Source organism: Aeromonas sp. OTU364 (assembly GCF_038440395.1).
In the GTDB taxonomy this organism is placed as follows: domain Bacteria; phylum Pseudomonadota; class Gammaproteobacteria; order Enterobacterales; family Aeromonadaceae; genus Aeromonas.
On the sequence record NZ_JASATR010000003.1, the window covers coordinates 288,358 to 344,500 of the forward strand.

Below are 56,143 nucleotides of genomic sequence, written 5' to 3' on the forward strand. Positions count from 1 at the left end.
GGGGATCAAATGGGGAGTGTGCCGCGAGGGACGGCTTGTGCATTAAAATTGGCAGAGGAAAGCACTAAAGTGGATAACTTGCACCGAGATGGTGAGGAATTGGCTCCCCCGACTGGACTTGAACCAGTGACATACGGATTAACAGTCCGCCGTTCTACCGACTGAACTACGGGGGAACATCAGGCAAGGAGGAGCATCATACAGAGGTCGCATTTCGGGGTCAATAGCCGTCAGGGGGTGAGAGCGGATACCCAGGCCCGTCAACTCGGGGTACACTGCTCTCTTGCCGTTTTTTGTCGGGAGTCGTCATGAATAAGCCTTTCAAGCTGGCCAGCCAGTTTAAACCCGCGGGGGATCAGCCTGCGGCCATCGCCCGCCTGCTCGATGGCATCGAGTCCGGCCTCGCCCACCAGACCCTGCTCGGGGTGACCGGGTCGGGCAAGACCTTCACCATGGCCAACGTCATCGCCACCCTGAACCGCCCGACCATGATACTGGCTCCCAACAAGACCCTGGCCGCCCAGCTCTATGGGGAGATGAAGGAGTTCTTCCCCGAGAACTCGGTGGAGTACTTCGTCTCCTATTACGACTACTACCAGCCGGAAGCCTATGTGCCGACCACGGACACCTTTATAGAGAAGGATGCCTCCATCAACGATCACATCGAGCAGATGCGGCTGTCGGCCACCAAGGCGCTGCTGGAGCGGCGAGACGTGGTGATCGTCGCCTCGGTATCGGCCATCTATGGTCTGGGGGACCCCCAGGCCTACCTCAGCATGATGCTGCACCTGAAGGTGGGGGATGTGATCAACCAGCGGGACATACTGCGCCGCCTCGCCGAGCTGCAATACACCCGCAACGACATGGCCTTCCAGCGCGGCACCTTCCGGGTGCGGGGGGAGGTGATCGACATCTACCCTGCCGAATCGGACAAGCTGGCCTTGCGGGTGGAGCTGTTTGACGAGGAGGTGGAGCGCCTCTCCCAGTTCGATCCCCTGACCGGTGCCATCGAACAGACTGTGGTGCGCTACACCATCTACCCCAAGACCCACTATGCCACGCCGCGCGAGACCATCCTCGGGGCCATCGATCACATCAAGGAAGAGCTCAAGGGACGCCGCGAGCAGTTGCTCTCCCTCAACAAGCTGGTGGAGGAGCAGCGCATCAGCCAGCGCACCCAGTTCGACATCGAGATGATGCAGGAGCTGGGGTACTGCTCCGGTATCGAGAACTACAGCCGCTATCTGTCGGGGCGGGCCCCCGGCGAGCCGCCGCCCACCCTGTTTGACTACCTGCCGGGGGATGGCCTGCTCATCATCGACGAGTCCCACGTGACTGTGCCGCAGATAGGCGCCATGTTCAAAGGGGACAGATCCCGCAAGGAGACCCTGGTGGAGTACGGCTTCCGGCTCCCCTCGGCGCTCGACAACAGGCCGCTGAAGTTTGACGAGTTCGAGGCCCTGATGCCCCAGACGGTGTTCGTCTCGGCGACCCCCGGCCCCTACGAGCTGGAGAAGTCCGGCGGCGACGTGGTGCAGCAGGTGGTGCGTCCCACCGGCCTGCTCGATCCTGTCATCGAGGTGCGCCCCGTCACCACCCAGGTGGACGATCTGCTCTCCGAGATCCGGCTGCGGGTGGCGGTGGAGGAGCGGGTGCTGGTCACCACCCTCACCAAGCGGATGGCGGAAGACTTGACCGAATACCTGGCGGATCACGACGTGCGGGTGCGTTACCTGCATTCGGACATAGACACAGTGGAGCGGGTGGAGATCATCCGCGATCTGCGCCTGGGCAAATTCGACGTGCTGGTGGGCATCAACCTGCTGCGGGAAGGGCTCGACATGCCGGAGGTCTCCCTGGTGGCCATTCTGGATGCGGACAAGGAGGGCTTCCTGCGCTCCACCCGCTCCCTCATCCAGACCATTGGCCGCGCGGCGCGCAACCTCAACGGCAAGGTCATCCTCTACGGCGACACCATCACCAACTCCATGAAGGTGGCCATCGAGGAGACCGAGCGGCGCCGTGCCCTGCAGCACGCCCATAACCTGGAGCACGGCATCACGCCCAAGGGCCTCAACAAGTCGGTGGGGGACGTGATGGACATGGGGGGCAGCCGCACCGCCGGCAAACCCGGCAGAGGCAGTCGCAAGGCGGCCGAGCCGCAAGGGGAGTACCATGCCCGCTCCGCCAGCGAGATCGCCAAGGAGATCAAGCGGATGGAGGAGCAGATGTTCCAGCATGCCCGGGATCTGGAGTTCGAACAGGCCGCCGCCATGCGGGATCAGATCCAGCGGCTGCGCGGCGAGTTGATCGAATCATGAGCGGCAAGCGTTGGCTGATCTGGCGGCGCCTGCGTCGCCTCTACGCCGGTTTTCGCCACCCGGACACCCCCTGGTGGGCCAAGGGGCTGGTGATCCTCATCCTCGTCTATGGCATCAGTCCGGTGGATCTCATCCCGGATCTGGTGCCCTTCGTTGGCTGGCTCGACGACGTCAGCCTGCTGCTGTTGCTGCTCTGGGGGTGGGAGTCCTGCCTGCCCGCAACGGTCAGGAAGGGGCTGGATACCCTGGAATGAGGGGAGAGACGATGCCGCAGATTGTCGGGCGCAAGGCATTGGCGTAGACTCCACGCCGTTCACTTCATGGGTATGAGAAAATGGATCTGATCCTGTTTGCAATCGACTTTATTCTGCACGTTGACGTGCACCTGAAAGAGCTGTTCGAGCACTATGGCATCTGGGTTTACGCCATCCTGTTCCTCATCATCTTCTGTGAGACCGGCCTGGTGGTGACCCCCTTCCTGCCCGGCGACTCCCTGCTGTTTGCCGCAGGCGCCCTCACCGTGGGCAGCGTGCTGGACGTGCACACCCTGGCGGGGGTGCTGATCATCGCCGCCGTGCTCGGCAACGTGGTGAACTACACCATAGGCCACTTCTTCGGGGATCAGCTGTTTCGCAATCCCGATTCGAAGATCTTCCGGCGCGACTATCTGGTCAAGACCCACGCCTTCTATGCCAAGCATGGCGGCAAGACCATCATCATCACCCGCTTCCTGCCCATAGTGCGCACCTTTGCCCCCTTCGTGGCGGGCATGGGAGCCATGACCTACCCGCGCTTCCTGGCGTTCAACCTGATTGGCGGCTTGCTGTGGGTGTTGTCGTTCGTCTATGCGGGCCACTTCTTCGGCAACCTGCCGGTGGTGCGTCACAACTTCACCCTGCTCATCTTCGGCATCATCGGCATCTCGCTGCTGCCCATGGTCGTCGGCATGGTGAAGGCCAGGATGCACACCGCCAAGGCGAGTTGAGTGCGTGCCTGTGCAACCGTGCACAGAGACTGCGGAAAATGAAAAGGGAGCCGATGGCTCCCTTTTGTATGGGTTGTATATGGCGGCGTCAGCATCAGTTGCAGCAGCGGCCCTTGACCAGGTTGCCGACGGCGACCTCCACGAACACCAGCAGGTAGGCGGCGAAGCTGGCCATCAGCCAGATGACAGGGGCATGGAGAAACAGGAGCGGCTTGGGGGGCTGACACCGCTGATGGAAAAGGGAGCCGATGGCTCCCTTTTGTATGGGTTGTATATGGCGGCGTCAGCGTCAGTTGCAGCAGCGACCCTTGACCAGGTTGCCGATGGCGACCACCGCAAACACCAGCAGGTAGGCGGCGAAGATGGCCATCAGCCAGATGACAGGGGCATGGAGAAACGGGAGCGGCTTGGGTGACTGACACCGCTGATGGAAAAGGGAGCCGATGGCTCCCTTTTTGTATGCGTTGATGCGTTTTATATGGCCGCGTCAGCGTCAGTTGCAGCAGCGGCCCTTGACCAGGTTGCCGATGGCGACCACCGCAAACACCAGCAGGTAGGCGGCGAAGATGGCGATCAACCACTGCGGCATGGAGAAACTCAGGAACTGCCAGCTGATCTCGCTGCAATCGCCGTCCGGGAAGAAGAGCCAGGGCACCCACTGATCGAGGGGAGCCCAGCTTGGGAAGTCGACGAAGCCTTCGCACACATTGAAGGGGGAGGGGTTCACCTGGTAATCCACATGCTTGAGTGCCAGCTTCAGGCCCCAGAAGGCGCTGTAGCCCCACAGCAGCATGGCACTCCAGCGGAGATACCACTTCTCTGGCGCCACCATGCCGAGCAGGCCGGCAGCGAGCACCCCGAGGATGGCGATCCGCTCATAGATGCACATCACGCAAGGGTGCAGACCCAGCACATGCTGGAAGAAGAGGGCGCACAGCTCGAAGCAGAGAGCAGACGCAGCCAGCAGGCCCCAGGCCAGACGATGGCTGGCAATACGGCGAAGAAACTCGATCATCTGATTGATCTCACAGAGAAAAATAATGGCTGAATTAGAGCAGAGCCCCATTTAAAAAGAAAGGGGCCTCATGGCCCCTCGCGTCATCAGTGTGCCGCGGGTGCCAGGGTTGGCACGGCGCCCCCCTGCGTCAGCCAGCCGGCCTGGTAGAACCATTCGGTGGCAGGGGCGAGCAGTTGTTCCACCGCAAAGAACCCCACCAGCCCCAGCACCAGGGTGTAGGGCAGAGCCATCCACACCATGCGGCCATAGGAGAGGCGCAGCAGCGGCGCCAGCGCCGAGGTGAGCATGAACAGGAAGGCCGCCTGGCCATTGGGGGTGGCCACAGACGGCAGGTTGGTCCCCGTGTTGATGGCCACCGCCAGCAGATCGAAATGCTCGCGGCTGATGGCGCCATTGAGCAGGGCAGTCTTTACCTCGTTGATGTAGACGGTGCCGACGAAGACGTTGTCGCTCACCATGGAGAGCAAGCCGTTGGCCAGATAGAAGAGGGCGAGCTGATCCTCGGGTTTGGCAGCCAGTACCCACTGGATCACCGGTTTGAACAGCTGTTGATCGATGATCACCGCCACCACGCTGAAGAAGACGGTGAGCAGGGCGGTGAAGGGCAGCGCCTCATGGAAGGCCTTGCCGAGGGCATGTTCCTCGGTAACGCCGGTGAAGGACGTTGCGAGCACTATGACGGTCAGGCCGATCAGGCCCACCGCCGCCAGATGCAGGGCCAGACCTGTGATGAGCCAGAGGGCGATCGCCGCCTGGACCAGCAGCTTGGCCTTGTCTTGCGGGCTGCGCCCGGCATCTTCGTCGCGTTCATAGGCTTCCATGATATGGCGCACAGGCTCTGGCAACTTGGTGCCATAACCGAACCAGCGGAATTTCTCCACCAGGACGCAGGTGAGCAGACCGCAGAGGAAGACGGGGATGGTGACCGGGGCCATGCGAATGGCAAATTCACCGAAATGCCAGCCCGCCTGCTCACCAATGATGAGGTTCTGTGGCTCGCCGACCAGGGTGCACACGCCCCCCAGGGCAGTGCCGATGGCGGCATGCATCATCAGGCTGCGCAAAAAGGCGCGGAACTCGTTTAGGTGCTGGCGAGACAACTCGTCGATGTCCTCGTCATCCTGATGTTGACCCTCAAACTCGTCGCGGGAGGCCACCTTGTGATAGATGGCGTAGAAACCGGTGGCGACGCTGATGACCACGGCGATCACCGTCAGGGCGTCGAGGAAGGCGGACAAGAAGGCCGACACCAGGCAGAAGGCGAGGGAGAGCAGGGTCTTGGAATGGATGCGGACCAGCATCTTGGTGAAGACGTAGAGCAGCAACTGCTTCATGAAATAGATGCCGGCCACCATGAAGACCAGCAACAGCAGCACTTCGATGTTGGCCACCAGTTCATGCTTGATCTGGTTCGCCGAGGTCATGCCGATGAGCACGGCTTCGATGGCCAGCAGGCCGCCCGGTTGCAGCGGGTAGCACTTGAGCGCCATGGCCAGGGTGAAGATGAACTCGACAACCAGCAACCAGCCAGCCAGGAAGGGATCAATGTGGAAGACGATCGGATTGATCAGCAGGAATAGAACGATGGCAATTTTGTACCACCGAGGGGCATTACCCAAAAAATTCTTTGCAAAAGCGCGCCCTAGGCTGATTGGCATAATGATGGTTCTCTGTTCTGTTGTTGGTATCTGCGTCTATGCAGTCGAGCCCGACTCGACCCGAACATCCGGATATTCACCTTTATCAAATTGATTGCACATGATTTTAATCAAGGGAGCGCTAACTATAAATAACGCCGCCGTACTTGCCCAGCGGCGAGGCGTCGATATCACCATCATTTGGTGTTGCTTGGCTCCGGCCATATGGCTGTATACATATTTTTAACAAAAAGATCGGGTTAATGTGAGCAGAGGACTGACCTTCTGCTTGCCAGCATGACCGGCTTTGCTATTATTCGTGAGCCTTTTTACGCACTACAACAGAGTCACCACATGGTCATAAAAGCGCAAAGCCCTGCCGGGTTTGCCGAGGAATACATCATCGAGTCCATCTGGAACAATCGCTTTCCTCCAGGATCCATTCTGCCGGCGGAGCGCGAACTGTCCGAGCTGATTGGCGTGACTCGCACTACCTTGCGCGAAGTGCTGCAGCGCCTTGCCCGCGATGGCTGGCTCACCATCCAGCATGGCAAACCGACCAAGGTCAACAATTTCTGGGAAACCTCGGGTCTCAACATCCTGGAGACCCTGGCACGGCTCGATCAGGACAAGGTGCCGGATCTGGTGGCCCAACTGCTGTCGGCGCGCACCAACATCTGCACCATCTTCATCCGTGGCGCCATTCGCAACAACCCGGAGCAAGCCGCCGAGATCCTGCGCGGGGCCGATGAGGTCGAGAACACGGCTGAGGCCTATGCCGAGTTCGATTACCGCCTGCACCACCAGCTCTCCTTTGCTTCCGGCAATCCGATCTACGCCTTGATCCTCAATGGGTTCAAGGGGCTGTACAGCCGGGTCGGCCGCTATTACTTCTCCGACAAGCAGGCGCGTGAGACGGCGGATGCCTACTACAAGACGCTGCTGGGCTTGGCCGAGACCAAGAATCACGAGGCCGTGTTCATGACGGTGCGCCAGTACGGTATAGAGTCAGGCAAATTGTGGACCCGTCTGCGCCAGGACATGCCGAGCAACCTGTGCGATAACTGATGAAGGTCACCAGAAAAAACGCGCCTGATGGCGCGTTTTTTTATGCTCCTTGCCTGCCCATCAGGTCAGGCTCTTGCGATCCGGGCAGCGCCCTATGATGTCTGCGGTGAGCTCGCCGTTATCCTGCTCCAGCACCACATCGAATCCCCACAGCTGGTGCAGATGCTTGAGCACCTCGTGCCGCGACTCGCCGAGGGGGATCCTGTTGTGGGGGACATAACGCAGGGTGAGGGAGCGATCTCCCTTCACCGCCACGTTGTAGACCTGAATGTTGGGCTCCAGATTGCTCAGGTTGTATTGGGCTGACAGGGTGTTGCGCACCAGCCGGTAACCCTCCTCGTTGTGGATGGCGGAGACCTTGAGGTAGTTCTTCAGATCGTCGTCATCGATGGCAAACAGCTTCATGTCGCGCATCACCTTGGGGCTCAGGAACTGGCTGATAAAGCTCTCGTCCTTGAAGTTCTGCATGGCGAAGTGCAGGGTGTCGACCCAGTTGGTGCCGGCGTAATCGGGGAACCAGTATCTGTCCTCCTCTGTGGGGTGCTCGCAGATGCGGCGCAGGTCGGTGAACATGGCAAAACCGAGGGCATAGGGATTGATGCCCGAGTAGTAGCGGCTGTTATAGGGGGGCTGGTACACCACGTTGGTGTGGCTGTGCAGCACCTCTATCATGAAGCGATCGCTGATCTTCCCCTCGTCATACAGGTGATTGAGGATGGTGTAGTGCCAAAAGGTGGCCCAGCCCTCGTTCATCACCTGGGTCTGTTTCTGCGGGTAGAAGTACTGGCTGATCTTGCGCACTATGCGCACCACTTCCCGCTGCCAGGGTTCCAGCAGGGGGGCGTTCTTCTCGATGAAGTAGAGGATGTTCTCCTGAGGCTCGGGTGGATAACGCCTGTCCTCGATACCGGCGGCCTTGTGCTGCTTGGGCAGGGTGCGCCACAGCTCGTTGACCTGGGTTTGTAGGTAATCTTCCCGCGCCTTCTGGCGCCGTTTCTCCTCTGCCAGGGAGATCTTCTGGGGACGCTTGTAGCGATCCACCCCGAAGTTCATCAGGGCATGGCAGGAGTCGATCAGCCGCTCGACGGCATCTATACCGTGTTTTTCCTCGCATTCGGTGATGTAGTTCTTGGCAAACAGCAGGTAGTCGATGATGGAGGAGGCATCGGTCCAGGCCTTGAACAGGTAGTTGTTCTTGAAGAAGGAGTTGTGGCCATAACAGGCGTGCGCCATCACCAGGGCCTGCATCGGCATGGTGTTCTCTTCCATCAGGTAGGCGATGCAAGGGTCGGAGTTGATGACGATCTCATAGGCCAAGCCCATCTGGCCGCGCTTGTAGTTGCGCTCGGTATGGATGAAGCGCTTGCCGAAGGACCAGTGCTGGTAGCCGATGGGCATGCCGACGCTGGAGTAGGCATCCATCATCTGCTCGGCGGTGATCACCTCGATCTGGTTGGGATAGGTATCCAGCCGATAAAACTTGGCAACCCGGGCAATCTCCTGGTGATAGGTCTCCAGCAGATCGAAGTTCCAGTCAGGCCCATCGTCCAGCGGCGCTATTTTTCTCGCGGTTTCTACCATATGTGATCCCTCAAGCCGCTTGCTTCTTGAACAACTCCCGGAACACCGGATAGATGTCCTCTACCTTGCGAATGTGCTCCATCGCGAAGTGGGGGTACTGCTCGGCCACCGACTCGTACTCGTGCCACAGGGTCTGATGAGCGCGGGTGGTGATCTCGATGTAGGAGTAGTAGCGCACCCGCGGCATGATGTCGCGCATCAGTATCTCCCGGCACTGGGGCGAGTCATCCGCCCAGTTGTCGCCATCGGACGCCTGCGCCGCATAGATGTTCCACTGGTTGGCTGGGTAACGCTCGTTGATGATGTCGTTCATCATCTTGAGGGCGCTGGAGACTATGGTGCCGCCAGTCTCCTGAGAGTAGAAGAACTCGTGTTCGTCCACTTCCTTGGCCTGGGTGTGGTGGCGAATGTAGACCACCTCCACGTTCTTGTAGGTTCGGCTCAGGAACAGATAGAGCAGGATGTAGAAACGCTTGGCCATCTCCTTGGTGGCTTGATCCATGGAGCCGGAGACATCCATCAGGCAGAACATCACCGCCTGGCTGGAGGGCACGGGCCGTTTGACGAAGTTGTTGAACTTGAGATCGAAGGTGTCGATGAAGGGCACCGCCTCGATCCGCCGTTTCAGCTCCCTGATCTCCTTTTCGAGCTGTGCCATCTCGGCAAAATGTTCGTTGGGATCGACGGCCAGCAGGGCCAGCCGCTCCTCCAGTTCACGCAGCTGGCGCTTCTTGCCCGCCTGCAGCGCCATCCGACGCGCCAGCGAATTTTGCAGCGAGCGCACCACGTTGATGTTGGCGGGCACCCCGTTGGAGGTGTAGCCCGCGCGGTAGGTTTTCATCTCCATCAGCTGGTTGAGCTGGGTCTTCTGCAGCCGTGGCAGCTCCAGATCCTCAAACAGCAGGTCCAGGTACTCGTCTTTCGAGATCTGGAACACGAAGTCGTCAGCTCCCTCGCCCTGATCCGAGGCCTGGCCTTCGCCCCCGCCCTGACCGCTGCCCCCTCCCTTGGGGCGGTCAATCTTGTCACCGGAGACGAACTGATCGTTCCCCGGGTGCACCATCTCCCGTTTACCGCCTTGACCTTGATGGAAATGGGGCTCACCGATGTCCTTGGTCGGGATGCTGATGCTCTCGCCCTTGTCCACGTCCTGAATGCTGCGCTTGGAGACAGCATCCGAGACCGCTTGTTTGATCTGCTTCTTGTAGCGGCGGATGAAGCGCTGCCGATTGACAGCGCTTTTGTTTTTGCCGTTGAGTCTGCGGTCGATAAAATGCGCCATAACTCCCCCTTGAACACGGCAGGGTCAGGATGACTTGCGTACCCTGAGATACCATTCGGAGAGCAGGCGTACCTGTTTGCGGGTGTAGCCCTTCTCCATCATCCGTTCGACAAAGTTATCGTGCTTCTTCTGCTCCTCGGCCGAGGTTTTGCTGTTGAAGGAGATAACCGGCAGCAGCTCTTCCGTGTTGGAGAACATCTTCTTCTCGATCACGGTGCGCAGCTTCTCGTAACTGGTCCAGTTGGGGTTACGGCCTGCGTTGTTGGCCCGTGCACGCAGCACGAAGTTGACGATCTCGTTGCGAAAATCTTTCGGGTTGCTGATCCCGGCGGGTTTTTCGATCTTCTCCAGCTCGCTGTTGAGCGATGCCCGATCAAACAACTGGCCGGTCTCGGGGTCACGGTACTCCTGATCCTGGATCCAGAAGTCGGCGTAGGTGACATAGCGATCGAAGATGTTCTGCCCGTACTCTGAATACGACTCGAGGTAGGCGGTCTGGATCTCCTTGCCGATAAATTCCACGTAGCGCGGGGTCAGATAGCCCTTGATGAACTCGAGGTAGCGATCGTGCAGCTCCTGCGGGAACTGCTCGCGCTCTATCTGCTGCTCCAGCACATAGAAGAGGTGGACAGGGTTGGCCGCCACTTCCGCATGGTCGAAGTTGAAGACACGGGAGAGGATCTTGAATGCAAAGCGGGTGGAGAGGCCGTTCATGCCCTCGTCGACGCCGGCGTAGTCGCGATACTCCTGATAGCTCTTCGCCTTGGGATCCGTATCCTTGAGGCTCTCGCCGTCATAGACCCGCATCTTGGAGTAGAGGCTGGAGTTTTCCGGCTCCTTGAGCCGTGACAATACGGAGAACTGGCCCAGCAGCTCCAGGGTGCCCGGGGCGCATTTGGCCTCGGTCAGCTCGCTGTTGAACAGTAGTTTCTCGTAGATCTTCACCTCTTCCGAGACGCGCAGGCAGTAGGGCACCTTGACGATGTAGACCCGGTCGAGGAAGGCCTCGTTGTTCTTGTTGTTGCGGAACTGCTGCCATTCGGATTCGTTGGAGTGAGCCAGCAGGATGCCGTCGAAGGGAAGGGCGGAGAGCCCCTCGGTGCCGTTGTAGTTGCCTTCCTGGGTCGCGGTCAGCAAGGGGTGCAATACCTTGATGGGGGCTTTGAACATCTCCACGAATTCCATCATCCCCTGGTTCGCCTTGCACAGCGCCCCTGAGTAGGAGTAGGCATCGGCATCATCCTGGGCATAGTGCTCCAGCATGCGGATGTCGACCTTGCCCACCAGGGAGGAAATGTCCTGGTTGTTGTCATCGCCAGGCTCGGTTTTCGCGATGGCGATCTGATCCAGGATGGAGGGGTTGACCTTCTCCACCTTGAACTTGGTGATGTCGCCGCCAAACTCGTGCAGCCGCTTGGCGACCCAGGGGGACATGATGGGCCTCAGGTAGCGGCGCGGTATGCCGTACTCTTTTTCCAGGATCTCGCCGTCCTCTTCGATGTCGAACAGGCAGAAGGGGTGGTCATTGACCGGCGATCCCTTGATGCGATAGATGGGCACTTTTTGCATCAGGGACTTGAGTTTCTCGGCCAGCGAGGATTTGCCGCCGCCGACGGGGCCGAGCAGGTAGAGGATCTGCTTCTTCTCTTCCAGTCCCTGGGCGGAGTGCTTGAGGTAGGAGACGATCTGCTCGATGGCCTCTTCCATGCCATAGAAGTCTTTGAAAGCGGGATAGCGTGCGACGACGCGGTTGGAAAAGAGGCGGCTGAGGCGCGGATTGACGGAAGTGTCGATCATTTCCGGTTCGCCGATGGCAGCCAGCAGTCGTTCGGCGGCGGAGGCGTAGCAGGATTTGTCCTGTTTGCACATATCCAGAAACTCCTGGATGCTGTACTCCTCCTCTCTGGCCTTCTCATACCGCTGTTGATAGTGCTCGAAGATGCCCATAACTTAGCCCTCGTTATAGTCGCTTACCCTGAAAAAGAGTGGATCACTACTTTTGTTCTGTTTACCTCTTAAGCCTAGTCAACAGCCCCCAGTAATCCATCGCCATCATTGGTTTAAGTTTGTACGGGAGCTTCCCGATCCTCATGCGGGAAGAGGCAGCCAATGACATCTCTATGTTACTGACTGTTAAATTATTTTTGCCACGACAGTGATGCAAATGTCAAAGACATAAAAAATAAATGTTTGTGTGGCAGGCGCAGAAAATGATGGTCCCCGGGTTTGTCGAATCGAAGCGCAGGCGGGGCAAGGGTGGCAGGGGAGAAGGGATGAAACGCCATGACGCTTACGTTAACGTAATGTTTGTTGTTTGGTGTTTAAGCTCTAATTTTTACATTGACGCTACATTCCGGCTGCTCTAGATTGGCCCTGTGTCGAGCAGTCATCGCTTTAGCAAGAGAGTGGGTGATTGTGCAGATACTAAGCTCTGTTTAAGCACGTTTCCGTTGGCTTGACCCTCGCATCCGCGAGGGTCTTATTTTTTCAGCGTCCGGCAAGCGGGTGATCAAGCGTCGGCAGGATAGATCGCCGACACCGCCGCCAGCACCTCGGCGAAGGGATGGGCCGCCAGCTGGCCAAAACCGGCCAGGTTTCTCGCCTTGGTCCGGGTGGTCAATGGGGTGGCGATACCGCACAGGAAGCGGGTCAGGATCCTGGGATGGCGCTGGTGACACAGAGCAATAAGAGGATCGCACCAGGCGCGCAAGCCGTGCTCGTTGGGCAAGCCCGGAGATGGCAGCGGCGGCAGCACGGCTATCTCCCCCCGGCAGACGGAGCAGTGCCCGCACTGCTCGGGCGCCTCTTCATCGGCAAAATAGCGGGCCAGCTCATGGCTCAGGCAGTGAGTCGAGGTAAAGAACTCCAGCAGGGCCTGGAGGCGGGCCAGCTCACTCTGCTCTTTCTTTTCAAACAGTCCATGTAGCTCTTCGGTCAGTGCCGCCGGGTCGATATGCTGGCGCACGACTCTATACACCGCCGTCATCTGCTTGCTTTCCAGCTCGATCCAGCCCTGCTGCTGCAGATAATCCAGCGCCGCCGCGGCGCGCTGGCGTTCCCCCTGATAACCCTGCCACAGCGCATCGAAGTCCATGGTGCACCAGCTGCGCGCCTGGGGCGCACAGGCAAACAGCTGCTCCAGGAACTGGCGGCGATCGGGATTGAAGCGGGCCAGGATCTCCCGTTTTTCCAGCACGAACTTGAAACGGTACTCGGCAAAGTAGCTGTAGGCCGGGGCAATGATCCCCGCCATCTCCAGATAGACCAGCAGGGTCTTGAGGGGCAGTTGGCGAATGTTGGTCTCGTTGGAGAGGCGCAGCAGGCCAAATTCCCACTCGGCACCGCTCTGTTGCAGGATCTGGAGCAAGCTCAGGATGGCCTCCCTGTCCGGGGTGTCTCCATAGACGAAGTTTTCCAGCACAGGCAACTGGGCGCGGCTCGCCAGCACCATGCAGCGGGAGGGGAGCCCGTCACGTCCGGCGCGGCCTATCTCCTGGCTGTAGTTCTCGATGGATTTGGGCAGATCGTAGTGAATGACCCGGCGGATATCGGCCTTGTCGATGCCCATGCCAAAGGCGATGGTGGCGACGATGCAGTCGAGTCGGCCGGCCATGAAGTCGTGCTGGATCTGGCTGCGAAGGGCGGGATCCAGCCCCGCATGATAGGCACAGGCGCGAATGCCGATGGCCTGCAGCTGATCGGCGCACTGCTGCGCGCTCTGCTGCAGGGTGACGTAGACGATGGTGGGGGCCGCGGGATCGCGGCGCAACTCGTCACGCAGCCAGCCATCGCGGGCACTGCCGGCCAGCGGGATCACGGCGAGATCCAGATTAGGGCGATAGAAACCGGTCACCACCAGATCTTCGGCCTCGATGGCGAATTTGGCCTGCATGTCTGCCATGACCGCCGGGGTGGCGGTGGCGGTGAGCAGCAGTACCTGGGGAATGGCGAGATCGCGGCGATGGTCCGGCAGCTTCAGATAGTCTGGCCGAAAGTTGTGGCCCCATTCCGAGATGCAGTGCGCCTCGTCCACCACCAGCAGGGAGAGCGGCACCTGGGCGATGAAGCGGCGAAAGCGCTCGTTCTTGAGGCGCTCCACCGAGATCATCAGGATCTTGAGCTGGCCGTCGCTGGCCTGCTGCATCACCCGGCGGCTCTCCTCTGGGGTCTGGCTGGAGTCCAGGGTCGCGGCGGCAATCCCCTTGCTCTGCAAGAAGGCGAGCTGATCGTGCATCAGCGCCAGCAGGGGGGAGATGACCAGGGTCAGATGGGGCAGTGCCAGCGCGGGCAACTGGTAGCAGAGGGACTTGCCTGCGCCGGTCGGGAAGATGGCAGCCGCACTCTTGCCGGCCAGCAGGCGGCTGATCACCGCTTCCTGGCCGGGTCGTAGCCGGTCGAAGCCGAAGTGTCGGGTCAATAAAGAGGTGATCATGGCAACAGGCTCCAGTGCAAAGTGAGCGGCATGATACCACTCTCGCCTCCACATCGGCCGATGATAGGACTGGTTTGGTGACAATTTGACCGTAGTTGATATTGTGTTATCACATTGTTGTAGATTTTTTGTGAGGTAACCCTGATATTTTTCAGTGATTATGTGGAAAAAAACGATGGCAGATGGGATATTCCTTGTCCGCAACCCCACGCGTATGGACAGATCCAGAAGAAGGTTTGCCAACGGCACCACCGTCCACAGGCCGGTGTCAATGCGCGCGGCAGGTTGCCAACAGGACTAATGATTCACGCACCATGAGTGCACAGGGACTATTTGATGACACAACAACACCCCCTCATAAAACTGGTCAACAGCACCAGTCTGGTTAGCCAGATCCTGGTCGGTCTGGTATTCGGTATCCTCCTTGCCATGTTCATGCCCGAATGGGCCAAGGCGGCGGGTCTGCTTGGCAGCCTGTTCGTCGGTGCCCTGAAGGCGGTCGCTCCGCTGCTGGTCTTCGTGCTGGTGATGTCGGCGATCATCGGTCACAAGCAGGGTCAGAAGACCAACATGAAGCCGATCTTGCTGCTCTATGTGCTGGGGACCTTCCTGGCCGCCGTGGTGGCCGTGATGGCGAGCTTCCTGTTCCCCTCCAACCTGCACCTGGTGGCCAGCACTGCCGAGATCACCCCGCCGGGCGGCATCACCGAGGTACTGCAGACCCTGCTGTTCAACGTGGTGACCAACCCGGTGAAGGCGCTGCTGGATGCCAACTACATCGGTATCCTGGCCTGGGCCATCGGCCTTGGCATCGCCATGCGTCACGCGGGTGACAGCACCAAGGCGCTGATCAACGATCTGTCCCACGGGGTTTCCAGCATCGTCAGAGCGGTGATCCGCTGTGCCCCGCTCGGCATCCTGGGTCTGGTGGCATCCACCCTGGCCGAGACAGGTTTCGATGCCCTGTTTGGCTATGCCCAGCTGCTGGTGGTGCTGATCGGCTGCATGCTGTTCATCGCCTTCGTGGTCAACCCGCTCATCGTGTTCTGGAAGATCAAGCGTAACCCCTATCCGCTGGTGCTGACCTGCCTGAAAGAGAGTGGCGTGACCGCCTTCTTCACCCGCAGCTCCGCCGCCAACATCCCGGTCAACATGGCGCTGGCCGAGAAGCTGCGTCTGCCGGAAGACACCTACGCAGTCTCCATTCCGCTGGGTGCCACCATCAACATGGCCGGCGCCGCCATCACCATCACTGTGCTCTCCATGGCGGCGGTGCACACCCTGGGGATGGAAGTGGATCTGGCTACCGCCATTCTGCTCTCCGTGGTCGCCACCATCAGCGCCTGTGGCGCCTCCGGCGTGGCCGGTGGCTCCCTGCTGCTGATCCCGCTGGCGTGCAGCCTGTTTGGCATCAGCAACGACATCGCCATGCAGGTCGTCGCCGTGGGCTTCATCATTGGGGTGCTGCAGGACTCCGCCGAAACGGCCCTCAACAGCTCCACCGACGTGCTGTTCACCGCGGCCGCTTGCATGGCCGAGGATGAGAGCCTGCTGGAAGCGGCGCCGCTGCCCAGCCGCGAAGCCTGATCCCCTTAGCTTTTCCCTGAATGCTGGCGCCCTCTTCGGAGGGCGCTTTTTATTGCCTGCAATCTTGTGTCACCGACACTTGCGCCTTCCTTAATCCAATCTGCCGGTTGCCGCTGTGGACCTCTTGTCCATGGGTGGGCGCGCCTGCCTGCGAGGGCGGTCGTGGCTATCCCTCTGGAAAGGAAGGGCGGCAGGGGCTGCGGGGTCCATAGGCTCAGGCGCAGATGGGTAGTCAGCCGCCGCGTCGCCATCATGGCAAGGGCTCAAGGCACATCTGCGGGCAGAGGGGCGCAGGAGACGCAGGATTGGGGCATCAGGTCTTTCGTTCTGTGTCGCCGCCTTGGAGCCTTGGCGAGCGGCGGCATCCCGTCTCTCGGGGGCAAACCCAGACCCCTGCGGGGAGGCCCTAGGCGCCCGATGTAGGCGCGGTATAGCGCCCATCCTCCTGCACAGGCACAGGCACAGGCACTAGGCACTAGGCAAAGGGCAGAAGGGAACATGGGCGTGGGGGTCACTCGGCAGCATGGGGCTGCCATCCCTTTTGCCCAAGCGCGGGGCCTGAGGACAGGAGCAGATTGCACGGGCGGCCACGCAGCGGGTGGTCGGTCGGGAAAGGTGGCTGATAGGGAAGATGACCTTATCCAGGCCCTTGCCGAACCTCGGGGCACAGCAATGAAAACAGCCCGGCACGCTGAGCCTGCCGGGCTGTGGGTCTCTGGCAGGGTCAACCGGCGATCCGGTTGACCCTGGCTATCGGGGGCGGGGTTAGCCGACCAGCTGATAGAGGATAGCAGAGATGGCGATGAGGCCCATTGTTGCCACGAACAGGTTGCTGATCTGGCCCTGGTATTTCGCCATGGCCGGGACGCGCTTGATGGCGTACATCGGCATCAGGAACAGGATTGTGGCGATGATGGGGCCACCCAGGGATTCGATCATGCCGAGGATGGAGGGGTTGATCACGGCCACGGCCCACAGGGTCAGGATGAAGAAGGCGATGATGAACAGCTCGATCTTCTTGTGGTTCGGCTCCTTGCCGGAGGAACGCATCTGCTGCATCACCATGCCCTTCAGACCTTCACGGGCACCCAGGTAGTGGCCGAAGAAGGAGGAGACGATGGCGACGAAAGCAACCAGCGGACCGAAGTAGGAGATGATGGGGCTCGCATGCTGGTTGGCCAGGTAGGAGAGCACGGCAATGTTCTGGGACTTGGCTTCTGCCAGCTGGGCCGGAGTCAGGCTCATCACGCAGGAGAAGACGAAGAACATCACGAAGCCCAGCAGTATGATGGCGGTGCGCTTCAAGATGGCGTCGGACTTGGCGACGGCGTTGTCACCGTGATCACGGCGCTGGGCCAGGGCGAAGCTGGAGATGGCCGGGCTGTGGTTGAAGGAGAACACCAGCACCGGGATGGTCAGCCACAGGGTGGTGGCGAAATCCTTGGCGGAAGGCACCTGGGCCAGGGCGGCTCCGGTCCAGTCCGGGATCAGGTAGAGGGAGATGCCCGCCAGGATGGCGATGAGGGGGTACACCAGGAACTCGGTGACCTTCAGCATCAGCTTCTCACCGGCCAGCATGACCGACATCATGGCCATGATCAGCACGATGGAGAGGATCCAGCGCGGTGGCGCCGTCATCTGCAGCTGGTTGACCAGGAAGCTCTCGACGGTATTGGTGATGCCCACGCCGTAGATCAGCACTATGGGGTAGATGGCAAAGAAGTAGAGCAGGGTGATTAATTTGCCTGCGCCCACGCCGAAATGCTCTTCCACCACTTCGGTGATGTCCGCATTGGGCTTCTTGGAGGAGAGCACGAAGCGCGCCAGGCCGCGGTGGGCCAGATAGGTCATGGGGCCGACCAGCAGCGCCATCACCACCAGTGGCCAGAAGCCACCCATGCCGGCGTTGATGGGCAGGAACAGGATGCCGGCGCCGACGGCGGTGCCGAACAGGCTGATAACCCAGGTGGTGTCTTGTTTGCTCCAACCGCGTGATTGGACCGAGCGGATCCCTTGCTCCTGTGCGGCTGCAACGTCCTGTGCGCCAGTGACAGTATTGGACATGTGTCTCACCCCGAATGTGTGGTTTTAATTAGTCGGCGCAAGAATACTTTCTTTTTACCCAAAAATGTTGATCAGATTCACCTTTATGAGGCTGAAACCCGCACTTTCTTATGGAAATGTGATCAAAAGAATAAAAAATCAAAATTTATTTATCATATGCAGTGTTAGTTGAATGTTAACTGGATAATTTCTCACCTCTAAAGGTTATCAATATGTTGTTCTGACAGGTGCTGGGCCAGTTGGCGGATCATGCTGGCGGTGGCCCCCCAGATGAAGGAGTGCTGCCAAGGGATCCAGTAGATGGTGTGGCGCTTGCCCGCCCTTGGCAGGGTCAGGGCTATGTGGTGGGCCGGATCCAGCACATGGCTGAGGGGCACCTCGAAGGCCTGCTCCACTTCGTCGGGGCTGAGGGCAAGGCGGTAGTCGGGGTCTATCATGGCCAGCACAGGCAGGACGTCATACAGGGAGATGGTGTTGAGCGGGGTGAGGCTGCCGATGACCCGGATCTGGGAGGCGGGGATCCCGAGCTCTTCATGGGTCTCTCGCAGGGCCGTGTGGATCAGGCTCTCATCTTCCGGATCCTGGCGCCCGCCGGGGAAGCTTATCTGCCCCGGGTGGTGGCGCAGGGTGGTGCTGCGACGGGTCAGCAACAGGCGTAGCCCCTGGGGGCGCTCCACCAGGGGGATCAGCACAGCCGCCGGCTTGAGCCCTGCCAGCATCAAACGGTGGGCGGGGGCGGGGCGCTGCAACAGGAAGCGGGTCAGCAGCTCGGCGCGGTTCATCTCGATATCCATCTCGGTCCTGGTCTCCTTGGGGCGGGTGAGGGCAGTCACAGGCTCATTGGCGCAAGGCAGCCAGCAGCGGCAGGATGCGGGCCACCTTGTCGTAGGTCTCCTGATATTCGGCGTCCGGGTCTGAGTCGGCGATGATGCCGCCCCCCGCCCAGCAATGGAGCCGGCCGGCTTCGGCTATCAGGGTGCGGATGCAGATGCTGGTGTCCATCCGGCCGTGCTGGCTCAGATAGCCGATGCTGCCGCAATAGGCGTTTCGGCGCACCGGCTCCAGCTCCTCGATGATCTCCATCGCCCGGATCTTGGGGGCCCCCGTGATGGAGCCGCCAGGGAAACAGGCCCGCAGCAGATCCACCCCCTGCCAGCGCGCATCCAGCTCGCCGTGAATGGTGGAGACCAGGTGATGCACGGCGGGGAAGGACTCCACCGCAAACAGGCTCGGCACGCTGACGGAGCCTGGGCGACTGACCCGGCCTATGTCGTTGCGCAGCAGATCCACGATCATCAGGTTCTCCGATCTGTCCTTGTCGGCACTGGCGAGCGACTCGGCCACCTGTTTATCGATAGCGGGATCCGGATGACGGGGCCGGGTGCCCTTGATGGGCTTGGTCTCAATGTGGCGGCCATCGAGCAGCAGGAAGCGCTCGGGGGAGAGGCTCAACATGGCGCTACGGGGCAGCCGGACAAAGGCCGAGAAGGGGGCCTTGTTGGCGGCGCTGAGGGCGAGATAGGCGGACCACTCGTCCCCTCCATAGGGGGCGCTGAAGCGTTGGGTCAGGTTGATTTGATAGCAATCCCCTGCCGCCAGATAGGCCTGGATACGGGCGAACTTTTCGCCGTACTCGGCCCGGCTCATGTTGCTCTGCCACTCGCCCTCTAAGGCGAAGGGAGCGCAGGGCCGAGGGGCTTGCGCCGCCAGCCACTGCAATCGTCTGGCGAGCCCGGACTCCTCTCCCCAGTGCACCAGCTGCCAGCGACCGGTCGCAACTTCCCGCAGCAGTGCCCAATCGTAGATCCCCACCGCCATGTCGGGTACCTGGATGTCCGCGCTGGCCTGGACGGGCATACGTTCGAATCGCCGGCCCAGATCGTAGCCAAAGAGCCCCAGGGCGCCCCCGATGAAGGGCAGGTCATGCTCATCCTGCACCAGCTCCCCCAGCAGGGCTCGTTGGGTCTCGGCGAGCAGGGCGAGGGGATCGCCGTCATGATGGCTCTGGTGACCAGCCTGGGTGAGGCAGGTGCTGGCACCCCGGGTCTCCAGGGTGGCAAGCGGATCGGCACTGATGATGTCAAAGCGGTTGTCGGCGCCCGTTGGGCCTGCCGATTCCAGCAGGATGGCCCAGGCCTGGTGTTGCAAGCGGGCAAACAGGGCGTGAAGCGATGCTTGCGGGTCGAAATGGTGGATATGCAGTCTTGGTTTCATTTTTTGTTACACAGGCAACAGTTTGCACCCAGCTCCCTAGCCGGTTCGGGTGCTCAAGCGTATCATGGCCGCCGGCATTTTTAAGAAAAACACCGTTATAAAAACACGCCGTAGTCGCCGGCTCTGTGCGCATTCGCCGCCTGCCGAAGGCCCGGCTCATATGGAAGCCCTTGCTCGCGCAAGCGACGACAAGGACCAGTGAGGATGATATGAGCATCATTAGAAAACAGGACTTTATCGATTCCATTGCTGACGCCCTGCAGTACATCTCTTTCTACCACCCCCTCGATTTTGTCCACGCCGCCAAGGCTGCCTATGACCGCGAGATCAACCCGGCCGCCAAGGATGCCCTGGCCCAGATCCTGATCAACTCCCGCATGTCTGCCGAAGGGCATCGCCCCCTGTGCCAGGACACCGGCATCGTCACCTGCTTCGTCAAGATCGGCATGCAGGTGCAGTGGGACAGCGACATGACGGTGCAGGAGATGGTGGACGAGGGCACTCGCCGCGCTTACACCAATCCGGACAACCCGCTGCGCGCCAGCGTGCTGGCGGATCCTGCCGGCAGTCGCAAGAACACCAAGGACAACGCCCCTGCCGTGGTGCACATCGACATGATCCCGGGGGACAAGGTGGAAGTGAGCATAGCGGCCAAGGGCGGCGGTTCCGAGAACAAGTCCAAGATGGTGATGCTCAACCCCTCCGACGACGTGGTCGAATGGGTGCTCAAAACCGTGCCGACCATGGGCGCCGGCTGGTGCCCGCCTGGCATGCTGGGGATCGGCATCGGCGGTACCGCCGAGAAGGCGGCCGTGCTCGCCAAGGAAGCCCTGATGGAGCACATCGACATTCAGGAGCTGATCGCCCGGGGCCCAGAAACCACAGAAGAGAAGCTGCGGGTCGAGCTCTATGACAAGGTCAACCGGCTGGGGATTGGTGCCCAGGGGCTGGGGGGCCTCACCACAGTGCTGGACGTGAAGGTCAAATCCGCCCCGACCCATGCCGCCTCCAAGCCGGTGGTGATGATCCCCAACTGCGCCGCCACCCGCCACGTTCACTTCGAGCTCGACGGCTCTGGCCCCGCCGAATTGACTCCGCCGAGGCTGAGTGACTGGCCGGAAATCACCCGTGAAGCGGGCGGCAACGTGCGCCGCGTCAACGTTGATGGCATCACCAAGGCCGAGCTCGCCAGCTGGAAGAGCGGCGATACCGTGCTGCTGTCTGGCAAGATCCTCACCGGCCGTGACGCCGCCCACAAGCGCATTGCCGACATGCTGAAAAATGGCGAAGGCTTGCCGGAAGGGGTCGACTTCACCAACCGCTTCATTTACTACGTCGGCCCGGTCGATGCGGTGCGTGACGAAGTGGTCGGCCCGGCCGGCCCCACCACCTCCACCCGGATGGACAAGTTCACCGACATGATGCTGGGGGAAACCGGCCTCATCGGCATGATAGGCAAGTCCGAGCGGGGTCCGAAAACCGTCGAGAGCATCAAGCAGCACCAGGCCGTCTATCTGATGGCAGTGGGTGGTGCCGCCTACCTGGTGGCCAAGGCCATCAAGAAGGCTCGTGTGGTGGCCTTCGCCGATCTGGGCATGGAAGCCATCTATGAGTTCGAGGTGGAAGACATGCCGGTGACAGTGGCGGTGGACTCCCAGGGCAACAACATCCATGAAACCGGTCCGGCCTACTGGTCTGCCAAAATCGCCGAGCTGGATACCAGGCTCGCCTGATCCGGTAGAAGCCCCTGGCGGGGCGCCGGGCAGATGGCAGCCCAGGCCATATGACAGAAGGCGACCTCAGGGTCGCCTTTCTCGTCTTGGTTGCCGCCTGCCAGGCTGACGCGGGGGCAGGGAGCCCTGCCAGCCCGGGTCGGCACGATATGACTCAATGGTTCAGGTAGACGTCCTGCCCACCGTAGCAGAGAGAGCCTCCCTGGGAAGGGGTGGGCTCGAAGAAGCGGGTCAGGACACCGGCACGCTGACCCAGGGTGCTGAGGCGGCTGCGATCCAGGGCAACCCGTTCGGGCAGCCAGGTCAAGACGGCGGCACAATGGCCGTTGGCCAGGCTCTGCTCCAGCAGACGTTGCCAGTTCTTGATCTTGGGGCCGTGAACCACCAGTACCCGGGCGGGATTGATTCCCTGGGCCTGCAGTTGCTTGGCCACGGGCAGCCCTGGCGGGGCTATGAGCAGGATCCAGCCGCTGTCGCTTTGGCTCAATCTTCCCAGCGCATCCAGCAACGGGGCTTCATGGAGATCCATGGCCAGTCGATGCTCATGCTCCGCCTTGCTCTGATGGCGGGTGGGCCAGGTGGTGATCACACCGGCAGAGGAGGAGAGTGGGCGGTGACTCAGGGGCTGGCTCATATATGTGTCCTGTATGAATAACCATGCTGTATGTGTATACAGTAGTTCTATCTCATGCCAGTGACAAGGCGTTTGTGATTAAAAATGTGAGCCGACTAACAGGGGTTTTTATTAACCATTTGAATTTAAACACTATTTATATTGATGATGGGGTGGGTGTTTTTTAACCTGTAGACAAAGCGCGGGCCGGCGCTCATGGTTATACAGTATGTATGGCAAGAGGAGGGACCAAGATGGATGTGAGCACCTTGCAACGGCTGGACGCCAATATTCTGCTCGGGATCATCAACGAGAAGCTGCGGCTGGAGTGCGATGGTCTGGAGGAGTTGCTGGCTTACTACGACATGACGGAGGATCAGCTGGCCACCCGTCTGCAGCAGATTGGTTATCACTACGACCCCATGAGTAACCAGTTCAAGGCCCATGGTTAATTCAGCTCAGGAAGCTGCCCCAATTGGGGCAGCTTCCTTTTATTGCCGTGCTGATACACCAGGAATTGAAAGCGATTTCATCACCGGCCGAGTCGGCGCTTATTTTCACGTATTTTCAGCCGCTGGCAATCATTGAAAACCTATTCATGAATCCAACTTTTTGGATTTCATTCAATGGTTTGATTTTTAAGGTTATTTTTATTTTGTTCAGGGAGGATATAGGAAAGGGTTTTCATGGTGAAACTGTCATTTTTATACGTTAAAGTGTGACTCACGTTAACTTTTAAACCCCCGGCTTTAGCTAGTATGCCCACGCCGGAACATATTCTGAGATAACAACAGCGCCGGTCCCTCAAGGGGATAACATTTTTTATTTGTAACGAAGGAAAATGGTTTATGGCTACCAAGAAGAAGACAGACCAGGATCTCCAACTGGATAAAGATCAGCTCAAGGCGAGTATCGTGCGTCACCTGCGTTCTACCTTGGGTACAAGCGAACAGAAAGCCTCTCCCGAAGCATGGTGGAAAGCGACCGCTGCCGCCGTCAACGAACAGGTGTACGAGCGCCTGACCCGTACTCAGCAGACTCACTTCAAGAAAGATACTCGTGCGATTCACTATCTCTCTGCTGAATTCCTGATGGGGCGTCTGACTTCCAACAACCTGCACAACCTCTCCCTGTACAAGATTTGTGAAGAGGCTCTGGGTGAACTCGGTCTGGAACTGACCGACCTGTGCGAACAAGAGCCGGACATGGCCCTCGGCAACGGCGGCCTGGGCCGTCTGGCCGCCTGCTTCATCGACTCCCTGGCCACCCTGAACTACCCGGCGGTGGGCTACGGCATCCATTACGAGCACGGCCTGTTCCGTCAGGAGATCCAGGATGGCCGCCAGATCGAGCGCCCGGACTCCTGGCGTGAATATGGCAACCCCTGGGAGATCTGCCGCCCCGAGTCGGTGCAGGAGATCCCGCTCTACGGCTACGTGGAAACCGTGTTCGGTGACAAGGGCGGCCTGAAGAAGGTGTGGCACGCCGGCCGCAAGATCAAAGGGGTGCCCTGGGACATTCCTGTGGTGGGCTTTGGCGGTCACACCGTCAACATCCTGCGCCTGTGGGAATCCCGCGCCTCCGAGTTCTTCGACTGGGACGTGTTCAACGCCGGTGGCTACATCGACTCCCAGGCCGAGAAGGCCCAGGCCGAGACCATCTCCAAGGTGCTCTACCCGAACGACGAGACAGATGCAGGCAAAGAGCTGCGCCTGATCCAGCAGTACTTCTTCTGTGCCTGCTCCATCAAGGACATCATGCGCCGCTACAAGCGAGTGCATGGTGCGGATTTTGGCAACTTTGCCGCGCAAATTGCCATCCAGCTCAACGATACCCACCCGACGGTGGCCATCCCCGAGTTGATGCGGGTGCTGGTGGACGAGGAAGACTTGAACTGGGATGCCGCCTGGGCCATCTGCTATCAGGTCTTCTCCTACACCAACCACACCCTGCTGCCGGAAGCGCTGGAGAAGTGGTCCGTCAGCCTGTTCGAGAAGGTGCTGCCCCGTCATCTCGAGATCATCTACGAGATCAACGCCCGCTTCCTGAACGAGCTGGTGGAGCCCAAGTGGCCGGGCAACGATGCCATCAAGGCCAAGCTCTCCATCATCGAAGAAGGGGATGTGCGCAAGGTGCGCATGGGCAACCTGTGCGTCATCGGCTCCTCCAAGGTGAACGGTGTGGCCGAGATCCACTCCAAGCTGGTGAAAGAGGATCTCTTCCCCGAGTATGCCGAGCTGTGGCCCGAGAAGATGTGCAACGTCACCAACGGCGTGACCCCCCGTCGCTGGCTGCTGGCCTGCAACCCCGAGCTTGCCGCCCTCTACAACGAAGTGGTGGGCAAGGAGTGGCCGCTGCAGCTGGACAAGCTGCGCAGCGTGACCAAGTTTGCCGACGACAAGGCGTTCCAGCAGCAGTTCATGACCATCAAGCGTCACAACAAGGAGAAGCTGGTCAAGGTCATCAAGGCAGAAACCGGCATCGATGTCTCGGCTGAGGCGATCTTCGACGTCCAGATCAAGCGTCTGCACGAGTACAAGCGCCAGCAGCTGAACCTCATCCACATCATGGCGCTCTACCGTCGTCTGCTGGCGAACCCGGACTATGACATGCACCCGCGGGTGTTCATCTTCGGCTCCAAGGCGGCGCCCGGTTACAAACTGGCCAAGGACATCATCTACGCCATCAACAAGCTGGCGGAGCGGGTCAACAACGATGCCCGCATCCAGGGCAAGCTGAAAGTGGTGTTCATGCCTAACTACCGGGTGAGCCTGGCCGAGAAGCTGATCCCGGCGGCGGATGTCTCCGAGCAGATCTCCACCGCAGGTTATGAAGCCTCAGGTACCGGCAACATGAAGATGGCACTGAACGGCGCCATCACCATAGGTACCCTGGACGGCGCCAACATCGAGATCGCCGAAGAGGCGGGGGCAGAGAACTGTGCCATCTTCGGCCTGAACGTGGACGAGGTGAAGTCCCTGAAGGCGCGCGGTTACAACCCGTACGACTTCTACTACGCCAACTCCGAGCTCAAGGCGGTGCTGGACTGGTTCGACACCGACTACTTCACGCCGGGTCGCCCGGGGGAGCTCGCCTCCATCAAGCGCTCCTTGCTGGAAGGGGGAGATCCCTACCTGACCCTGGCCGATTTCGCCTCCTACTCGGAAGCGCACAAGCTGATCGATACCTGGTATCGGGATCCGGCGCTGTGGGCGAAGAAGGCCATCATCAACTCGGCCACCATGGGCAAGTTCAACTCCGACCGCTCCATCCAGGACTACGTGGATCGGATCTGGAAATTGAAGAGCTGCAACGTTGGCTGACCACACCCGATATGAAAAAACCCCGCATCGCGGGGTTTTTTTATCTCATCTGGCTGAGGTGGCCTCAGCGCTTGTCGACGATCTCGGTATCGGCCGGTACGCGCTTCCTACCGGTGATCATGGCCCTGATGAGATCCCTCCGGGTCAGGCGATCGAGGACGATGACCGCCAGCACATGGATGAAGATGGCGATCTGCAGTGCCTTGGCAAAGAATTCGTGGAGCTCCTCCATGAGTTCCTCATCAAACAGCTGCTCGTACCCTGTCATGATCCCGGTGACGGCCGTCCCCACCAGACAGGTCAACAGCAGCAGTATCATCAAGGCGCCCAGCGGATTGTGGCCGGCATGATAGGGGTGTCTGCCCTGCCAGCTGGCCTGCAGGTAGCGGCCCAGGCGGGCCGGGGTCGGAAACCACTGGGCAAACCTGGCGTAGTCGGAGCCGACAAATCCCCACAGGACGCGCAGCACCAGCAATCCGGCCAGGGCGTACCCGACATAGCGGTGATTGCGTCTGCCCTCCTCCAGGATGAACAGGTTGAGCACGCACAGCAGGACGGTTGCCCAGTGAAACACCCTGATCAGGGGATCCCATACCCTGATGGCCCTGCCGCTACCCATCGATTTCGCCATGATTTTTTCCTCTCGTTGTGATGCACACCGACTTGCCATGCGCCTGTTGTCGGCGCGCCCTTGTCCGCATCATGGAGGCACTTTCTTAAGGCCGTGTTAATGGCCCGGGGCGCGTCACAGGGCAGGGCCGGTTGCAGGGAGAAGGGGAGAGGCTGGGGGAGGCGCTGGGAGGGAAGAATAAACAGAGCCCCGACGGTGCGGGGCTCTGGTGTTTCAACGGGCAAGGTGGGCGACGGCTCAGGGGCTGGGCCCGGCAGCATCCTCAGGCCCATCTGCCTGGCCGGGGATCAATGGAGGATGTCACCCATGAAATAGGCCAGCAGGGTCAGGATGACGGTGAACACCAGGTTCAGCACCAGACCGGCCCGCATCATCTCCCGCTGCTGGATGTGACCGCTGGCGAAGACGATGGCGTTGGGCGGCGTGGCCACCGGCAGCATGAAGGCGCAGGAGGCCCCGACGGCGATCAGCACGGACACGACGATGGGGGAGACCCCCAGCGCCTCGGCCACACCGGCGAACAGCGGCACCAGCAGGGCGGCGGTGGCGGTGTTGGAGACCAGCTCGGTCAGGAACACCACGAAGGCGGCGAGGCAGAGCAGTATGATGAAGATGGGCATGGTGGCGAGCGCACTGGAGAGGTGCTCCGCCAGGAAGGCGTTGGCGCCGGTCTGCTTGAGGATGGCGCTTAAGGTCAGGCCACCCCCGAACAGCAGCAGCACGCCCCAGTCGGTGTTCTGGTTGATGTCATCCCAGCTGGCGACCCGGCTGACGGCGATGGCCAGGATGGCGCCCATGGCGATCAGGGTATCGAACTGGGGAATGCCGCCCAGCGCCGCGGCGATGGGCTGGGAGCCAATCCACAGCAGCACTGTGGTCAGGAAGATGAGCAAGGTGGTCTTGCGCTGGCCGGTCCACTCTATGGTGACCTGCTCTGTGCTGACCTGGTGCGACAGGTTGGGGCGCGTCACCCAGTAGAGCAGGCCTATGCCCACCGGCATGAAGATGAGCACCACCGGGATGCCGAACTTCAGCCAGTCGGTGAAGCCAAGCCCCATCTGGGCGGCGGCGATGGCATTGGGGGGGCTGCCCACCAGGGTGCCGATCCCGCCGATGCTGGCGCTGTAGGCGACGCCAAGCAGGACGAAGACCAGGGTGCGACGCTCCTTGTGAACGTCGAGTCCCTTGAGCATGCCGAGGGCGAGCGGCATCATCATGGCGGCGGTGGCGGTGTTGCTGATCCACATGGAGAGCGCCGCCGTGATGGTGAACAGCACTATGGCTGCCCAGCCCAGGTGCCCCTTGGCCAGCTGCATCACCTTGGCGGCGATCTGGGTATCCAGTCCCTGCTTGGAGAGGGCCGCCGCCAGGGCAAAGCCGCCGAAGAAGAGGAAGAGGACAGGGTTGGCGAAGTCGGTCAGCGACTTGCTCATGTCAAACACCCCGAGCAGGGTGGCGAGCACCGGGATGGACAAGGCCGTGATGGTGATGTTCACCGCCTCGGTCAGCCAGAGGATGGCGATGAAGATCAGGATGCCGAGGCCTTTGTTGATCATGGGATCAAACGGAAGCCAGGCGAGCATGGCACAGAGCAGCAGGAGATCCAGAATGACGATCCCGGCCTTGATGTCCAGCCAGCGTGTAGGGGCGGAAGGGACTGCAGAGGTATGCATGTTGTTCTCTCGGTTAATTTATGGTTGTTGTTGTGTTGCCGAGGTTACATTTATCCCCCTGTTTGAAACAGGGGGATATGGTCAAAGCATGTGGCGACTCACAGAGTCAAGTGAAAATGGATCTGGGATTAAACAGAAATTAAACATTTCGTTTTCATTTGGGCGCTGCCGTGACGGACAGCAGCCACTCCTTGAACAGGCTCTTGGGCAGGGAGCCGCTGCGCTGAGCCAGGATCTGCCCCCCTCTGAAGACCATCAGGGTCGGTATGCTGCGAATGGCATAGCGGCTGGCGATGGCGGCCTCCTGTTCGGTGTCGAGCTTCACGAAGCGGATGCGGGGTTCGAGCTCCTGGGCTATCTCTTGAAAGACGGGGGCGAACTGCAGGCAGGGGCCGCACCAGCTGGCCCAGAAGTCGACCACCACCGGTATGTCGGACTGGATCAGGGCATCAAAGTGCGCCATGCGACCCGACACCGGGGAGTGGGAAAACAGGGGCTGGTGGCAGCGACCGCACTTCGCACTGGCGTCCAGCTTGTCGCCGGGCAGGCGATTGCGGGTAAAGCAGTGGCTACAATAGGTAGTGACAAGTGACATAATTGGCTCCTTTATTCATGGCCCGGCAACATCTTTATTGCATTCACAGAGCAGACTAACGGTAACATAGTGCTCAGTTGTTTTTCACACTCGGCTGTCTGACCCTGACCCAGGGTCACCGGATGGCCGACCATGACATGAGAATCGAGACGGGATGAAGAGTGTTGCACGGGACAATGGTGTTGTCTTTGGCCTTATCATCGTATCGCTGCTGGCGTTTTCTGCCTATTGCTGGCAGTTGCTGAGCCAGCAGCAACGTGCCTCCGATCTGAGCGTGGCCGCAGAGCTGGTCCTCAACCGGGTCAATACCGACACCGTCTATCTGCTGGGACGCGAGAAGGCCAGCGATGGGAGCGTACAGCAGCGCCTCAGCCTGTTGTCGAGCAGCCTGGATCGCTTCGTGAGCCAGGTGCGCGAAGACCCGGGGTCGGTGGATGATCCCAAGTCCCAGGCGCTGCAACGGGACATCGACGGTTATCTGCTGGATCTCGCCAGGCTCTACACCATGGAGATGACCATCGAATACCTGGCGCCCCGTTTCCAGGGCCAGCTCAAGGCGCTGCTGGCAACCCTGCCGGCCGGGGCCGAGCAGGCCCGCGATCTCACCGAGCTCGCCCGCCTGAGCCACTACCTCAGGCGCAGCTGGGACACGAGCGAGCTGCGTCAACTGCAGCAACTGCAACGGCGGCTGATGGAGACCTACTCCGGGCAGCCCAAGGTCATGGCCCTTACCCGGCTCAGCCAGGAGCTCAACCAGCAGGTGATGGAATACCATCGCCTGCGCAACCAGATCGTCGAGATGAAGGGGCTGGCCTCGCTGCCGGCCTGGAAGCAGAGCAAGCTGGACTTGGCCTCCTCCCTCAAGAGCCGTTTCTACCTGATAGTGCTGGGGGGCGCACTGCTCTGCTTCTCGCTGGTGGCCGCGACCCTGTGGCGCCGCAACCAGAAGCTGCGCGAGCTGTCCAGCCACGCCGCCTTGCTGGCCCAGGCCAAGAGCGACTTCCTGGCCAACATGAGCCACGAGATCCGCACCCCCATGAACGCCATCATCGGTTTCAGTGCCCTGGCGCTGCAGACCAAGCTCGATCAGCAGCAGCGGGACTATCTCAACAAGATAAAGTCATCGTCCGATACCTTGCTGCTGCTCATCAACGACATCCTGGATCTCACCAAGGTGGAGTCCGGCAAGCTGACCCTGGAGGAGATCGACTTCGATCTCAGCGAGCAGCTCGACTCCCTGGCCGCCATGTTTGCGGATCTGGCGGAGCGCAAGCAGCTCGAGGTCATCATCAACAAGTCACCTGCGGTGCCCGACTTCCTGCGCGGCGATCCGCTGCGCCTCGGCCAGGTGCTGGTCAACCTGGTCAACAACGCCATCAAGTTCACCGAGCGGGGGGAGGTGGAGGTGGCCATCACTCTAGTCAATCAATACCCGATGCGGGTCTGCTTCAGCGTGCGGGACACCGGCATCGGCATAGCGCCGGAGAAGCAGGCGCAGCTGTTCCAGCCCTTTACCCAGCTGGAGGCGGGCAACACCCGCAAATATGGCGGCTCGGGGCTCGGGCTCAACATCTCCCAGCGGCTGGTGGGGCTGATGGGGGGGGAGATCAGGGTGCAGAGCAAGCCCGGGGTGGGTTCCACCTTCCTGTTCGAGATCCCCCTGTCCCAGGCGGTCTATGGGGTCTCCGGGCGCCGGGTCTTCTTCGATCACCAGCCTCTCATCCTGATGATGGATGACAACGAACTGGTGCTGGAGCTCGCCAAGGACATACTGGGCCGGGCCGGCGCCTCGGTGATCGCGGTCAACAGCCTCTCCCGCGCCCGCCAGGCGCTGCGTGAGGACGGCCACCACATCCGGCTCGCCATCCTCGACTGGCGCATGGGGCAGGAGGACGGCCTGGATCTCGCCCTCGAGATGTATCAGCACAGCCAGTGGCGGCGCCTGCCCATACTGATGACCAGCGCCTGGTCCAGGGAGGGGCTGCACGGGCGCATGGAGAGCATGGGGCTGACCCATTTCCTGCCCAAGCCCATGACAGAGAACGCCCTGCTGGCCAAGGTGGACGAGCTGCTCAACGGCAGCTCCCACGACAACAAGGTCCGTCAGGCCGAGGCGCAGGGGGATCAGCAGCACTTCAGGGAGCTGCTGCACGGGACCCGGGTGCTGCTGGCCGAAGACAACCGTGTCAACCAGCAGCTCATCATGGAGTACCTGCGCCGGGTCGAGGCCGTGGTCACCGTGGTGGACAACGGGCGCGAGGCGGTGGAGCAGGTGGCGGAGCAGCCCTTTGACGTGATCCTGATGGACTTGCAGATGCCGGTGCTCGACGGCCTGGATGCGACCCGCCAGATCCGCAAGATGGTGGACAAGCACGACGTCCCCATCATAGCGCTCACCGCCAGCGCCATGCCGGGGGACAGGGAGCGCTGCCTCGGGGTCGGCATGAACGGCTATGTCACCAAGCCGGTCAGCAAGCTGGATCTCTACAACAACCTGCTGCAGTGGGTGAAGAGCGCCAGCGGCGAGCGGCGGGTGCCGCTCGAGGTCAAGCCGCCGGACCTGATGGGGGTGCTGGATCTGGAGGATGCCCTGCACCGGCTGGAGCAGGACAGGGAGGCGCTGCAGATCCTGTTCAAGCTGTTCCTCTCCGAGCACAAGGACGACCTGTGGGACATTCGCTCCGCCCTGCGTCGCCAGCAGCCCGAGGTGGCCTGCCGCCTGCTGCACACCTTGAAGGGGGTGTCGGCCAACATCTCCGCCTCCCGGCTGCAGCTGCTGGCCGGCGAGCTGGAGTGGCGGCTGCGGCTGCAAGAGGAGCTAAGCGAGGGGGAGCTCAACCAGTTGCAGCAGGTCTTCACCCAGACCCGGGAGGAGGTCTCCCACTTCCTGCTGACCGGCGAGCAGCAGGAGTCGGTCGCCTTCCCGTTCTCCTCCCCGGACAAGCGGCTGTGAACCGGTGAGATAGCAATCGTTCTCAAGTCGTCCGCTTCAGGCTATGATGACCCACTCCCATCGCCCCCACCTCGGGGGCGATTGTATTGAGCTTCTCTTATGACCACGCGGCCCCCGCTGTGCCGCGAGCAAGGACTTTACTGTGAGCGTATTTTTGCGGCTTGGCTGGTTTTTCAAGGATCAGTGGCGGCGTTATCTGATGGCCATCTCATTGCTGATGATGGTGGCCCTGTTGACCGTGATCCCTCCCAAGGTGGTGGGTTGGGTAGTGGATGGCATCGCCAGGGGGGAGCTCGATGACGGCACCCTGATGGGCTATCTGGCGGGGCTGCTGGGCCTTGGGCTGCTCATCTATCTGCTGCGCTACGTGTGGCGGGTCATGCTGTTTGGCGCCTCCTACCGGCTCGCCTATGTGCTGCGCAACCGGCTCTTTACCCACTTCACCCGCATGAGCCCGGATTTCTATCAGCGCCACCGCACCGGCGATCTGATGGCCCATGCCACCAACGACATCCAGGCGGTGGAGATGACGGCCGGGGAGGGGGTGCTGACCCTGGTGGACTCCTTCATCGTCGGGATCCTGGTGCTCTCCATCATGTGCAGCCAGTACTCCTGGCAGCTGACCCTGCTCTCCCTGTTGCCGCTGCCGGTGATGGCCTTCTTCATGAACCGCTTTGGCACCCAGATCTACAAGGAGTTCAAGGCGGCGCAGGGGGCCTTCTCCCGGCTTAACAACAAGACCCAGGAGGCTCTCTCCGGGGTGCGGGTGCTCAAGTCCTACGCGGTGGAGTCCCTCGAGGATCAGGGCTTCGCCGAGCTGACCCGCCAGGCGGGGGAGCGCAACATGGCGGTGGCCCGCATCGATGCCAAGTTCGATCCCGTGATCTATCTGTGCATCGGCTGCTCCTACTTCCTGGCGGTGGCCGGCGGCAGCGCCCTGGTGCTGCAAGACAAGCTGACCCTGGGGGAGCTCACCAGCTTCACCATGTACCTGGGTCAGCTTATCTGGCCCATGTTCGCCATCGCCTGGCTGTTCAACATCATAGAGCGGGGCAGCGCCGCCTACTCCCGCATCGAGAGCATGCTGGGGGAGCGCAGCGACATCGAAGAGCCGGTCCGGCCCGCGGCCTTTGTCTCGGCTCTGCCGCTTGAGGCCAGGGGCCTGGGTTATCGGCTGGAGCAGCGCAGCCTGCTGCATGGCGTGGATTTTGCCTTGCAACAAGGAGGCATGCTGGGGGTGGTGGGGCGCACCGGGGCGGGCAAGAGCTCCCTGCTCAAGCTTCTGATGCGGCTGGCCAATCCCACGGCCGGTGCCATTGCCATGGGTGGTGTGCCCATCGAGCGGCTGCCCCTGGGCACCCTGCGCAGCCAGTTTGCCTACGTGCCACAGGAGCCCTTCCTCTTCTCCACCACCATCGCCGCCAACATCGCCCTCGGCAAGCCGGAGGCGAGCCGGGAGGAGATAGAGCGGGTGGCCCGCATCGCCTGCGTCCACGACGACATCGTTCGTTTCCCCAGGGGGTATGAGACCGAGGTGGGGGAGAAGGGGGTGACCCTCTCCGGCGGCCAGAAGCAGCGCCTCGCCATCGCCCGCGCCCTGCTGCTGGCGGCACCTGTCCTGGTGCTGGACGATGCCCTGTCGGCGGTGGATGCCCACACCGAGCAGCAGATCCTGCTGGCGCTCAAGGCTCACAGACGGACCCTCATTCTGGTGAGCCACCGCATGACGGCGGTGGAGCAGGCCGACGAGATCCTGGTACTGGATCAGGGAGCCATCAGCGAGCGCGGTACTCACGGCGCCCTGATGGCCCACAACGGCTGGTATGCGGACATGGTGCGCTATCAGCGCCTGGAACAAGACGTGGAGGAGAGCCTGTGAATCCAACCATCAAACGGCTGCTCGCCTATTGTGCCCGCTATCCCCGCTGGCTGGTGCAGGCGGGCGTCTGCCTGCTGCTGGCCACCGGCGCCGAAGTGGCCGGGCCCCTGCTCATCAAGCTCTTCATCGACGACTATCTGGCGCCGCGCCAGCTGGTGTGGCCCGACATCGCCGCCCTTGCCGCCGGTTATCTCGGCCTGCAGGTGCTCTCGGCGGCGGGTTTCTACCTGCAATCCCTGCGCTTCAACCGCATCGCCCAGGCGGTGGTGCAGCGCCTTCGCGAGCAGGTGTTTGCCACCGCCATCCGGCTGCCTGCCCGCTATTTCGACAAGCACCGCTCGGGCTCCCTCATCTCCCGCATCACCAACGACACCGAGGCGATCATGAACCTCTATGTGCAGGTGATAGGGCTGCTGGTGCAAAAGGTGGTGCTGCTGTGCGGCATCCTCATCTCCATGGCGCTGCTGGATCTGCGCCTGATGCTGGTGTGCGCCACCCTGCTGCCGGCGGTGGGGGCCGTGATGTGGCTCTACCAGAAATTGAGCGTGCCCGTGGTGCGGGCGACCCGCAGCCTGCTCTCCGACATCAACAGCCGGCTCAACGAGTCCCTGCAGGGGATGCCGGTGATTCAGGCCATGGTGCAGGAGCGCCACTTCGCCAATGCCTTTGCCGAGGTGAACCAGCAGCACTGGCAGGCCAGGATCAAGAGTCTCAAGATCAACGGCATACTGCTGCGCCCCCTCATCGATCTCTTCTACATGATGGTGCTCATTGGCCTGCTGGCGCTGTTTGCCCACGAGGGGTTGAGTACGGGCGGCGCCATCCAGGTGGGGGTGCTCTACGCCTTCATCAGCTATCTGGGGCGCATGATTGAGCCCCTGATCGAGATGACCAACCAGCTCAACCAGTTGCAGCAGGCCATGGTGGCGGGGGAGCGGGTCTTCGCCCTGCTGGACGAATCCCGGGAGAGCACGCAAGGGGAGAGCCCTGCGTTGCAGGGGCGGGTCAGCTTCGAGGGGGTGAGCTTCTCCTACGATGGCCAGCAACCGGTGCTGCAGGAGGTGAGCTTTGCCACCCGTCCCGGCCAGATGCTGGCGCTGGTGGGCCACACCGGCAGCGGCAAGTCCACCATCATCAGCCTGCTGATGGGCTTCTACCCCCTGGATCAGGGCTGCATCCGCTTCGATGATCACCCCATGAGTGCGCTGTCGCTCTCGGCGGTGCGCCGCAGCATAGGCCTGGTGCAGCAGGATCCCTTCATCTTCGTCGGCACCCTGGCTGACAACCTGCGCCTCGGCCGTGACGGCATCGACGAGCAGAGGCTCTGGCAGGCCCTGGAGGAGGTGCAGCTGGCCGCCTTCGTGCGCCGCCTGCCACAGGGGCTGGAGACCCTGATGGAGGAGGGGGGCAAGAACCTCTCCGCCGGTCAGCGCCAGCTGCTCTCCTTTGCCCGCGCCCTGGTGGGGGATCCGCGGATCCTCATCCTGGACGAGGCGACCGCGAGCGTGGACTCCCAGACCGAGCTCGCGCTCTCCCAGGCGCTCTCGGCGGCGCGCCGTGGCCGCACCACCATCGCCATCGCCCACCGGCTCTCCACCATAGTGGATGCGGACGAAATCCTGCTGCTCTCCCGCGGTCAGGTGAGCGAGCGCGGCACCCACGCCGAGCTGATGGCGCTGGGGGGCCACTACGCCCAGCTGTTCGAGATGCAGAGCCAGGGGGCCTGGCTCGAAGAGAAACGGGCCTGAGGTTCCTCATAAAAAACAGCTGGCAGATGCCGGCTGTTTTTATATGGGAATGTGTCTCAGACCGTGGCCTTGCGCCGGGCGATCAGCTTGGGCTCCAGGGGCGGGAAGTCGTCGTTGAAGAAGGTGTCGGCTTCCTCGATCTGGGCCTTGCGCTGCTTCTGGATGAAGTTGTCGAAGTCGCGCTTGATCTCGGGATCCTTCAAGGCCTCGTAGTCGAACACGTTGGCGGCGTAGAGGTAGTTGAAGTGGATGTCGACGAACTCGGCGCTGGCACAGGTGGAGGTGAACTTGCTGTTCTGGCGGTCGAAGTTGACGCGATACTGCTTGATCTTGGGCACATAGACCAGCTCGCTGCCCACCTTGAACACTTCCACCGTGATGCCGACCGTGATGGTCTTGTAGAAGTCCTTGTTGTTCTCCACTCCGAAGCGAATGGCATCCCCCTGCTTTTGCAGGAACTTGTTGAAGCTCGCCAGCGCCGTGGTGCCTTGGCTCACCACCACGTCCATGATGAAGTTGATGAAGTCGGTGGCGATGCTGAGCCCCTTGATGTGGCGGCTGTAGCTCTGCTGGTCGATCTTGCTCGGCCCCATCAGGGGGACCTTGGAGAGGGCCCTGGCCCAGAGATCCGCGTCCGTCTTGTACTGCTCGCCATAGGCCTCGGCGTAGCGGTTGATGTAGGCGGTGACCACAGAGGTGATGGCGATGAGGTAGGCCTTCTGCTCCGCCAGTCTGGCCATGACGGCGGGATCGTCCAGCAGCTCGTTGGCGACGATGAACTCCACCAGACCGTCCTTGTCGGCATAGGGATCGCCCCCCACATTCCTGGCGGCGGTGGGCAGCTTGACGTCGTTGAAGAAGGCCTCGGCCTCGGCGAACTGATCATGGCTGCTCAGGCGGTTGGCCGGGGCCTCGCGCACCAGCTGGCAGAGCACTATCTCGGCCTCGTAGTCCGACTCGCGCCACAGGGGGGCCTGGGCCTGGTTGCCGAAGGTCTTCTTGTAGGCGAGGTTGAAGTCGAACAGCACAGAGCTGCAGCCGCAATCCATGGCGAAGTCGACGGCGTAGCTGAGCGGCCCGGTGGGCAGGGGCTTGCTCATCTTCCCCTTGGTGCTGAGGTTGGCATAGCACTTGAGGTACTCCCGGCCAAACAGCTCAAAGGCACGGTTGTTGTTGAAGTTGAGCAGGAAGGTACCGGCGCTCTCGCCCCCGTTGAACAGCTGTTGAACGTTACTCATCTCTCTATCCTTATGCTGAGATTGGTGTCACAGGATGGCTCGGTGCCGAGTGGCCATGCACGAGCCAGCAGAGCCTAGCGAGGGGGGAGGCATTTCGTTACTGTGACTAATCCCAGTGGCGCTGGCGGATGAGTGGGCTAGCGCCAGGGCAACCCCGTTTATCGTTAGCTTTCATTCGACTAGGGTTGTCATGAAAGTGCCATATGAGTTCTTTCTTGAAAAAAACCGCCGCCATCGGGGGAAAATGGCGTCGCTGTGGCGGCGAATGCCCGGGCCCATCATTTGCCCATCGAATGTAACGGCGCCCATCATTTGATTTTCAAATGCACCCGGGAGCCGATCGCCCTCACAACGACGGCAATGGAGGCTTGTCTATTGGGGTGGTGACTGGCAACATTTCGTTCACACTCACTCATCGGATCAGTTTGCAATGGACCTGCAACGCTTCAAAGCCAATCTGGCACTGCGCCTGTTCGCCTGGCGCTATATTCCCGTCATCGGTTTTTGCGCCCCCGTCATCGAGGAGATGAACGCCAGGGCGCTGCGCATCCGCATTCCCCTCGGCTGGCGCACCCGCAACCACCTGGGCAGCATGTACTTCGGGGCGCTCGCCACCGGCGCCGATCTGGTGGGGGGCTTGCTGGTGATGGAGAAGGGGCGGGCAAGGCGCAAGAAGGTGCATTTTGCCTTCAAGGATGTGCAGGGGGAGTTTCTGAAGCGCCCCGAGGGGGACGTGCAGTTTGACTGTGCAGCCGGGGAGGCCATCGACGCCATGATAGACGAGTCCCTGGCGACGGGGCAGCGCATCAACCGCCCCATCCAGGTGGTGGCCACCTGCCCGTCGCTCAACGGGGATGAGGCGATGGCGCGCTTCGTGCTGACCCTGTCGATCAAGGCCAGCTAGCCCGCCACAGTGTGCTGGCAGGGCGGGGGAAAGGGTCCGCGGATCTTGGGGTGGGCCCTTCCTTCAGCACGGTCTTGATGCCCCTGGCCCGGCGACAGGCTGACCGCCAGCCCGGCGACTGTGCTGGGTAGCGCTTGCGTGGCAGAGTGTCGGGATCAGAGGATCTCGGGGCTGACGCCTTCCTTCACCACGACCTTTATGCCGCTCAAGTTGACCACCTGCTCGGCCACTGTGCTGGGTAGCGCTTGCGTGGCAGAGTGTCGGGATCAGAGGATCTCGGGGCTGACGCCTTCCTTCACCACGACCTTCATGCCGTTGAAGTTGACCACCTGCTCGGCCACTATCTTGCAGCGCTTGCGGGTCTCGACCTGACCGTCCACTTCCACCAGGCCCTCGGCGACCAGCGCCTTGGCGGCACCGCCACAATCGGCCCAACCCTGATGCTTGATCAGGTCACACAAGGCAACGAAGGGGTGACCTTCGAGCAGAAACGTCTCCATGGGAAATCCTCTAGCTGGATGAATGCCTACACGGCAGGGCGGCCATTTTAGGCAGTTAGGCGGGGCAGGGAAAGGGCCTGGGCCCAATTGCCCCGAAAAAGGGGTAAGCGGAGCGGGACAAACAATCAGCCCGGCGAGGGCCGGGCTGATTGTGTCTGTGTGCCGTCGGTGCTCAAGGCCGCTTGACCACGGCTTCCCCCGTCACGGCGAGGGCGCCGCCTTGGGTGAAGATGCGGGTGGCCAGGGTGGCGATGGGCTTGTCGTCTCGCAGGGCAATCACCTCCACCTCTGCCGTCACCTCGTCCCCGACAAAGACCGGCAGCTTGAAGCTGAGGCTCTGGCCCAGATAGATGCTCCCCTTACCCGGCAACTGCTGGCCCAGCAGCCCGGAGAAGAGGCTGGCGAGCAGCATGCCGTGGACGATGGGCCGTTCGAACGCCGTGGTGGCGGCGAAGGCCGGATCCAGGTGCAAGGGGTTGAAGTCCTCCGAGAGCGCGGCGAAGGCGGCCACCTCCGCCGCCCCGAACCGCTTGCTGAGACGGGCCTTCTGGCCTACTTCCAGGGGCAGTGGGCTCATGCGGCGTCCTCCTCGGTGGCGCTGGCAAACACCGGGTTGAGGCGCACCTTGACATAGTGACCGGGGGCGGGGGCCAGCCCCTCCGCCGGGACTCGAGCGGGAACTTGCTCCGATCCTTCGTCACGGCTCTGGATAAAGCCCATCATCTCGGGCCACCAGGAGCCGGTCTGGTGCGTCGCCTCAGCAAGCCAGCTCTCCGGACTCTCGGCCTCGGCCCCGTTGAGCCAGAAGCCGTACTTGTTGGCGGCTGGCGGGTTGATGATGCCGGCGATGTGGCCCGATTCCGCCAGGAGGAAGCGCTGCTCCCCGCCGAACAGCTTCATGCCCTGCCAGGTGCCCTGCCAGAGGGCGATGTGATCGTCCACCGCCGACACCAGCAGCACGGGCGTCTTCACCTTGGCGAGATCGATGCGGGTGTTGCGGATCTTGAGCTCCCCCTTCACCAGCTGGTTCTCCAGGTAGAGACGGCGCAGCAGGCTGTTGTGGGTCTTGCCCGCCACATGGGTGCTGTCGCTGTTCCAGTGCAGCAGATCGAAGGCCACCGGGCTCTGCCCCTTGAGGTAGCTGTCGATGTAGTAGTTCCAGTAGAGGCTGTTCTCCCGCAGCAGGCTGAAGGAGACAGCCAGCTGGCGCCCGTCCATGATGCCCTTGGCCTCATTTTGCGCCTCGAGCGCCGCTATGATGGGCTCGTGGATGAAGATGCCAAGCTCCCCGGGCTGGGAGAAGTCCAGCAGGGTGGTGAACAGGGTGGCGGTGCGCACCCGCTGCTTCTGGCGCCGCGCCGCCAGCCAGCCCATGGCGAGCGACAGGGCAGTGCCGCCGATGCAGTAGCCGATGCCGTGCACCTCCCGCTCGCCGGTGGCCGCCTCCACGGCGTCCAGGGCGGCGATGACGCCGTCCACCACGTAGTCGTCGAGATCGACCTGTGCCTGTGCCACCCCAGGGTTGCGCCAGGAGATCATGAACACCGTCTGGCCCTGGGCGACCAGCCAGGCGACCAGGGAGTTCTGGGGCCGCATGTCCATGATGTAGTACTTGTTGATGAAGGGGGGCACGATCAGTACCGGCGTTTTGCCCACCGTGTCGGTGGTCGGGCTGTACTGGATGAGCTCGTAGAGCTCGGTGCGCTGCACCACCTGGCCCGGGGTGGTCGCCAGATCCCGGCCGAGCTCGAAGGCGGACTCGTCGGTCAGGCGGATGTTGAGCTGATCGGCGCTGCGCTCCAGATCCTCGGCCAAGAGGGCCAGCCCGCGCACCAGGTTCTGGCCGTCGGACTCCAGGGTCAGCTTGAGCAGCTCCGGGTTGGTCGCCAGGAAGTTGCTGGGGGCCATGGCGTTGACATACTGACGGGTGAAGAAGCGCAGCCGCTCCCGGCTCTTCTGGGGGACGCCCTCCAGGGCATCCACCGAGGCCAGCAGGTGCCTGGCGGTGAGCAGGTAGGACTGCTTGAGGTAGTCATAGAGGGGTTGTTCGCTCCAGGCCTCGGCCTTGAAGCGGCGATCGCTGCGCTCCGGGGTGATCACCGGCTCGCTCTGCTGGCCTGCGCTCTTGAGCAGGGTGTGCTGCATCAGCTTGAGCTGATCCTGCCACCAGTTCATCTGGGCCTGGATCAGTTGCCAGGGTTGCTGGCTGCCCTGCTCCAGCACCTGGCCCAGATCGTCCAGATTGGTCTGCAGCAACGCCTGGGCGGTGCGCTCTGTCTGGGCCTTGGCCATGGCCAGCAGCTTCTCGTTGTAGTGGGCCAGGGCCTCGAACAGCGGGCCATAAGATGGTTGGCTCATGTGCTCTCCTTCACCCACACCCGCGGCGGGAACTCGCCCGCACCGTCGAGTCGTGGGGAGATGTGGCTGCCCGAGCGGGCAGCCAGGGGTTATCAGGCCTTGCCCGTGCTCTTCTTGATGCCGTCCGCGGTCAGGGCATCCAGCTCTTCCTTGAACTGTACCCCGAGGGCGTTGAGCTTCTGGATATCGTCCAGCATCTGGCGGGAGAGCTGGCTGGCGGTCTCCAGTTGCACCGTACCAAGGGCAGCCAGACTCTGGGCATCCTGCACCTTGCTCACGGCCTGCAACTGGTTGAGGCCCAGTTCGGCGTAGGCGTTGGCGGAGGCCAGCTGCAACCGGGTCAGCTGCTCTATGTTGCTGGCCAGCAGCTGGTTGTAGCGGGTGAGGGGGGAGGCAAAGCCTTGCATCTGCTCGGTAAAGCTCTTGAGTATGTCCATATTCATCATGCGTCTCCATTTCGGCTGAACTGTATTGTTATGAGCCAACTGGCCCAGAGTGGGTACAACTCGTCATCCATGTTTACGTGTCGCTTGCTCTGTTCAAACACACGTTTGAGCATTCTGCAATCAAATGCGGTTTGGTGTAAATGACATAAATGTTAATTTCTGTTTGAATTTTTTTGTCAGCGTTCCTCGCCGGGAGTGGGGTCAGACGAGAGGTGACGCACGGGGCCTGGTGCACGCTCGTCCCGCCAGCGCCGCGCTGGTAGGCTGGCACGTCACTCAGACTGCCAAGGAATCCCGATGAAACCTCTCGCCCTGCTGCTCGGTTGCACCGCGCTGGCCCTCGCCGGTGCCGCCCAAGCCAGCACTCCGGTCCAGATCTCCCTGCCCGGCATCAACCTGCCAGCCTCCCACCAGGTGGAAGGGGCGCGCGCCTCCTTCCTGTATGGCCGCACCGGTCAGGTGAAGGGCATCGATCTGCCGGTGTTTGCCCTCTCCGACGTGGATCAGTTCACCGGTCTGCAGCTGGGCATCTTCTTCGGCGCCGCCCGGGTGCGTCACCAGTTCGGCGGGGTCGCCATCAACGCCGTCAACTGGCACGAGGGGCAGGACACCGGGGTCAACCTGGGCTTCGTCAACCTGACCAACAACGTGCAGGGGCTCAACTGGGGGGCGGTCAACATCGCCAAGGGCAATGCCCTTGCCAACCTCGGCTTCGTCAACTACGCCGAGCGCACCACCTTCCAGCTTGGCTTCATCAACGCCACCAAGCACCTCGATGGCCTGCAGATAGGTCTCGCCAACTACGCCGAGAACGGCATCTTCCCCATATTGCCCCTCATCAACTTCAAGAAATCCTTCTAGCAGGGGCACTCGGTCTTGCTTTAGGGGACGCAGCCATTACCCTGTGCACCATCAATAGTGCGCAGAGGTGACAGGGGCATGACAACGGAACACTTGGATGCCATCGGCATCGGTTGGGATGTGAGGGGCTGGCAGGGCAATGCCCAGGCGGTGGCCGTGGTGGGCTGGCAGGCCCGCACGCAGCAGTTGCGCTGGCTCGGGGTCTCCCCCCTGTTTCGGTTGAGCTCCCGGGTGGCGCCGGATCTGGACGCCTTGCTGCGCCCGGCGCTGCAAGACGAGATGGCGCTGATGCAGGTGCTGGCCTGCCCGCGACTGGCGCTCGGCATCGATGCTCCGCTGGCCTTTCCCCGCGCCCTCGGCGAGCTGCTGGCGGGGAGGGGAGTCGAGTGCGCCGTGCCCCAGCGGGAGATAGACAACCCCTATGCCTATCGGGACTGCGAGCGCTGGCTGCATCAGCAATACGGCAAGAAGCCGCTGTCTGCCACCTTCGACAGGCTTGGCAACAACGCCACCCTGGCGCTCTCCATGTTGCCGCGCCTTGGGGATCTGCAGCTTGTGCCCAGGCTTGAGTCCCGGGCCGAGCGCGCCGTGCTGGAGGTCTATCCGGCCCTCGCCAAGGTCGCAGGCAAGGCTTCACCTGCCAGGGAGGAGATAGCGGCCTCCTTGCCGGCTGATGTGGTGGCCGGGACGGATCGTTACGACGCCGCCCTCTGCGCCCTGATGGCGCTGCAATATGCCGCCGGGGGTGCGGCCGCGGCCCTGCCGGACCTTGTCTCTGCACCCTCCGAGTTCCCTCTGGACGAAGGCTGGGTCTATCACTTCGTCAGGCCTTAAGCCTCAACTACAAAGCCCGGGGTCATAGGCCCCGGGCTCAGTGCCCTCCACGCCCCATCGCTCTTCCTCATTGTTTCTCCCACCATCCGCCGCTCTGTATTAAAAACGCTCTCATATGCCATCAAACAAGAGTGTGAAGAACCCATGTTACACCGAAGAGACCGAGGCGGTCCTGGTTCGCCAGGTTGAGCAAGGGCGGCGGGGGTTGGCGTAACACTCCATTGAATGGTCTTTTTGCCGCATAAATGGCGAGGGTTGCCGGGAATCGCTGGCAGAGCCCGCTCTGCATCCGATATATTGCCCGCTTTCCTCATGCTTCTTCAGTGGTGGTGTCGATGAAACGCATTCTCTCTATCCAGTCCCACGTGGTATTTGGCTGTGCCGGCAACAGCGCCGCCGTCTTTCCCATGCGCCGTCTCGGCATGGAGGTCTGGCCCGTCAATACGGTGCAGTTTTCCAATCACACCCAGTACGCGGCGGGCTGGCAGGGGATGGCGATGCCCGCCGGCCATATCAGCGCCCTCTGTCAGGGGCTGATGGATATCGAGGTGCTGGGGCACTGCGATGCGGTACTGAGCGGCTACCTGGGATCGGCGGAGCAGGGGAACGAGATCCTGGCGGTGGTCGCGGCCGTCAAGGCGGCCAATCCGGCGGCCATCTATTTTTGCGATCCCGTGATGGGTCACCCGGAGAAGGGGTGCATAGTCGCCCCCGGCGTGACCCGCTTCCTCACCGAGCAGGCGCTGCCGGTGGCGGACATCATGGCCCCCAACCTGCTGGAGCTGGAGACCCTGTGCGGCGCCCACCTGACGACCCTGGCCCAGACCCGCGCCGCCGCCCACCAACTGCTGGAAAGCGGCGTCAAGATGGTACTGGTCAAGCACCTGGGGCGCGCCGCCAGTGATCCCGGCCGTTTCGAGATGCTGCTGGCCACCCCCGAGGGGGATTATCTCATCGCCCGGCCGCTCTACGAGTTTGCCCGCCAGCCGGTGGGGGTGGGGGATCTCATCAGCGCCCTGATGCTGGCCAACCTGCAGGCGGGGTTTGATGCGGTGGCCGCCTTCGAGCGCACCAATGCCGCGGTCGATGCGGTGCTGCGCCAGACCTGGCAGGCGGATGCCTACGAGTTGCAGCTGATCGCGGCCCAGGCCGACTTCGCCGAGCCGCGGATCGCACACAGGGCCGAGCGCCTGGCAGGCGAGGTGGCGTGATGCGGCAACCGTGATCGGCCAAGCTCATCCTTGGCTGATCAAGGTTGTACCGCCTGAAAATGCTCCACAGTGGGGAAGGGATCGTAGAAGTGATGGAGCAGCGCCTTCCACTCCTGGTACTGGGGGGAGCCGCGAAAGCCCTGGGTATGATCCTCGAGCCGTTGCCAGTTGACCAGCAGCAGGTAGCGGTGCGGGTCGGTCAGTGAGCGTTGCAGCTGGTGGCCGGCGTAACCGGGCAGGGTGCTGATGATGCGCTGGGCCTGCGCGAATGCCTGTTCGAAGGCGGCAGCCTGGCCCGGGATGATCTGCAGCGGGGCGACTTCCAATATCATGATGGCTCCTTGCCGTCTCTGGATGAAGGGGTCATTTGAGCAGTGAACGCGCCAATAAACAAGGCCAGCCTCGGGGCTGGCCTTGTTGCGTTGGGCCTTTGGGCTTCTCGCCCCTCAGAGCTGCTTGTAGAAGAACTGGGTCGCCGCCAGGGTGCCGTCCGCGTTGCGGGCGAAGTCCGGGATCTGACCGGCCTCCTGGTAGCCCAGCTGGCGGTAGAGGGTGGAGGCGATGTCGCCGACCCGGGTGTCCAGCACCAGCAGGGTGCGCCCGGCCTCCCGAGCCCCTTGCTCCATGGCCTGCATGAGGGCGCGGCCCACCCCCTTGCCGCGGGCCTGGCTGTGTACCATCAGCTTCTCCACCTCGGCCCTGTGGCCGCCGTTGGCCTTGGTGCACAGGGAGAGCTGCAGGGCACCCACCAGGTGGTGCTGATCGAAAGCCACCCAGAGCTTGCGCACCCCGTCGGCCAGCTCCCCTTCGATGCCTTGCCAGTACTCCAATCCCCGCTCTTCCTGCAGGGGCGGCAGGAAGCCCACCGAGGCGCCGCTGGCCACGCAATCTTGCAGCAGTGTGATCAACGCAGGCTTGATGCCTCTGGTGCTATCGACCTCAAGGATCTCCATTGAAACTCCTCTTCTTGTATCCAATTGCCAAACGATTCGGGATTAACGGTTCAATCTTGTTCTGTCAGCCGGTGTTCCTGGGCGGAGCTGGAAGGCTGTCCACGAGCCATCTCCCTAGCGGATCAGCCCCTGCTCTGCCAGCCACTGGAACAGCGGGCGGGGCATGGGAGATATTCGCCCATGGGCCATGCCGCTAGCGGATCAGCCCCTGCTCGGCCAGCCACTGAAACAGCAGGCGGGGCATGGGAGATATTCGTCCATGGGCCATGCCGCTAGCGGATCAGTCCCTGCTCGGCCAGCCACTGGAACAGCAAGCGGGAGACCGGGGAGATCTCGTCAAGATGGCGGCTGTCCAGCCAGCGCAGCTCGGCGATCTCCGCCGAGGCGGTGGGGCTGCCGTCAGCCTCGCCGGTGTAGCAGCGCAGCCTGACTTCTACCCCTTGCGGCTTGCCATCGGCCTGGGCGCTGAACTCGCAGGCGAGGCGCAGGGTCTCGGGTTTGAGGCTGACCGCCAGCTCCTCCGCTATCTCGCGCACCAGGGCCGCCTCGTCGCTCTCCCCCGGTTCACGCTTGCCGCCGGGGATGTAATAGCGGGCCTTGCCGTGGGAGCGGGCACAGAGCAGTTGCCCCTCCTTGAAGGTGAGCCAGGCGAGTTTGTCGATCATGGGGCTGATTCCTCTTGTCGAAGGTGGGCGGACTGCTCGCACAGGGTGCGATAGGAGCGGGTTTCCCGCATCTCGGGGCAGAGCCCCAGCCGGGCGGCCAGCGCCAGCAGTTGCTCCCGGTAAGCGGGCAGCGCGGCCTCCTCGTCGGTCATGATGGCGAGCTCGGCAAAATCGCCGATCCCGGCCAGGCTGTCCAGGGTCAGGTGGAAGGGGCCAAGGAAGTAGATGCTGCGCCGCTTGTCGATGGTCAGCACCGGCTGGTAACCCAGGGTGCGCACCATGCTGATGGCCTTGTCCGCGTCCGTGATATTGACCGCCTCGCAGCGATCGGGCCCCGGTCCCTTGACTATCCAGAGCCGGATGCCGGAGGGCGCCATGGTGCGGATCACCAGGCTCTTCTGCTCCCTCGCCAGGGCGCGGTCCGCCGTGTCGAAGTAGCAGTCCTGCTCATGATTGTCCGCCACCATCACCTCGGGGCCGAGGGCCTCGAGGGCACGGAGGAAGGCCGCGCCATCCGTCAGGCGGTATTTGAACTCCACCTCGAAGCGACCCTGAAAATGTGTGGTCATGGCTCGGCATCGGCACCCAAACGGAAAATGAATAGGGCAGACTAGCAAAAGCGCGGGGCTCGCCCAAGCACCGGGATCACAGCTTGGCGCTGACTGCTCTCTTTATGACCATCTGGTGAGGGAAAATCCGCCCTGGTGCACAGCTTGCGGCCGGGCAACTGGGCGCCGCCTGGGGGCTGTGCTCTAATACGCTCCCTCTTTGGCGGTAGTGCTGCCGCCCTGAACATAGACAACGAGGCGGCGGCCCGGGCCGCGCCAATGGAGCCACAGATGCAGATCACCAGATTGAACCGCTTTATCGGATTGGGGGTGGCGGGCAACTTCGCCGGCCATCTGGAGCAGGCCGGCGAGGCGGCGGACTTCGTCGCCGTCAAGGTCGCGGACAAGGTTGCCCCCAAGGCGCTATTCCCCTTCTATGTGCCGGATCATCCGGGCCAGCTCGGCGTCTTCCCATTGAGCGGCGAGGCCATCTTCCTGCCAGAGGCGGCGGTGAGCGGCGACGAGAAGGTGCAAATCGAACCCGAGGTGGCGCTCTGGTGCGAGCTGGAGTATGCAGGGGAGCAGGTGGTGGCCATCCATCCCAAGGCGTTCGGCGCCTACAACGACTGCTCCATCCGTCGCCCCAATGCCAAAAAGATCAGCGAGAAGAAGAACTGGGGGGAGGAGAGCAAGGGGCTGGCCGCGAACCTGCTGCCCCTGACCCACTTTGCCGCAGGATGCGAGCTCGATGACTACCGCATCGCCTGCTATCTGGAGCGCGATGGGGAGCTGCACCCCTATGGCGTCGACAGCGCCGCGGTGGACTACAGCTACTTCCATCGGCAGCTGCTCGACTGGGCCATCGACAAGTTCAACCATCAGCAGGATGAAGGCCCGGCCGAGCATATCCAGGGGCTGCTGGCCCAGGCGGGGCGCCCGGCCCACGCCCTCATCAGCATAGGCGCCACCCGTTACACCCCCTTCGGCGAGACTCACTTCCTCGCCCCCGGCGACACCGCTTGCGTGGTGGTCTACCCGGCCAGCCGTTACGGCGAAGCGGATATTCGCGAGGCCATTGGCAGCCGAACCTTTGGCCCGGATGTCTCTGCCTTGCTCCAGGCAGTCAGGGTCCGTTGACGCCTCCCTTCCCCCACGCCCGTGGGGGAAGGATCTCCTTCCTCCTGGCCTGCGCCGTCGCCGTGCTTACATAACCCCATGAGTTGTTTTAACATTCAGCCTCTGTCACACCCTTGCTAGAGACCCATGATGCTGGAGTTCAAATCGATCGGGCTGTTTCTGATCACCGCGCTGGCCGAGATCGTCGGCTGCTATCTGCCCTATCTGTGGCTGACCCAGGGGCGGAGCGCCTGGTTGCTGCTACCCGCGGGCCTGAGTCTTGCCCTCTTTGCCTGGCTGCTCTCCCTGCATCCGACCGCCGCCGGCCGTGTCTATGCCGCCTATGGGGGCGTCTATATCTTCGTGGCCATCCTCTGGCTCTGGGCGGTGGATGGCATCAGACCCACCCTATGGGACTGGGTCGGCTCCGGGGTCGCCCTCACGGGCATGGCCATCATCATGTTTGCCCCCAGATCCGCATAGGGCGGCAGGGGTGCAGAAGATCAGGAGGGTTGTCATGGCGGTGATCAGAGAGTGTAGGGAGCAGGATCTGGCGGGTTTGCTCGGCCTTTACGCCGAGCTCAGGCCCCGGGATCCCGTGCTGACGCCATCGGTGGCGAGGGCGGCGCTCAGGCAGCTGCTGGCCGAGCCCGGGGTGCGGATCCTGGTGGCCGAGGTGGAGGGGCAGCTCGCCGCCACCTGCCAGCTCGGGGTGATCCCGACCCTGACCAACGGCGGCAGGCCCTTCGCCATCATAGAGCATGTGGTGACGGCCTCTGCGTTTCGGCGTCAGGGGTTGAGTCAGCAAGTACTGGCGCAGGCCCTGACCCTGGCCTGGGAGCTGGATTGCTACAAGGTGATGCTGCTGTCGGGGGAGGGGCGCGAAGAGGCCCATCGCCTGTACGAAAAGCTGGGTTTCAAGGCCGGCATCGAGAAGGGCTTTGTCATCAAGCAGGCCGAGGCCAGGGCAATCCCCTGACGCTGGGCACCGCATTGCCAGCGTTTACCAGAGCTTGAGTCACAACATCATGAAGATTGAACAAGCGCAAACCGGGGATTACCAGGCCCTGATCGCCCTCTGGGAGGCCTCGGTGCGCGCCACCCATCACTTCCTGCAAGAGACGGATATTGCCACGCTCAAGCCCCTGATCCTGGCGCACTATTTTGCGGCGGTGGAGCTGGTCTGCGCCAGGGGAGAGGAGGGGGAGATAGCCGGTTTTTGCGGCGTGCACGATGGCAACATCGAGATGCTCTTCATCGCCCCCGAGGCGAGAGGGGGCGGGGTCGGCCGCCAGCTGGTGGCCCACGCCATCAATGGGCAAGGGGCGAGAAGGGTGGACGTCAACGAGCAGAATGCCCAGGCCCTCGGCTTCTATCAGCACCTGGGTTTCGAGGTGACGGGGCGCTCCCCCCTGGATGGCCAGGGCAAGCCCTATCCCCTGCTGCACATGGCCTTGGTCGCCGAGTAAGGGCGCCGGAGTATAAAAAAACCGCCCGAAGTGGGCGGTTTTTTTGTGTCAGGTCGGCAAGGGGTTGCCTCACTCCTCGCTGGAGTTGTCCTGATAGTCGTCCCGCTGGGCCTTGGGCAGACGGCGCATGGGGGTGAAGCCGATGTCTTCCCCCACGACCTCGCGCTTGCGGGCCGGAGCCGGCTTCTTGGGGCCGTTGCCCTTGCCTTTGGCCGTATCAGGCTTGCCTTTGGCATTGTTGCTCTTGGCGTTGGCATGGCCGCGGGCACGGGGCGGGTTTTGCACCGGCTTGCTGCCTGGCAGGGTCTGGCGGCTCGGCTTGCCGCTCGGCTCGTACCCTTCCAGGATCTCCACGGTCAGGGATTGACCGATCAGGGCCTCGATCTCCTTGAGCTGGCCCAGCTCGTCCTGGCTCACCAGGGAGATGGCCTCGCCGCCACGGCCGGCGCGGCCGGTGCGGCCGATGCGGTGGATGTAATCCTCCGCCATCTGGGGCAGCTCGAAGTTGATCACGTGGGGCAGCTGATCGATGTCCAGGCCGCGAGCGGCGATGTCGGTGGCGACCAGCACCCGCACCTTGCCCTCGCGGAAATCGGCCAGCGCCCGGTTGCGGGCACCCTGACTCTTGTCACCGTGAATGGCGACCGTATTGAGACCATCCTTTTGCATCTGTTGGGCGAGGCGGTCGGCGATCTGCTTGGTACGCACGAACACCAGCACCCGCTGCCAGTTGCCACGGCCGATCATGTGGGAGAGCATCTCCCGGCGGCGTTCCCGGTCGACCTGGATGACGCGCTGGGTCACCTGATCGGCGGCGGTGTTGCTGGGATCCACCTCGATCAGGGTGGGGTCCTTGAGCAGATCGTCCGCCAGCGCCTTGATGTCGTTCGAGAAGGTGGCGGAGAAGAGCAGGGTCTGCCGCTCTTCCGGCAGCGCCTTCATGATGCGGCGAATGTCGGTGATGAAGCCCATGTCCAGCATGCGATCCGCTTCATCCAGCACCAGCACTTCCAGGGCGCTCAGGGTGAGGGCCCCCTGGGTCAGCAGATCCAGCAGGCGGCCAGGGGTGGCGACCAGGATGTCGACCCCGAGCTTGATGGCGTCCAGGTTCGGCTTGATGCTGACGCCGCCATAGGCGATCAGGGTGCGGAACGGCAGATGATGGGCGTACTTGATGATGCTCTCGCCCACCTGGGCGGCGAGCTCCCGGGTCGGGGTCAGCACCAGGGCGCGGACCTGACGGCGGCCGCCACGGCCGTGGTTGGCCAGCAGGCGGTGCAACATGGGCAGGGTGAAACCGGCCGTCTTGCCCGTCCCTGTCTGGGCGCCGCCCAGCACGTCCTGACCGGCCAGAATGGCCGGGATGGCTTGCTGCTGGATGGGGGTGGGCTGTTCGTAACCCAGCTCCTTGACGGCCCGAAGGATATGCGGTGACAGACCCAGTTCATTGAATGACATGTTCGAGAGAAACTCCGAGCCTTGGGCTCAACGGGTGACGACAGCCTGGGCCCGTCACGACATGGAAGAAGGTGGGTAGCGGGTCAGGGCACAGCCTGATCCCTTCAGGCCCGTCCCGCGGGCGCTACGACACGAAAAAGATAATGGGCGCGTAATATAGCAGAAGTGACGCAGGCACGCAGTATCGGCGTCACGAATGAGGACTCGGGGCACAAAGGGGGCCTGCTGCGCCGATGGGAGAGGGGCCAGGGCCGTCCGTCGCCCGGCTCACAGCAGCCCCTGGATGGCCCCCGCCAGATCCTCGGGTTTGGTCTGGGGGGCGAAGCGGTCCACCACCCGGCCCTCCCGATCGAGCAGGAACTTGGTGAAGTTCCACTTGATGGCCTCGCTCCCGAGCAGCCCGGGCTTTTGCTGCTTGAGCCAGCGATAGAAGGGGTGGGCCTGCTCGCCGTTGACCTCGCACTTGGCCATCAGGGGGAAGCTCACCGGGTAATCGATGGCGCAGAACCTGGCTATCTCCTCGGCATCGCCGGGCTCCTGGTGGCCGAACTGATCGCAGGGGAAGCCCAGGATCACCAGTCCCGCAGGGCCAAACTGGCGATGAAGCGCCTCCAGCCCGGTGTATTGGGGGGTAAAGCCGCAGCGGCTGGCCACGTTGACCACCAGCAGGACCTTCCCTTGCAGGGCGTCACCGGGAAACTCGCTGCCATCGAGTCGTTGCAGGGGGATAGTGGGCAAGGGCATGGTGCTCTCCTGAGTCATGGATGCAGAGGGAGACCCGTTTCGGGCCTTGTTTTCACGTTAGCGGGCCAGGGGCGGCGGGGCAAGGGGAAATCGGCGCCCGGGGCCAGGCCCTTATTGATGGCGGGACTTCTCAAGAGAAGCAATCCGGTTTGTGCCAAGGGGGGGAAGTCGCTACAAAGCGCACTCTCTCCACTCGCTGCGAGTCAATCTTGGACTATCAAGCCGTCATGGATGCCATTTACACCCGGGGATGGGTGATTGTGGATGATTTCTTAACCGCCGCCGAGGTGGATGCCTTGCGGGCCTGCCTGCCGGGGGAGTGGCAACCTGCAGGGATTGGGCGGGAGGGGCTGCATCAGGGCAACCCTGAGATCCGCCGGGATCAGATCCACTGGCTGGATCCCGACCTGGGCGCCCCCGTGGCCGACTATCTGGCCCGCATGGAGTCCCTGCGTCTGGCGGCCAATCGCAGCCTGATGCTGGGGCTGTTCGACTACGAGGCCCACTTCGCCCGCTACCGCCGGGGCGACTTCTATGCGACCCACCGCGACGCCTTTGCCGGGCGCTCCAACCGCCGTCTCACCTCGGTGTTCTACTTGAACAACGGCTGGCAGCCCCAGGCGGGGGGCGTGCTGCGGGTCTATGACAACGACGAGCAGTTTCTGATGGATGTCTCCCCCAAGGGGGGGCGGCTGGTGCTCTTCCTGTCTGAGGAGTTTCCCCATGAGGTGCTGCCCGCGAGCGAGGAGCGTTACAGCATCGCCGGCTGGTTTCGGGTCAATGGCAATGGCGCCGGGCGGGTCGATCCCCCTCGCTGAGTCCGTTTCGTCCGGTTTTTGACACAGGCGCCGCTTTTTACGGGCCAGGATGGGGGGATGGCGCCCCCATCGGCTGACAAGGCTTCCTCTCCCTTGCTACACTGGCCGCACTTATGTTCGTATCTGGCTTCGCCCGTTGTTTGGTGCGCAGGTCGCGCAGCCGGATTTTCCCCGGCCATGACGAAGCCGCTTCTCCCAAGGGATCACATCTAATGAAGAACATGCATGTCTTGCTGCTGTGCGGCGGCGGTGGCGCCGAGCACGAAGTCTCTCTGCGCAGTGCCAATTTCCTCGAACAACAGCTCGGTCTTTTGCCTGGGGTCGAAGTGACCCGGGTCGAGATGTTTGCCGACCGCTGGCTCAGTGCCGACGGCCGCGAGTGCAAGCTGGGTCTGGACAAGCTGCTCTCCTTTGACAGCGTGGCCCGTCCGGTGGACTACGTGGTGCCCTGCATCCACGGCTATCCGGGTGAGACCGGCGATCTGCAATCCTTCCTCGAGCTGGCGGGCCTGCCCTATCTGGGTTGCGATGCCGAGGCGAGCAAGATCTGCTTCAACAAGATCAGCACCAAGCTGTGGCTCTCCGCCATCGGCATTCCCAATACCCCCTATCTGTTTTTGACCGAGCAGGGTGACGAGGCGCTCGCCGAGGCGAGAGCCGCGCTGGCCAAGTGGGGCAAGGTGTTTATCAAGGCGGCCTCGCAAGGGTCATCCGTGGGCTGCTACTCCGCCAGCAACGAGGCGGAGCTGGTGCAGGGGATCAAGGATGCTTTCGGTTACTCCGAACAGGTGCTGATCGAGAAGGCGGTCAAGCCCCGCGAACTGGAAGTGGCTGTCTACCAGTACGGCGACGAGCTGGTGGCCACCTATCCCGGGGAGATCTGCGTGCCCCAGGACAAGTTCTACACCTATGAGGAGAAGTACAGCAGCGCCAGCCACACCGAGACGGCGCTCAAGGCCGAAGGCTTGACCCAGGCCCAGTCTGACGCCATCCATGCCTACTCCCTCAAGGCCTTCCGCCAACTGAAGTTGACCCATCTGTCGCGCATCGACTTCTTCCTGACCGAGGATGGCGAGATACTGCTGAACGAGATCAACACCTTCCCGGGCATGACCTCCATCTCCATGTTCCCGAAATTGCTGGAGCATCACGGTCATAGCTTCGCGGCCTTCCTCGAGCAGAATCTGCGCCCCGTCTGAGGGGGCTGACAAGGCATGTCAACAAGCGAGGGGCCCAAGGGCCCCTCTGTCGTTTCTGCGGTGTTGCATGGTCCTCAGGGCTGCTGGCAATCCCCGGGAAAGGGTGTGAACAGCCAGATGTGCGCCCCTTGTGGATTGGCAATGAGCGCCAATGTAGCGCTGTCGTCATGGCCCTCAGGGTTGCTGGCAATCCCCGGGGAAGGGAGTGAACAGCCAGATGTGTGCCCCTTGCGGATCGGCGATGAGCGCCATGCGCCCGACGGTGGGGATGTCCATGGCGGGCACCACCAGGCTGCCGCCATGCTGGGTCACCCTGGCGAGCCTGGCATCCACGTCATCGACCGCTATGTAGGTCGCCCAGTGGGGCGGCACGCCAGCCATCTGGGGGTTGTCCCGGGTGGACTGCACCCCGGCCACCGGTCGGCCGTTGACCACCAGCATGGGGTAGTTGCCCCCCTCCATCTCCATGAGCTGACTCTCCCAGCCGAGCACCTCGGTGTAGAAGCGGATCCCGGCCTCGCCGTCCGGCACATAGAGCTCGTGCCAGGTAAAGGTGGATCCTTCGGCCAGGGCGTGCTCCCTGGCCATGTCTGGTTCTGCCATCTTGTCCTCCTTGTCCCATCGGCCTTCCCGTGCGTGGGATGATGGGATGAGGACCAAGTATAGAGCGGTGTGTCTGGCCTGTGCGCCTGGCTGGGCAGATGCCGCGCACCTTGCTCCCGGCAGACCCGCCCGCTACAATCTGCCCCCTTTTTCCCGCAGACCCTGTCGCCGAGCCGCGCCCCATGAAGCCCATCCCCGATCATGCCGTCAATCGCCTGCGCATCTGGCGCAAGAGCATCTCAACCCGTCCCTTTCTCGCCCGTGGCGGTAGCGTGCCCCGCTGCGAGGCCTGCCAGCTGCGTCATGCCTGGTGTGCCTGCGAGTGGCGCCCCGAGCTCAAGGCCGAGGCGGGCTTCTGCCTGCTGATGTATGACAGCGAGCCCATGAAGCCGTCCAACACCGGCCGTCTCATCGCCGACGTATTGCCCCAGACCACCTGGGCCTTTCTCTGGAAGCGCACCCAGCCCCATCCCGAGTTGCTGGCCCTGCTGGCGGATCCCGCCTGGCAGCCCTATGTGGTGTTCCCCGCCTGCGAGAAGAACCCGGCCCGGGTGACCGAGCAGGTGGCCCTGGCCCCTGGCAAGAAGCCGCTCTTCATCCTGCTGGACGGCACCTGGCCCGAGGCGCGCAAGATGTTCAACATGAGCCCCTATCTGGATGGCTTCCCCGTGCTGTCGGTGCGGCCGGATGCGCTCTCCACCTATGGCATGCGGGTCGCTCACTGCGATGAGCACCTCTGCACCGCCGAGGTGGCGGCCTGCGTGCTGGAGGTGGCCGGCGAGCTGCAGGCAGGGCAGGCGTTGCAGCACTGGTTCAATCTGTTCAGTAGCCGTTATATGGCGGGTCGGGTCAGCCGGGCCCCGGGCGAGGACGAAAGCTCGCTGTTGCAGGCCCTGGAGGCGATCAAGGGGGAGGTTGCCGAGTCTGCCGCTGATCGGGGCGAGGCCAGCGTGGCAGCGCTGGCTTAATCCTGTTCAGCCGCCGCTATATGGCGGGCCGGGTCAGCCGGGCCCCGGGCGAGGACGAGACCTCGCTGTTGCAGGCCCTGGAGGCGATCAAGGGGGAGGTTGCCGAGTCTACCGCTGATCAGGGCGAGGCAGCGCTGGCTTAACCGGTTAGGCTGCATGGCGAGGGCTGGGGACGGGCATTATCGGACAAGCTGATCGCCCCAAGTGCCGCGCCTGTGATCGGGAATGGGTGGGATCGAATCCACCGCTTGCCACTGTTTCGTTAGCTTTCGCAGTCGATGCCAAGGTGGCGACCTATTGATGAAAATCAGGAATTGGATAGATCGCCTGCCACTGCGCCGTTCGCTTTGGCAGCAGATGGCAAGGCAGTGGCATCATTGATGAAAATCAGGAATTGGATCGATCGCCTGCCACTGCGCCGTTCGCTCTGGCAGCCGATGGCAAGGCAGTGTCATCATTGATGAAAATCAGGAATCAATTGGCTGCCATCGTTTCGTTAGCCTCATGAGCCCGCCCCCGTTAGGATAGCGACCTGCATTGTGCTCAAACAGGACACCCGGGATTGCCGCGGGTGGCCGCATCACACGAGGTTTATGGATGGAACTGGAACTGCTCACCCTGGTTGCCCTGTTCGGGGTCGCCCTCATCGCCGGCTTTATCGACGCCATCGCCGGAGGCGGCGGCCTGCTGACGGTGCCGGCCCTGCTTGCCACCGGCATGCCGCCCGCCCTGGTGCTCGGCACCAACAAGTTGCAGAGCAGTTTTGGCTCCTTCTCCGCCACCTGGTTCTATGCCCGCAAGGGGCTGCTGGAGTGGGCCATCATCTGGCCGGCGGTCATCTGCACCTTCATCGGGGCAGCCATCGGCAGCCTGGCGGTGCAGACCATAGACGCCGCCATCCTGGAGCGCCTGCTGCCCTTCCTGCTGATGGCGTTCGCCTGTTACTTCTACTTCTCCCCTAGGGTGAGCGATGCGGAGAGCCAGCGCCGCCTCACCCCCATGCTGTTCGCCCTGCTGGTGGGGGGCGGGGTCGGTTTCTATGACGGCTTCTTCGGCCCAGGCACAGGCTCCTTCTTTGCCATCGGCTTCGTGGCCCTGGCGGGCTTTGGCATGGCGCGGGCCACGGCCCACACCAAGCTGCTCAACTTCACCTCCAACATCGCCTCCCTGCTGTTCTTCGCCCTCGGCGGCAAGGTGGTGTGGAGCGTGGGCCTGTGCATGGCGCTGGGTCAGTTCATCGGGGCCCGCTTCGGCTCCAAGCTGGTGTTGATCAAGGGGGTCAAGCTCATCAAGCCGCTGCTGGTGACCGTCTCCCTGCTGATGTCCGCCAAGCTGGTGTGGAGTCAGTACCCCGAGCTGTTCAGCTGGCTGGTCTGAGTCAGCGCTGGCCTTGGCTTACCCGGGCGAAGTGGGCCCGGATCTCCTCGACCAGTCGCTGGATCCGCAGCCGCTTGAGGCTGCTCGGCCGATAGACCAGGTGCAGCGGGCGCGCCAGCCCCGGCAGGGCGCGCGCCCGTTTCCCCTGATCCCCCACCAGGGCCAGCAGACCGGCCGGCAGCAGCACTGGGCCTATGCCCGCCTTGGCCAGCTCGATCAGCGCCAGGTAGGAGTCGAGCTCCATGGCCGGCACCAGCCCGAGCGCGGCCAGGGGATCCCGCAGATAGCGATTGGAGGGGTTCTCCAGATCCATGGTCAGGATCTTGCACAGCGTCTCCTGCACCCGGGTTTCCTCACCCGAATCTCTTTGCGTCAACGGCTTGCCACTCGCCCCGTCTGGCGAGGCGCCTCTGTGATCCGGCTGCGCCGCCTCCTCCTGATCGTCCCCCACCAGATAGAAGGGCTCCTCCAGCAGCAGCTCGGCGCACAGGCCGTGGCCGGGAGGCAGACGGCCGGCGCAGATGCCGAGCAGGGCA

51 protein-coding genes and 1 tRNA gene (2 of these 52 running past the window's edge) are annotated in these 56,143 nt (G+C 62.2%); 25 read left to right on the forward strand and 27 right to left on the reverse strand.

Annotated elements, in window-relative coordinates; all coding sequences use genetic code 11:
• Positions 1-46 carry the end of a hypothetical protein gene (locus AAHB08_RS05690; protein WP_342058370.1) on the forward strand. The gene continues 233 nt to the left of window position 1, outside the view, so only the last 46 of its 279 coding nucleotides appear in the window; the start codon falls outside the window, past its left edge; the stop codon is at positions 44-46.
• A gap of 54 nt (positions 47-100) precedes the next feature.
• On the opposite strand, the gene AAHB08_RS05695 is transcribed toward AAHB08_RS05690, so the two are convergent.
• A tRNA-Asn gene (locus AAHB08_RS05695) sits at positions 101-176 on the reverse strand.
• Between the two features lie 132 nt (positions 177-308).
• Between AAHB08_RS05695 and uvrB the strand changes: the two genes are divergently transcribed.
• The 4 genes from uvrB (at position 309) to AAHB08_RS05715 (ending at position 3,721) form a co-directional block, all read left to right on the forward strand.
• Entirely contained in the window at positions 309-2,321 is a 2,013-nt protein-coding gene (uvrB, locus tag AAHB08_RS05700) for an excinuclease ABC subunit UvrB (protein WP_139434289.1), read from the forward strand.
• The gene (locus tag AAHB08_RS05705; RefSeq protein WP_025327135.1) at positions 2,318-2,575 is read left to right on the forward strand and encodes a YkvA family protein; all 258 of its coding nucleotides are present in this window, start codon (positions 2,318-2,320) and stop codon (positions 2,573-2,575) included. The genes uvrB and AAHB08_RS05705 overlap by 4 nt, the downstream gene beginning before the upstream one ends.
• A gap of 80 nt (positions 2,576-2,655) precedes the next feature.
• On the forward strand, positions 2,656-3,306 hold the full coding sequence (locus tag AAHB08_RS05710) for a DedA family protein (protein WP_319916157.1): 651 nt from the start codon (positions 2,656-2,658) through the stop codon (positions 3,304-3,306).
• A 193-nt stretch (positions 3,307-3,499) separates the two neighbouring features.
• Entirely contained in the window at positions 3,500-3,721 is a 222-nt protein-coding gene (locus AAHB08_RS05715) for a hypothetical protein (protein ID WP_342058371.1), read from the forward strand.
• Between the two features lie 78 nt (positions 3,722-3,799).
• On the opposite strand, the gene dsbB is transcribed toward AAHB08_RS05715, so the two are convergent.
• Positions 3,800-4,321, reverse strand: a complete 522-nt coding sequence (gene dsbB, locus AAHB08_RS05720; RefSeq protein WP_342058372.1) for a disulfide bond formation protein DsbB — start codon at positions 4,319-4,321, stop codon at positions 3,800-3,802.
• Between the two features lie 86 nt (positions 4,322-4,407).
• Positions 4,408-5,982 (reverse strand): Na(+)/H(+) antiporter NhaB, encoded by a 1,575-nt coding sequence (gene nhaB / locus AAHB08_RS05725; RefSeq protein ID WP_342058373.1) that lies wholly within the window; start codon positions 5,980-5,982, stop codon positions 4,408-4,410.
• A gap of 333 nt (positions 5,983-6,315) precedes the next feature.
• Here nhaB and fadR point away from each other — a divergent pair, with 333 nt between their 5' ends.
• Complete coding sequence (fadR, locus tag AAHB08_RS05730) at positions 6,316-7,029, forward strand: fatty acid metabolism transcriptional regulator FadR (protein WP_139434293.1); 714 nt, start codon at positions 6,316-6,318, stop codon at positions 7,027-7,029.
• A 60-nt stretch (positions 7,030-7,089) separates the two neighbouring features.
• Here fadR and AAHB08_RS05735 read toward each other — a convergent pair whose 3' ends face one another.
• The 4 genes from AAHB08_RS05735 to AAHB08_RS05750 all read right to left on the reverse strand — a co-directional run bounded on the left by AAHB08_RS05735 (position 7,090) and on the right by AAHB08_RS05750 (position 14,324).
• Positions 7,090-8,610: a SpoVR family protein gene (locus tag AAHB08_RS05735; protein ID WP_202045860.1), complete on the reverse strand. Its 1,521-nt coding sequence runs from the start codon at positions 8,608-8,610 to the stop codon at positions 7,090-7,092.
• Between the two features lie 10 nt (positions 8,611-8,620).
• A complete protein-coding gene (locus AAHB08_RS05740; RefSeq protein ID WP_202045859.1) occupies positions 8,621-9,892 on the reverse strand; it encodes a YeaH/YhbH family protein in 1,272 nt (423 codons plus the stop codon).
• A gap of 24 nt (positions 9,893-9,916) precedes the next feature.
• The gene (locus AAHB08_RS05745) at positions 9,917-11,839 is read right to left on the reverse strand and encodes a PrkA family serine protein kinase (RefSeq protein WP_202045858.1); all 1,923 of its coding nucleotides are present in this window, start codon (positions 11,837-11,839) and stop codon (positions 9,917-9,919) included.
• 562 nt (positions 11,840-12,401) lie between these two features.
• Positions 12,402-14,324: a RecQ family ATP-dependent DNA helicase gene (locus AAHB08_RS05750; protein WP_342058374.1), complete on the reverse strand. Its 1,923-nt coding sequence runs from the start codon at positions 14,322-14,324 to the stop codon at positions 12,402-12,404.
• A 336-nt stretch (positions 14,325-14,660) separates the two neighbouring features.
• On the opposite strand from AAHB08_RS05750, the gene sstT reads away from it, so the two are divergent.
• Positions 14,661-15,911: a serine/threonine transporter SstT gene (gene sstT, locus AAHB08_RS05755; RefSeq protein ID WP_265435767.1), complete on the forward strand. Its 1,251-nt coding sequence runs from the start codon at positions 14,661-14,663 to the stop codon at positions 15,909-15,911.
• 765 nt (positions 15,912-16,676) lie between these two features.
• Here sstT and AAHB08_RS05760 read toward each other — a convergent pair.
• The 3 genes from AAHB08_RS05760 to pabB form a co-directional block, all read right to left on the reverse strand.
• Positions 16,677-17,975 (reverse strand): HAAAP family serine/threonine permease, encoded by a 1,299-nt coding sequence (locus AAHB08_RS05760; RefSeq protein ID WP_247626006.1) that lies wholly within the window; start codon positions 17,973-17,975, stop codon positions 16,677-16,679.
• A gap of 197 nt (positions 17,976-18,172) precedes the next feature.
• Positions 18,173-18,757 carry a CoA pyrophosphatase gene (locus AAHB08_RS05765; protein ID WP_342058402.1) on the reverse strand — a complete coding sequence of 195 codons (585 nt, stop codon included), beginning with the start codon at positions 18,755-18,757 and terminating at the stop codon, positions 18,173-18,175.
• A 55-nt stretch (positions 18,758-18,812) separates the two neighbouring features.
• Complete coding sequence (gene pabB, locus AAHB08_RS05770) at positions 18,813-20,189, reverse strand: aminodeoxychorismate synthase component I (RefSeq protein WP_342058375.1); 1,377 nt, start codon at positions 20,187-20,189, stop codon at positions 18,813-18,815.
• A 209-nt stretch (positions 20,190-20,398) separates the two neighbouring features.
• Here pabB and AAHB08_RS05775 point away from each other — a divergent pair, with 209 nt between their 5' ends.
• Entirely contained in the window at positions 20,399-21,922 is a 1,524-nt protein-coding gene (locus tag AAHB08_RS05775) for a fumarate hydratase (RefSeq protein ID WP_202045854.1), read from the forward strand.
• 154 nt (positions 21,923-22,076) lie between these two features.
• Here AAHB08_RS05775 and AAHB08_RS05780 read toward each other — a convergent pair whose 3' ends face one another.
• Complete coding sequence (locus AAHB08_RS05780) at positions 22,077-22,556, reverse strand: cell division inhibitor (protein WP_342058376.1); 480 nt, start codon at positions 22,554-22,556, stop codon at positions 22,077-22,079.
• Between the two features lie 233 nt (positions 22,557-22,789).
• Here AAHB08_RS05780 and AAHB08_RS05785 point away from each other — a divergent pair, with 233 nt between their 5' ends.
• Both AAHB08_RS05785 and AAHB08_RS05790 read left to right on the forward strand, forming a co-directional pair.
• Positions 22,790-22,987 carry a DUF4250 domain-containing protein gene (locus AAHB08_RS05785; protein ID WP_005323525.1) on the forward strand — a complete coding sequence of 66 codons (198 nt, stop codon included), beginning with the start codon at positions 22,790-22,792 and terminating at the stop codon, positions 22,985-22,987.
• 396 nt (positions 22,988-23,383) lie between these two features.
• The gene (locus AAHB08_RS05790) at positions 23,384-25,858 is read left to right on the forward strand and encodes a glycogen/starch/alpha-glucan phosphorylase (protein WP_342058377.1); all 2,475 of its coding nucleotides are present in this window, start codon (positions 23,384-23,386) and stop codon (positions 25,856-25,858) included.
• Positions 25,859-25,922: 64 nt separating this feature from the next.
• On the opposite strand, the gene AAHB08_RS05795 is transcribed toward AAHB08_RS05790, so the two are convergent.
• The 3 genes from AAHB08_RS05795 to trxC form a co-directional block, all read right to left on the reverse strand.
• Positions 25,923-26,477, reverse strand: a complete 555-nt coding sequence (locus AAHB08_RS05795; RefSeq protein WP_446699513.1) for a cytochrome b/b6 domain-containing protein — start codon at positions 26,475-26,477, stop codon at positions 25,923-25,925.
• 299 nt (positions 26,478-26,776) lie between these two features.
• Positions 26,777-28,162: an SLC13 family permease gene (locus AAHB08_RS05800; RefSeq protein WP_139434304.1), complete on the reverse strand. Its 1,386-nt coding sequence runs from the start codon at positions 28,160-28,162 to the stop codon at positions 26,777-26,779.
• Between the two features lie 154 nt (positions 28,163-28,316).
• Positions 28,317-28,757 carry a thioredoxin TrxC gene (gene trxC / locus AAHB08_RS05805; RefSeq protein WP_247626010.1) on the reverse strand — a complete coding sequence of 147 codons (441 nt, stop codon included), beginning with the start codon at positions 28,755-28,757 and terminating at the stop codon, positions 28,317-28,319.
• A gap of 154 nt (positions 28,758-28,911) precedes the next feature.
• On the opposite strand from trxC, the gene AAHB08_RS05810 reads away from it, so the two are divergent.
• The 3 genes from AAHB08_RS05810 to AAHB08_RS05820 all read left to right on the forward strand — a co-directional run bounded on the left by AAHB08_RS05810 (position 28,912) and on the right by AAHB08_RS05820 (position 35,337).
• The gene (locus AAHB08_RS05810; RefSeq protein ID WP_342058379.1) at positions 28,912-31,710 is read left to right on the forward strand and encodes a response regulator; all 2,799 of its coding nucleotides are present in this window, start codon (positions 28,912-28,914) and stop codon (positions 31,708-31,710) included.
• 142 nt (positions 31,711-31,852) lie between these two features.
• Positions 31,853-33,589 (forward strand): ABC transporter transmembrane domain-containing protein, encoded by a 1,737-nt coding sequence (locus AAHB08_RS05815; RefSeq protein WP_342058380.1) that lies wholly within the window; start codon positions 31,853-31,855, stop codon positions 33,587-33,589.
• The gene (locus AAHB08_RS05820; protein ID WP_342058381.1) at positions 33,586-35,337 is read left to right on the forward strand and encodes an ABC transporter transmembrane domain-containing protein; all 1,752 of its coding nucleotides are present in this window, start codon (positions 33,586-33,588) and stop codon (positions 35,335-35,337) included. Before AAHB08_RS05815 ends, AAHB08_RS05820 begins: the two co-directional genes overlap by 4 nt.
• A 56-nt stretch (positions 35,338-35,393) precedes the next feature.
• Here AAHB08_RS05820 and AAHB08_RS05825 read toward each other — a convergent pair whose 3' ends face one another.
• Entirely contained in the window at positions 35,394-36,575 is a 1,182-nt protein-coding gene (locus tag AAHB08_RS05825) for a hypothetical protein (protein WP_342058382.1), read from the reverse strand.
• 430 nt (positions 36,576-37,005) lie between these two features.
• Here AAHB08_RS05825 and AAHB08_RS05830 point away from each other — a divergent pair, with 430 nt between their 5' ends.
• Positions 37,006-37,479, forward strand: a complete 474-nt coding sequence (locus AAHB08_RS05830) for a DUF4442 domain-containing protein (protein WP_139434310.1) — start codon at positions 37,006-37,008, stop codon at positions 37,477-37,479.
• 266 nt (positions 37,480-37,745) lie between these two features.
• On the opposite strand, the gene ybcJ is transcribed toward AAHB08_RS05830, so the two are convergent.
• The 4 genes from ybcJ to AAHB08_RS05855 all read right to left on the reverse strand — a co-directional run bounded on the left by ybcJ (position 37,746) and on the right by AAHB08_RS05855 (position 40,780).
• On the reverse strand, positions 37,746-37,979 hold the full coding sequence (ybcJ, locus tag AAHB08_RS05840) for a ribosome-associated protein YbcJ (protein ID WP_010674882.1): 234 nt from the start codon (positions 37,977-37,979) through the stop codon (positions 37,746-37,748).
• A 172-nt stretch (positions 37,980-38,151) separates the two neighbouring features.
• Positions 38,152-38,556, reverse strand: coding sequence for a MaoC family dehydratase (locus AAHB08_RS05845; RefSeq protein ID WP_202045846.1), 405 nt, complete (start codon positions 38,554-38,556; stop codon positions 38,152-38,154).
• Positions 38,553-40,337, reverse strand: coding sequence for a class I poly(R)-hydroxyalkanoic acid synthase (locus AAHB08_RS05850; protein ID WP_342058383.1), 1,785 nt, complete (start codon positions 40,335-40,337; stop codon positions 38,553-38,555). The genes AAHB08_RS05845 and AAHB08_RS05850 overlap by 4 nt, the downstream gene beginning before the upstream one ends.
• A gap of 92 nt (positions 40,338-40,429) precedes the next feature.
• Entirely contained in the window at positions 40,430-40,780 is a 351-nt protein-coding gene (locus tag AAHB08_RS05855) for a phasin family protein (RefSeq protein ID WP_342058384.1), read from the reverse strand.
• Positions 40,781-41,080: 300 nt separating this feature from the next.
• Here AAHB08_RS05855 and AAHB08_RS05860 point away from each other — a divergent pair, with 300 nt between their 5' ends.
• The 3 genes from AAHB08_RS05860 to pdxY all read left to right on the forward strand — a co-directional run bounded on the left by AAHB08_RS05860 (position 41,081) and on the right by pdxY (position 43,689).
• On the forward strand, positions 41,081-41,644 hold the full coding sequence (locus tag AAHB08_RS05860) for a VC2662 family protein (RefSeq protein ID WP_342058385.1): 564 nt from the start codon (positions 41,081-41,083) through the stop codon (positions 41,642-41,644).
• A gap of 78 nt (positions 41,645-41,722) precedes the next feature.
• Entirely contained in the window at positions 41,723-42,478 is a 756-nt protein-coding gene (locus AAHB08_RS05865) for a DUF429 domain-containing protein (protein ID WP_342058386.1), read from the forward strand.
• Between the two features lie 335 nt (positions 42,479-42,813).
• Positions 42,814-43,689 (forward strand): pyridoxal kinase PdxY, encoded by an 876-nt coding sequence (pdxY, locus tag AAHB08_RS05870; protein ID WP_139434316.1) that lies wholly within the window; start codon positions 42,814-42,816, stop codon positions 43,687-43,689.
• 38 nt (positions 43,690-43,727) lie between these two features.
• Here the strand turns inward: pdxY and AAHB08_RS05875 are convergent, their stop codons facing one another.
• From AAHB08_RS05875 to AAHB08_RS05890, 4 genes are all read right to left on the reverse strand, one after another.
• Positions 43,728-44,021 carry an antibiotic biosynthesis monooxygenase family protein gene (locus tag AAHB08_RS05875; protein ID WP_342058387.1) on the reverse strand — a complete coding sequence of 98 codons (294 nt, stop codon included), beginning with the start codon at positions 44,019-44,021 and terminating at the stop codon, positions 43,728-43,730.
• 114 nt (positions 44,022-44,135) lie between these two features.
• A complete protein-coding gene (locus AAHB08_RS05880; RefSeq protein WP_139434317.1) occupies positions 44,136-44,642 on the reverse strand; it encodes a GNAT family N-acetyltransferase in 507 nt (168 codons plus the stop codon).
• Between the two features lie 272 nt (positions 44,643-44,914).
• Positions 44,915-45,307, reverse strand: coding sequence for an NUDIX hydrolase (locus tag AAHB08_RS05885; protein WP_342058388.1), 393 nt, complete (start codon positions 45,305-45,307; stop codon positions 44,915-44,917).
• The gene (locus AAHB08_RS05890) at positions 45,304-45,876 is read right to left on the reverse strand and encodes a class IV adenylate cyclase (protein ID WP_342058389.1); all 573 of its coding nucleotides are present in this window, start codon (positions 45,874-45,876) and stop codon (positions 45,304-45,306) included. Before AAHB08_RS05890 ends, AAHB08_RS05885 begins: the two co-directional genes overlap by 4 nt.
• 270 nt (positions 45,877-46,146) lie before the next feature.
• On the opposite strand from AAHB08_RS05890, the gene AAHB08_RS05895 reads away from it, so the two are divergent.
• The 4 genes from AAHB08_RS05895 (at position 46,147) to AAHB08_RS05910 (ending at position 48,440) form a co-directional block, all read left to right on the forward strand.
• Positions 46,147-46,992, forward strand: coding sequence for a DUF5718 family protein (locus AAHB08_RS05895; RefSeq protein ID WP_342058390.1), 846 nt, complete (start codon positions 46,147-46,149; stop codon positions 46,990-46,992).
• A 129-nt stretch (positions 46,993-47,121) separates the two neighbouring features.
• Positions 47,122-47,454: a YnfA family protein gene (locus AAHB08_RS05900; protein WP_342058391.1), complete on the forward strand. Its 333-nt coding sequence runs from the start codon at positions 47,122-47,124 to the stop codon at positions 47,452-47,454.
• Positions 47,455-47,488: 34 nt separating this feature from the next.
• Positions 47,489-47,950, forward strand: coding sequence for a GNAT family N-acetyltransferase (locus AAHB08_RS05905; protein WP_162519116.1), 462 nt, complete (start codon positions 47,489-47,491; stop codon positions 47,948-47,950).
• Between the two features lie 49 nt (positions 47,951-47,999).
• Positions 48,000-48,440, forward strand: coding sequence for an acetyltransferase (locus AAHB08_RS05910; RefSeq protein WP_342058392.1), 441 nt, complete (start codon positions 48,000-48,002; stop codon positions 48,438-48,440).
• A gap of 69 nt (positions 48,441-48,509) precedes the next feature.
• On the opposite strand, the gene AAHB08_RS05915 is transcribed toward AAHB08_RS05910, so the two are convergent.
• Positions 48,510-49,898 (reverse strand): DEAD/DEAH box helicase, encoded by a 1,389-nt coding sequence (locus AAHB08_RS05915; RefSeq protein WP_342058393.1) that lies wholly within the window; start codon positions 49,896-49,898, stop codon positions 48,510-48,512.
• A gap of 267 nt (positions 49,899-50,165) precedes the next feature.
• The gene (locus AAHB08_RS05920) at positions 50,166-50,642 is read right to left on the reverse strand and encodes a glutathione peroxidase (RefSeq protein ID WP_342058394.1); all 477 of its coding nucleotides are present in this window, start codon (positions 50,640-50,642) and stop codon (positions 50,166-50,168) included.
• A gap of 209 nt (positions 50,643-50,851) precedes the next feature.
• On the opposite strand from AAHB08_RS05920, the gene AAHB08_RS05925 reads away from it, so the two are divergent.
• Positions 50,852-51,460 carry a 2OG-Fe(II) oxygenase gene (locus AAHB08_RS05925; RefSeq protein ID WP_162519117.1) on the forward strand — a complete coding sequence of 203 codons (609 nt, stop codon included), beginning with the start codon at positions 50,852-50,854 and terminating at the stop codon, positions 51,458-51,460.
• A 212-nt stretch (positions 51,461-51,672) separates the two neighbouring features.
• Positions 51,673-52,659, forward strand: a complete 987-nt coding sequence (locus AAHB08_RS05930; protein ID WP_171276225.1) for a D-alanine--D-alanine ligase — start codon at positions 51,673-51,675, stop codon at positions 52,657-52,659.
• 174 nt (positions 52,660-52,833) lie between these two features.
• On the opposite strand, the gene AAHB08_RS05935 is transcribed toward AAHB08_RS05930, so the two are convergent.
• Positions 52,834-53,262 carry a VOC family protein gene (locus tag AAHB08_RS05935; protein WP_342058395.1) on the reverse strand — a complete coding sequence of 143 codons (429 nt, stop codon included), beginning with the start codon at positions 53,260-53,262 and terminating at the stop codon, positions 52,834-52,836.
• A gap of 182 nt (positions 53,263-53,444) precedes the next feature.
• Between AAHB08_RS05935 and AAHB08_RS05940 the strand changes: the two genes are divergently transcribed.
• Both AAHB08_RS05940 and AAHB08_RS05950 read left to right on the forward strand, forming a co-directional pair.
• Entirely contained in the window at positions 53,445-54,230 is a 786-nt protein-coding gene (locus AAHB08_RS05940) for a tRNA-uridine aminocarboxypropyltransferase (RefSeq protein WP_342058396.1), read from the forward strand.
• A gap of 597 nt (positions 54,231-54,827) precedes the next feature.
• Complete coding sequence (locus AAHB08_RS05950) at positions 54,828-55,607, forward strand: TSUP family transporter (RefSeq protein WP_202045833.1); 780 nt, start codon at positions 54,828-54,830, stop codon at positions 55,605-55,607.
• Position 55,608: 1 nt separating this feature from the next.
• Here AAHB08_RS05950 and AAHB08_RS05955 read toward each other — a convergent pair whose 3' ends face one another.
• Positions 55,609-56,143, reverse strand: partial view of a LysR family transcriptional regulator gene (locus tag AAHB08_RS05955; protein WP_342058397.1) — the 3' portion only. 407 nt of this gene lie beyond the right edge of the window; the window shows 535 of its 942 coding nt (coding positions 408-942); the start codon falls outside the window, past its right edge; the stop codon is at positions 55,609-55,611.

Excerpts from the sequence above, each read along its gene's own strand:
- uvrB (WP_139434289.1), top strand. The coding sequence starts at position 309 with ATGAATAAGCCTTTCAAGCTGGCCAGCCAGTTTAAACCCGCGGGGGAT.
- AAHB08_RS05705 (WP_025327135.1), top strand. The coding sequence starts at position 2,318 with ATGAGCGGCAAGCGTTGGCTGATCTGGCGGCGCCTGCGTCGCCTCTAC.
- AAHB08_RS05710 (WP_319916157.1), top strand. The coding sequence starts at position 2,656 with ATGGATCTGATCCTGTTTGCAATCGACTTTATTCTGCACGTTGACGTG.
- AAHB08_RS05715 (WP_342058371.1), top strand. The coding sequence starts at position 3,500 with ATGGAGAAACAGGAGCGGCTTGGGGGGCTGACACCGCTGATGGAAAAG.
- dsbB (WP_342058372.1), bottom strand. The coding sequence starts at position 4,321 with ATGATCGAGTTTCTTCGCCGTATTGCCAGCCATCGTCTGGCCTGGGGC.
- nhaB (WP_342058373.1), bottom strand. The coding sequence starts at position 5,982 with ATGCCAATCAGCCTAGGGCGCGCTTTTGCAAAGAATTTTTTGGGTAAT.
- fadR (WP_139434293.1), top strand. The coding sequence starts at position 6,316 with ATGGTCATAAAAGCGCAAAGCCCTGCCGGGTTTGCCGAGGAATACATC.
- AAHB08_RS05735 (WP_202045860.1), bottom strand. The coding sequence starts at position 8,610 with ATGGTAGAAACCGCGAGAAAAATAGCGCCGCTGGACGATGGGCCTGAC.
- AAHB08_RS05740 (WP_202045859.1), bottom strand. The coding sequence starts at position 9,892 with ATGGCGCATTTTATCGACCGCAGACTCAACGGCAAAAACAAAAGCGCT.
- AAHB08_RS05745 (WP_202045858.1), bottom strand. The coding sequence starts at position 11,839 with ATGGGCATCTTCGAGCACTATCAACAGCGGTATGAGAAGGCCAGAGAG.
- AAHB08_RS05750 (WP_342058374.1), bottom strand. The coding sequence starts at position 14,324 with ATGATCACCTCTTTATTGACCCGACACTTCGGCTTCGACCGGCTACGA.
- sstT (WP_265435767.1), top strand. The coding sequence starts at position 14,661 with ATGACACAACAACACCCCCTCATAAAACTGGTCAACAGCACCAGTCTG.
- AAHB08_RS05760 (WP_247626006.1), bottom strand. The coding sequence starts at position 17,975 with ATGTCCAATACTGTCACTGGCGCACAGGACGTTGCAGCCGCACAGGAG.
- AAHB08_RS05765 (WP_342058402.1), bottom strand. The coding sequence starts at position 18,757 with ATGAACCGCGCCGAGCTGCTGACCCGCTTCCTGTTGCAGCGCCCCGCC.
- pabB (WP_342058375.1), bottom strand. The coding sequence starts at position 20,189 with ATGAAACCAAGACTGCATATCCACCATTTCGACCCGCAAGCATCGCTT.
- AAHB08_RS05775 (WP_202045854.1), top strand. The coding sequence starts at position 20,399 with ATGAGCATCATTAGAAAACAGGACTTTATCGATTCCATTGCTGACGCC.
- AAHB08_RS05780 (WP_342058376.1), bottom strand. The coding sequence starts at position 22,556 with ATGAGCCAGCCCCTGAGTCACCGCCCACTCTCCTCCTCTGCCGGTGTG.
- AAHB08_RS05785 (WP_005323525.1), top strand. The coding sequence starts at position 22,790 with ATGGATGTGAGCACCTTGCAACGGCTGGACGCCAATATTCTGCTCGGG.
- AAHB08_RS05790 (WP_342058377.1), top strand. The coding sequence starts at position 23,384 with ATGGCTACCAAGAAGAAGACAGACCAGGATCTCCAACTGGATAAAGAT.
- AAHB08_RS05795 (WP_446699513.1), bottom strand. The coding sequence starts at position 26,477 with ATGGGTAGCGGCAGGGCCATCAGGGTATGGGATCCCCTGATCAGGGTG.
- AAHB08_RS05800 (WP_139434304.1), bottom strand. The coding sequence starts at position 28,162 with ATGCATACCTCTGCAGTCCCTTCCGCCCCTACACGCTGGCTGGACATC.
- trxC (WP_247626010.1), bottom strand. The coding sequence starts at position 28,757 with ATGTCACTTGTCACTACCTATTGTAGCCACTGCTTTACCCGCAATCGC.
- AAHB08_RS05810 (WP_342058379.1), top strand. The coding sequence starts at position 28,912 with ATGAAGAGTGTTGCACGGGACAATGGTGTTGTCTTTGGCCTTATCATC.
- AAHB08_RS05825 (WP_342058382.1), bottom strand. The coding sequence starts at position 36,575 with ATGAGTAACGTTCAACAGCTGTTCAACGGGGGCGAGAGCGCCGGTACC.
- AAHB08_RS05830 (WP_139434310.1), top strand. The coding sequence starts at position 37,006 with ATGGACCTGCAACGCTTCAAAGCCAATCTGGCACTGCGCCTGTTCGCC.
- ybcJ (WP_010674882.1), bottom strand. The coding sequence starts at position 37,979 with ATGGAGACGTTTCTGCTCGAAGGTCACCCCTTCGTTGCCTTGTGTGAC.
- AAHB08_RS05845 (WP_202045846.1), bottom strand. The coding sequence starts at position 38,556 with ATGAGCCCACTGCCCCTGGAAGTAGGCCAGAAGGCCCGTCTCAGCAAG.
- AAHB08_RS05850 (WP_342058383.1), bottom strand. The coding sequence starts at position 40,337 with ATGAGCCAACCATCTTATGGCCCGCTGTTCGAGGCCCTGGCCCACTAC.
- AAHB08_RS05855 (WP_342058384.1), bottom strand. The coding sequence starts at position 40,780 with ATGAATATGGACATACTCAAGAGCTTTACCGAGCAGATGCAAGGCTTT.
- AAHB08_RS05860 (WP_342058385.1), top strand. The coding sequence starts at position 41,081 with ATGAAACCTCTCGCCCTGCTGCTCGGTTGCACCGCGCTGGCCCTCGCC.
- AAHB08_RS05865 (WP_342058386.1), top strand. The coding sequence starts at position 41,723 with ATGACAACGGAACACTTGGATGCCATCGGCATCGGTTGGGATGTGAGG.
- pdxY (WP_139434316.1), top strand. The coding sequence starts at position 42,814 with ATGAAACGCATTCTCTCTATCCAGTCCCACGTGGTATTTGGCTGTGCC.
- AAHB08_RS05875 (WP_342058387.1), bottom strand. The coding sequence starts at position 44,021 with ATGATATTGGAAGTCGCCCCGCTGCAGATCATCCCGGGCCAGGCTGCC.
- AAHB08_RS05880 (WP_139434317.1), bottom strand. The coding sequence starts at position 44,642 with ATGGAGATCCTTGAGGTCGATAGCACCAGAGGCATCAAGCCTGCGTTG.
- AAHB08_RS05885 (WP_342058388.1), bottom strand. The coding sequence starts at position 45,307 with ATGATCGACAAACTCGCCTGGCTCACCTTCAAGGAGGGGCAACTGCTC.
- AAHB08_RS05890 (WP_342058389.1), bottom strand. The coding sequence starts at position 45,876 with ATGACCACACATTTTCAGGGTCGCTTCGAGGTGGAGTTCAAATACCGC.
- AAHB08_RS05895 (WP_342058390.1), top strand. The coding sequence starts at position 46,147 with ATGCAGATCACCAGATTGAACCGCTTTATCGGATTGGGGGTGGCGGGC.
- AAHB08_RS05900 (WP_342058391.1), top strand. The coding sequence starts at position 47,122 with ATGCTGGAGTTCAAATCGATCGGGCTGTTTCTGATCACCGCGCTGGCC.
- AAHB08_RS05905 (WP_162519116.1), top strand. The coding sequence starts at position 47,489 with ATGGCGGTGATCAGAGAGTGTAGGGAGCAGGATCTGGCGGGTTTGCTC.
- AAHB08_RS05910 (WP_342058392.1), top strand. The coding sequence starts at position 48,000 with ATGAAGATTGAACAAGCGCAAACCGGGGATTACCAGGCCCTGATCGCC.
- AAHB08_RS05915 (WP_342058393.1), bottom strand. The coding sequence starts at position 49,898 with ATGTCATTCAATGAACTGGGTCTGTCACCGCATATCCTTCGGGCCGTC.
- AAHB08_RS05920 (WP_342058394.1), bottom strand. The coding sequence starts at position 50,642 with ATGCCCTTGCCCACTATCCCCCTGCAACGACTCGATGGCAGCGAGTTT.
- AAHB08_RS05930 (WP_171276225.1), top strand. The coding sequence starts at position 51,673 with ATGAAGAACATGCATGTCTTGCTGCTGTGCGGCGGCGGTGGCGCCGAG.
- AAHB08_RS05935 (WP_342058395.1), bottom strand. The coding sequence starts at position 53,262 with ATGGCAGAACCAGACATGGCCAGGGAGCACGCCCTGGCCGAAGGATCC.
- AAHB08_RS05940 (WP_342058396.1), top strand. The coding sequence starts at position 53,445 with ATGAAGCCCATCCCCGATCATGCCGTCAATCGCCTGCGCATCTGGCGC.
- AAHB08_RS05950 (WP_202045833.1), top strand. The coding sequence starts at position 54,828 with ATGGAACTGGAACTGCTCACCCTGGTTGCCCTGTTCGGGGTCGCCCTC.